42 protein-coding genes (1 of these 42 running past the window's edge) are annotated in these 57,671 nt (G+C 44.8%); 22 read left to right on the top strand and 20 right to left on the bottom strand.

All coding sequences use genetic code 11. The annotated features are described in order from the left end of the window. From tmpT to MHN09_RS09030, 6 genes are all read right to left on the bottom strand, one after another. A protein-coding gene (gene tmpT / locus MHN09_RS09055) for a thiopurine S-methyltransferase (protein ID WP_239240296.1) crosses the window boundary here: on the bottom strand, positions 1-599 show its 5' portion. It extends 55 nt beyond the left edge of the window; only the first 599 of its 654 coding nucleotides appear in the window; its start codon is at positions 597-599; its stop codon lies beyond the left edge, outside the window. Positions 600-704: 105 nt separating this feature from the next. Further along, on the bottom strand, positions 705-1,061 hold the full coding sequence (gene bamE, locus MHN09_RS09050) for an outer membrane protein assembly factor BamE (protein WP_012517879.1): 357 nt from the start codon (positions 1,059-1,061) through the stop codon (positions 705-707). 124 nt (positions 1,062-1,185) lie between these two features. Next, positions 1,186-2,871: a DNA repair protein RecN gene (gene recN / locus MHN09_RS09045; RefSeq protein ID WP_239240293.1), complete on the bottom strand. Its 1,686-nt coding sequence runs from the start codon at positions 2,869-2,871 to the stop codon at positions 1,186-1,188. Positions 2,872-3,273: 402 nt separating this feature from the next. Continuing rightward, entirely contained in the window at positions 3,274-3,783 is a 510-nt protein-coding gene (gene dps, locus MHN09_RS09040; protein ID WP_239240290.1) for a DNA starvation/stationary phase protection protein Dps, read from the bottom strand. A 259-nt stretch (positions 3,784-4,042) separates the two neighbouring features. Then, complete coding sequence (gene nadK / locus MHN09_RS09035; RefSeq protein ID WP_014948959.1) at positions 4,043-4,918, bottom strand: NAD(+) kinase; 876 nt, start codon at positions 4,916-4,918, stop codon at positions 4,043-4,045. A 90-nt stretch (positions 4,919-5,008) separates the two neighbouring features. After that, the gene (locus MHN09_RS09030) at positions 5,009-7,351 is read right to left on the bottom strand and encodes a fatty acid cis/trans isomerase (RefSeq protein ID WP_239240315.1); all 2,343 of its coding nucleotides are present in this window, start codon (positions 7,349-7,351) and stop codon (positions 5,009-5,011) included. Positions 7,352-7,588: 237 nt separating this feature from the next. Here MHN09_RS09030 and MHN09_RS09025 point away from each other — a divergent pair, with 237 nt between their 5' ends. Next, on the top strand, positions 7,589-8,749 hold the full coding sequence (locus MHN09_RS09025) for an iron-containing alcohol dehydrogenase (protein ID WP_239240287.1): 1,161 nt from the start codon (positions 7,589-7,591) through the stop codon (positions 8,747-8,749). Positions 8,750-8,852: 103 nt separating this feature from the next. Here MHN09_RS09025 and MHN09_RS09020 read toward each other — a convergent pair whose 3' ends face one another. The 4 genes from MHN09_RS09020 to MHN09_RS09005 form a co-directional block, all read right to left on the bottom strand. Beyond that, a complete protein-coding gene (locus MHN09_RS09020) occupies positions 8,853-9,620 on the bottom strand; it encodes a 3-hydroxybutyrate dehydrogenase (RefSeq protein ID WP_039225604.1) in 768 nt (255 codons plus the stop codon). Further along, positions 9,613-10,683, bottom strand: a complete 1,071-nt coding sequence (locus tag MHN09_RS09015) for a PHB depolymerase family esterase (RefSeq protein ID WP_239240284.1) — start codon at positions 10,681-10,683, stop codon at positions 9,613-9,615. Before MHN09_RS09015 ends, MHN09_RS09020 begins: the two co-directional genes overlap by 8 nt. Further along, entirely contained in the window at positions 10,680-12,101 is a 1,422-nt protein-coding gene (locus MHN09_RS09010) for a homoserine O-acetyltransferase (RefSeq protein ID WP_239240281.1), read from the bottom strand. Before MHN09_RS09010 ends, MHN09_RS09015 begins: the two co-directional genes overlap by 4 nt. A 104-nt stretch (positions 12,102-12,205) precedes the next feature. Then, positions 12,206-13,501, bottom strand: coding sequence for an SLC13 family permease (locus MHN09_RS09005; protein ID WP_239240278.1), 1,296 nt, complete (start codon positions 13,499-13,501; stop codon positions 12,206-12,208). Between the two features lie 263 nt (positions 13,502-13,764). Here MHN09_RS09005 and MHN09_RS09000 point away from each other — a divergent pair, with 263 nt between their 5' ends. Both MHN09_RS09000 and MHN09_RS08995 read left to right on the top strand, forming a co-directional pair. Then, positions 13,765-16,143, top strand: coding sequence for a TonB-dependent receptor (locus MHN09_RS09000; RefSeq protein ID WP_014948966.1), 2,379 nt, complete (start codon positions 13,765-13,767; stop codon positions 16,141-16,143). A 229-nt stretch (positions 16,144-16,372) separates the two neighbouring features. After that, positions 16,373-17,041: a response regulator transcription factor gene (locus MHN09_RS08995; RefSeq protein WP_014948967.1), complete on the top strand. Its 669-nt coding sequence runs from the start codon at positions 16,373-16,375 to the stop codon at positions 17,039-17,041. 249 nt (positions 17,042-17,290) lie between these two features. Here MHN09_RS08995 and MHN09_RS08990 read toward each other — a convergent pair whose 3' ends face one another. After that, positions 17,291-20,806 (bottom strand): PAS-domain containing protein, encoded by a 3,516-nt coding sequence (locus tag MHN09_RS08990; RefSeq protein ID WP_239240275.1) that lies wholly within the window; start codon positions 20,804-20,806, stop codon positions 17,291-17,293. 401 nt (positions 20,807-21,207) lie between these two features. Between MHN09_RS08990 and grpE the strand changes: the two genes are divergently transcribed. From grpE to MHN09_RS08960, 6 genes are all read left to right on the top strand, one after another. Then, the gene (gene grpE / locus MHN09_RS08985; RefSeq protein ID WP_061485368.1) at positions 21,208-21,831 is read left to right on the top strand and encodes a nucleotide exchange factor GrpE; all 624 of its coding nucleotides are present in this window, start codon (positions 21,208-21,210) and stop codon (positions 21,829-21,831) included. A 118-nt stretch (positions 21,832-21,949) separates the two neighbouring features. Continuing rightward, a complete protein-coding gene (dnaK, locus tag MHN09_RS08980) occupies positions 21,950-23,878 on the top strand; it encodes a molecular chaperone DnaK (RefSeq protein ID WP_061094681.1) in 1,929 nt (642 codons plus the stop codon). 200 nt (positions 23,879-24,078) lie between these two features. Continuing rightward, a complete protein-coding gene (gene dnaJ / locus MHN09_RS08975; RefSeq protein ID WP_239240272.1) occupies positions 24,079-25,209 on the top strand; it encodes a molecular chaperone DnaJ in 1,131 nt (376 codons plus the stop codon). Positions 25,210-25,520: 311 nt separating this feature from the next. Then, positions 25,521-26,006 (top strand): cytochrome c, encoded by a 486-nt coding sequence (locus MHN09_RS08970; RefSeq protein WP_014948974.1) that lies wholly within the window; start codon positions 25,521-25,523, stop codon positions 26,004-26,006. Between the two features lie 730 nt (positions 26,007-26,736). Continuing rightward, on the top strand, positions 26,737-29,325 hold the full coding sequence (locus MHN09_RS08965) for a bifunctional diguanylate cyclase/phosphodiesterase (RefSeq protein WP_239240269.1): 2,589 nt from the start codon (positions 26,737-26,739) through the stop codon (positions 29,323-29,325). Between the two features lie 189 nt (positions 29,326-29,514). Then, positions 29,515-31,419: a propionyl-CoA synthetase gene (locus MHN09_RS08960; protein WP_239240266.1), complete on the top strand. Its 1,905-nt coding sequence runs from the start codon at positions 29,515-29,517 to the stop codon at positions 31,417-31,419. Here the strand turns inward: MHN09_RS08960 and MHN09_RS08955 are convergent, their stop codons facing one another. Continuing rightward, a complete protein-coding gene (locus MHN09_RS08955) occupies positions 31,420-32,103 on the bottom strand; it encodes a cytochrome b/b6 domain-containing protein (protein WP_044583832.1) in 684 nt (227 codons plus the stop codon). It lies immediately after the preceding gene. 403 nt (positions 32,104-32,506) lie between these two features. Between MHN09_RS08955 and dapB the strand changes: the two genes are divergently transcribed. The 8 genes from dapB to MHN09_RS08915 all read left to right on the top strand — a co-directional run bounded on the left by dapB (position 32,507) and on the right by MHN09_RS08915 (position 42,910). After that, positions 32,507-33,310 (top strand): 4-hydroxy-tetrahydrodipicolinate reductase, encoded by an 804-nt coding sequence (dapB, locus tag MHN09_RS08950; protein ID WP_014976121.1) that lies wholly within the window; start codon positions 32,507-32,509, stop codon positions 33,308-33,310. A 371-nt stretch (positions 33,311-33,681) separates the two neighbouring features. Further along, on the top strand, positions 33,682-34,812 hold the full coding sequence (carA, locus tag MHN09_RS08945; RefSeq protein ID WP_014948979.1) for a glutamine-hydrolyzing carbamoyl-phosphate synthase small subunit: 1,131 nt from the start codon (positions 33,682-33,684) through the stop codon (positions 34,810-34,812). A gap of 13 nt (positions 34,813-34,825) precedes the next feature. Beyond that, positions 34,826-38,047, top strand: coding sequence for a carbamoyl-phosphate synthase large subunit (carB, locus tag MHN09_RS08940; protein ID WP_239240263.1), 3,222 nt, complete (start codon positions 34,826-34,828; stop codon positions 38,045-38,047). Between the two features lie 117 nt (positions 38,048-38,164). Beyond that, positions 38,165-38,641 (top strand): transcription elongation factor GreA, encoded by a 477-nt coding sequence (gene greA, locus MHN09_RS08935; protein ID WP_014948981.1) that lies wholly within the window; start codon positions 38,165-38,167, stop codon positions 38,639-38,641. Between the two features lie 488 nt (positions 38,642-39,129). After that, on the top strand, positions 39,130-39,900 hold the full coding sequence (locus MHN09_RS08930; RefSeq protein ID WP_239240261.1) for a methyl-accepting chemotaxis protein: 771 nt from the start codon (positions 39,130-39,132) through the stop codon (positions 39,898-39,900). 125 nt (positions 39,901-40,025) lie between these two features. Continuing rightward, positions 40,026-41,876: a hypothetical protein gene (locus tag MHN09_RS08925; protein ID WP_239240258.1), complete on the top strand. Its 1,851-nt coding sequence runs from the start codon at positions 40,026-40,028 to the stop codon at positions 41,874-41,876. Between the two features lie 10 nt (positions 41,877-41,886). Beyond that, positions 41,887-42,426, top strand: a complete 540-nt coding sequence (locus MHN09_RS08920) for an NUDIX hydrolase (protein WP_239240255.1) — start codon at positions 41,887-41,889, stop codon at positions 42,424-42,426. Between the two features lie 91 nt (positions 42,427-42,517). Further along, positions 42,518-42,910, top strand: coding sequence for a DUF3224 domain-containing protein (locus MHN09_RS08915; protein ID WP_014948986.1), 393 nt, complete (start codon positions 42,518-42,520; stop codon positions 42,908-42,910). Between the two features lie 100 nt (positions 42,911-43,010). Here MHN09_RS08915 and MHN09_RS08910 read toward each other — a convergent pair whose 3' ends face one another. Beyond that, positions 43,011-43,460, bottom strand: a complete 450-nt coding sequence (locus MHN09_RS08910; RefSeq protein ID WP_014976128.1) for an Hsp20 family protein — start codon at positions 43,458-43,460, stop codon at positions 43,011-43,013. Between the two features lie 389 nt (positions 43,461-43,849). On the opposite strand from MHN09_RS08910, the gene MHN09_RS08905 reads away from it, so the two are divergent. Together MHN09_RS08905 and pta are read left to right on the top strand one after the other, a co-directional pair. Then, positions 43,850-45,031 (top strand): acetate kinase, encoded by a 1,182-nt coding sequence (locus MHN09_RS08905; RefSeq protein WP_239240252.1) that lies wholly within the window; start codon positions 43,850-43,852, stop codon positions 45,029-45,031. Positions 45,032-45,075: 44 nt separating this feature from the next. Next, positions 45,076-47,217 carry a phosphate acetyltransferase gene (gene pta / locus MHN09_RS08900; RefSeq protein ID WP_239240249.1) on the top strand — a complete coding sequence of 714 codons (2,142 nt, stop codon included), beginning with the start codon at positions 45,076-45,078 and terminating at the stop codon, positions 47,215-47,217. A gap of 216 nt (positions 47,218-47,433) precedes the next feature. Here the strand turns inward: pta and MHN09_RS08895 are convergent, their stop codons facing one another. The 6 genes from MHN09_RS08895 to miaB form a co-directional block, all read right to left on the bottom strand. After that, entirely contained in the window at positions 47,434-48,732 is a 1,299-nt protein-coding gene (locus MHN09_RS08895) for an amidohydrolase family protein (RefSeq protein ID WP_039230292.1), read from the bottom strand. A gap of 117 nt (positions 48,733-48,849) precedes the next feature. After that, on the bottom strand, positions 48,850-50,355 hold the full coding sequence (lnt, locus tag MHN09_RS08890) for an apolipoprotein N-acyltransferase (protein ID WP_239240246.1): 1,506 nt from the start codon (positions 50,353-50,355) through the stop codon (positions 48,850-48,852). A 106-nt stretch (positions 50,356-50,461) separates the two neighbouring features. Beyond that, positions 50,462-51,319, bottom strand: coding sequence for a CNNM family magnesium/cobalt transport protein CorC (gene corC / locus MHN09_RS08885; protein ID WP_239240243.1), 858 nt, complete (start codon positions 51,317-51,319; stop codon positions 50,462-50,464). A gap of 116 nt (positions 51,320-51,435) precedes the next feature. Next, positions 51,436-51,912 carry an rRNA maturation RNase YbeY gene (gene ybeY, locus MHN09_RS08880; protein ID WP_039225624.1) on the bottom strand — a complete coding sequence of 159 codons (477 nt, stop codon included), beginning with the start codon at positions 51,910-51,912 and terminating at the stop codon, positions 51,436-51,438. Next, positions 51,909-52,991 (bottom strand): PhoH family protein, encoded by a 1,083-nt coding sequence (locus MHN09_RS08875; RefSeq protein WP_039216249.1) that lies wholly within the window; start codon positions 52,989-52,991, stop codon positions 51,909-51,911. Before MHN09_RS08875 ends, ybeY begins: the two co-directional genes overlap by 4 nt. A 29-nt stretch (positions 52,992-53,020) precedes the next feature. After that, the gene (miaB, locus tag MHN09_RS08870; protein ID WP_049586779.1) at positions 53,021-54,454 is read right to left on the bottom strand and encodes a tRNA (N6-isopentenyl adenosine(37)-C2)-methylthiotransferase MiaB; all 1,434 of its coding nucleotides are present in this window, start codon (positions 54,452-54,454) and stop codon (positions 53,021-53,023) included. 305 nt (positions 54,455-54,759) lie between these two features. On the opposite strand from miaB, the gene MHN09_RS08865 reads away from it, so the two are divergent. From MHN09_RS08865 to MHN09_RS08855, 3 genes are all read left to right on the top strand, one after another. Then, on the top strand, positions 54,760-55,959 hold the full coding sequence (locus MHN09_RS08865; protein ID WP_049586778.1) for an FAD-dependent monooxygenase: 1,200 nt from the start codon (positions 54,760-54,762) through the stop codon (positions 55,957-55,959). Next, positions 55,959-56,135, top strand: a complete 177-nt coding sequence (locus tag MHN09_RS08860) for a hypothetical protein (protein WP_014948996.1) — start codon at positions 55,959-55,961, stop codon at positions 56,133-56,135. The genes MHN09_RS08865 and MHN09_RS08860 overlap by 1 nt, the downstream gene beginning before the upstream one ends. Positions 56,136-56,216: 81 nt before the next feature. Then, positions 56,217-56,699 carry a hypothetical protein gene (locus MHN09_RS08855; RefSeq protein ID WP_239240240.1) on the top strand — a complete coding sequence of 161 codons (483 nt, stop codon included), beginning with the start codon at positions 56,217-56,219 and terminating at the stop codon, positions 56,697-56,699. A 77-nt stretch (positions 56,700-56,776) separates the two neighbouring features. Here the strand turns inward: MHN09_RS08855 and MHN09_RS08850 are convergent, their stop codons facing one another. Then, complete coding sequence (locus MHN09_RS08850) at positions 56,777-57,367, bottom strand: TetR/AcrR family transcriptional regulator (protein ID WP_014976138.1); 591 nt, start codon at positions 57,365-57,367, stop codon at positions 56,777-56,779. Between the last annotated feature and the right edge of the window lie 304 nt (positions 57,368-57,671).

Below are 57,671 nucleotides of genomic sequence, written 5' to 3'. Positions count from 1 at the left end.
CCGCCTTCAAGCACCGAGCGCTCTAACCTTTGAATGTTGTAGTCCGCTGAATAAAGAGCGTCGACGTTTTTTTCGTTTACGCTAAAGGGAGGGCCGGCCATTTCATTCTGGTCATACTCGAAAGAAATGATTAGCTGGGGGGCGCATTGAGTAATGGCCATTAAATGCGCAGCATATTGCTCGCGAAGCGGGCTAGGCAGCGCGACTAAAGCGGCTCTATCATAAATGCCCGTAACGTCACCTAAGTCGCTTGATGTAAGTTTAAAGATATCACCTACGTAAATGGTTAAACCGTCTTTAGCGTAAATTTTACCATTGGAAGTAGTGGTAACAGTAGGCTCTACACCTAGCTCTTCAAACAGCTGTATAATAGCCACTTCGCTTAGCTCAGCACCAACCACTTCACAACCCTTGGAGAGTAACCAACCAATATCTCGGGTCTTTCCACATAGTGGTACAAAAATGCGCTTTAAAGATGTGCTAGGACTATCGTCGCCAAACAGAAAAGACGCATACTTTACCAGAAGTGCATTCCCTTCAGGTTCGTGAAATCCAATCTCGTTCTTTTGCCATTTACTGTGCCAAAAACTATGTTCCATATAAACCTCAAGTAAGTAAGCGATATATCTCTAAAAAAACAGACGTTTTTATGAAGGGTATTAGAAACAAAAAAGGTAGCGAGAAACGCTACCTTTTAAACAAAATTAGTTATCAAGCGGTGTATTGAAGTCTTCAGATAACTCGAAGTCACCTTCAACCGTTGTCACTTTGTTGTCTACAAAGTTAATCACCATTTGCTTTTGAAAATCTTCACCACGCTTTTTCATACCGCGCTTCATATCGTAAACGTAGTACCAAGTGTCATCGTCGAATGAGTCTTGAACAACAGGGTTACCTAGTACATAAATAACTTGTTCTTTTGTCATTCCAACGCGCAGCTTTTCCACATCTCTTTGATCAAGGAAGTTTCCTTGAGGAACGTCGATTCGATAAATCCAGTTCGAGCAAGCGGTTGATGTTAGTGTGATACCAAGAATTACTAATAGGTGTTGCAACTTCATGCGTTAATTTGTCCAGTATTGCCTTTGTTAGTGTCAATGAACTTCGCTAAAGCGAATTTCGAGACTGTTTTATTGCAAGCGCGAAGGCATGCTACATTGACAACTATGACCAATCAACTGCATTTTAGTTCGATGCTGCGCTTTTAAGCAGTTCTTTTGCATTCGCTAGCGCCGATTTGGTTACTTTATCACCGGCTAATAGTCTTGCAAGCTCATCGATCCTGTCTTGCTTCGTCAACGCCAACATCTGGGTTTCAGTACTTTCCCCGTCGGTAAGCTTGGTAACAAACAATTGGTTATGTGCCTGTGCCGCTACTTGAGGTAGATGGGTAACACACATTACTTGCGATTGTTTACCTAATTTACGTAAAAGCCCGCCAACGATTGATGCTGTTGGGCCGCTAATGCCCGTATCGACTTCATCGAAAATCATAGTAGGGGCAGCGTGATGGCCGCTCGCGATAACCTGAATAGCCAGTCCTATACGAGAAAGTTCACCACCTGATACGACTTTTTCTAATTTGTCTGCATCTTGACCAGGGTTGGTAGACACTTTAAATTCTACGGTATCTAGACCTGTGCTCACCGGCTTCTTAAGTTCGTCGTATTGAATCTGAATATCCACTTTTGCGTGGGGCATATTCATTTGGCGAATTTGCACTTCAATATCTTCGCTTAGCTTACCAGCAGCACGTTGCCTGCTCTCAGAAAGCGCTTTGGTCGCGGTTAAATACGTTGCTCGTGCTTCTTCTACTTCGCCTTCAAGCGTACCTAACAGTGTTTCCTGTTCCGATAAAGCATTGAATTCGGCGGCTAGCTCTTGGTGATGCTGATAAAGTCCCTCTGGCATCACAGTATGTTTACGGGCAAGTTCCATCGCCTTCGCATAGCGCGCCTCAACTTGCTGTAAGCGAAGTGGGTCGATCTCTAAGTGATCGCAGTAGCTACGTAGCTCTCCTGCCGCTTCTTCTACTTGAATTGCTGCATCATTAAGCATTGCAATGATTGGCGTTAAACTAGCGTCGTGCGCCTCTAATTCGCCTAAACGTTCAATACTGCTTTGTATAACTGACAGTGCGTTGCCTTCATCGCTTTCATATAAATTGTATACGCTAGTCTGTGCTTGCTCTAAAAGGCTTTGCCCGTTACTCAGGCGTTTGTGCTCTATTTCTAACTCTTCAAATTCACCCTCTTCAATGGCGAATTCATCAAGTTCTTGAACCTGATAAGTTAACAGCTGAATTCTGTCTTCGCGCTGCTGGGCTTGTTCTTGAAGCGCCTTTAACGTGCGCTGCTTATCACGCCAAAGAGAGTAGGTTTCTCTAACCTGCACTAATATGTCGTTGTGCTTAGCGTAACCATCGACTAATTCCCTCTGATGGTCTTCTTTCAGCAACTGTAGGTGAGTATTTTGACCGTGAATGGCCAACAAAAACTGGCCTAAGCCTTTTAACTGCTGAAGTGAGGCGGGAATACCGTTGATAAAAGCTTTTGAACGGCCTTCCTTTGAAATAACTCTGCGAATAAAGCAGCTATTCTCATCTTCATCTGAGGTGAGCTCATGTTCATCGAGGAAGGCTTTAGCTAATACATTGCCGTTTAGAGAAAAGTGAGCAATGATCTCCGCTTTTGCGCTGCCTTTTCGCACCGCATTTGCGTCGGCGCGCTCGCCTAAGCACAAACTTAAAGCATCAATGGCGATGGATTTACCAGCACCGGTTTCGCCGGTTATAGCAGTCAACCCGTTTTCCAGTTGAACCGATAATTGTTTTACAACAGCAAAATTTGAAATAGAAAGATGCGCTAACATAACCACACTCGAAAAAAGTTGAACATGATGATACATACAGTAACTGATAATATATACAGTATTTTTTCTGTGTAAAGTTAAGTCGTAAATATTTTACTTAAAAATTAAAGTGGATTGTGAAAAGTTTAAAGAAATCAATATTGTATAGAGCGTTTAAAAAGGAGTGGTTATGAGTAACCCATTAATAATAGGCTGCGCTAGATGCGTTCGTTACAGTGGTTATACAGTAGTAAATTAGCTCAATGCTAAGTAGCTGAATAACTCAAAAGCAAGCGGTAAACAATTCCACAACGCAGTAGAGAACCTGATAGCAAAAAGGAGAGCGTAAGCTCTCCTTAAAATTCAATTTCAATTAAATAGCAGGTAGTCCGAATGACTATGTGGTTTACCAGCAATTATACATTATTGCTGTAGCTCACCGCTGCCAGACTCAATGTGCGCGCGCACAAACCACTGGAACTGTTCTAAATCTGCAAGTTGGCCGGTAATCATATCTTCCGATACTGGGTCAATTTCACCTAAAAGCTCTAACGCTTTTCTATGGTCACCATTTACACCGTCATATACGGCATCCAGCGCCTTAAGGTGGTCAAGTACTAAACCTTTACCCAATTCATAATCGCTCCAGCTGCGACCTTCAACAATGGCTTTTGGTGTACCTTTCGGTACGCCACCTAACGTGGCAATTCGCTCTGCAATTGTGTCGGTCATTTCGCGTACCGCATCTACCTGCGGGTCCAACATTTCATGCACACCGATAAAATTTGGTCCTACTACATTCCAATGAATGTGCTTCAACGTTAACTGTAAATCTAATAGTGCAACCAATCGCTGATCCAATACCTTGATTGTTTTGGCAGCTTCATCGTTATCCATTCCAGGGGCTGTAAATTTGATATTGGTGTTACTCATGATATCTCCTATTGAATGCAAATAAGTCAGCGGGATGCGAAACATCATTTAGGCCAAATAACAAAGACCTTGTGCTGACGACTTGTTGTAATAGGTGCAACAGGTATGCCGAAAACTTATATTTCTATAAGTCTTGGTTTTCGTTAAGGAAATTAGAGAAGATTAAAAAATCTTTATTTTTCAAGCCTGTAGCAATCAAGAAAATGCTACAGGCTTATGTAATAAATGCACATGGAATCAACTAAATGGAGCAGGGAGGTTAGTAAAGCTTACTACCCCAACCTAACTTTTTACGAAGTACATTGAAGTAGCTGTAGCCCTTAGGGTGAACAAGATGGAGTTTGTCTACGCTTTTGTTTATTCGAATTTCATCGCCAGGTAGCACCGGCAGAACAATATGGCTATCGCAACTCACTTGTAGCGAGTCACTATTAACCTTTGATACTTTCATCGATACCTGACTGTCAGCATCAACAACAATTGGACGGCTGCTCAGTGTGTGAGGAAACATGGGTACCAACGTAAGTGCATCTAGCTTGGGCATAATAATAGGGCCGCCCGCTGATAAAGAGTAAGCCGTTGAACCTGTAGGTGTGGCTACTATTAATCCGTCGCTGCGCTGACTGAATACAAATTGCTCATCGATGTAAATTTCAAATTCCATCATATGGGCAACTTTTCCGTGGTGAAGCACCACTTCGTTTACAGCAGAGTTGTTACTTTTAAGCTTTTCGTGTCGATAAACTTCTACTTCTAGTAAGAAGCGCTCTTCTACTACGCATTCACCGTTAAAGATAAGGTCAAGTTGTTGAACAATATCATCGGGGTGGATATCAGTTAAAAAGCCGAGATTTCCGCGGTTCACACCGACAACGTGAATGTCAAAGCGAGCGAGCACACGTGCTGCACCAAGCATGCTGCCGTCACCGCCTACCACAACGGCAAGGTCAGCCTCTTTGCCAATAGTGACAAGGTTACAGCTTTTGAAGTTTTCGGTTTCAAGTTCTTCAGCAATACTTTCCTCAACCAATAATTTACAGCCTTTTGCCAATAAATATTCGGCAAGAATGTTCAGGCTGTCATGGGTTGCAGCGTGCTGAGGTTTTCCAATTAAAGCAACGGTTTGATAGGGCATGGAATGCTAATGTCCTTTCATTTCCAATGGTTGGACATTAGCACAGGTTTTTTGCAAAAGAAAAGCGTTAAACGGCACACAGCGCAAGGTTTAGCGATCTTCTAACCGATTATAGTCGAGAAGACCGCCTTCAATAGGATAGCGCTCGCTAGACCATTGCATTAATTTATCACTAAACGCCCAAAAGTTAGGGTTGGTTCGGCGCATGCCAACATCGTCGAGCAAGGCTTTGTAATCGGCTTCGCTTTTAATGGATTTAAGCTTCTCAATCGAAGACGTTATTTCTGAGGCATTAATATACCAGAATGCGTCAGGGTAACTGCCCAACAAACCATGAACTAGCGTGATTGAATCTTTAGAAGGCTCCCGGTTTTCCTCTTCTTCAAATAGGCTATTTACATTGTAATGCGCGCTATTTCTAAGGGCAGTGAATACATCAATGTTGTCTGGATTCTTGTCGTCTTGAATCACAATCATGGTAGTTTCAGGCATCAACGTCGCTTGTTGAGCAGGAATCGAATCTAAGCGCTTTAATGCTTCGAACTGTTCAGCTGATAGCAAACGTTTATTGTAGGTCGAGGCATTAGGTTGAACTTTAGCCAAGTATTGCGATAACAATTGATAAAGTTCTTGTTGAGGATTATCTGTTTCGAACGCTATGCCAGAAGGCTGTTCGAAACTGTTGATATCACCTTCCAAATAATCGGTAAGTTCAGGGCTTGCGTTTTGATACCAATCGTCAAGAAGGTCATGGCGGGTAGTTGGAGGAAGTAGATTAAGGAAGTTCGATTCACCTTCCATGCGCAAGAAATCCATATACAATCGGGTCAATAACTGATGGCCATAATTGCCGTAAACATCAAAGCCAGCCACAAGTAAATAGTGAATGCGCTCTAACAAGGCATAGTCAATCACCCATGCTGTTTTAGTGGGCTGGCCAACCATCCCTTTAACAACTGTGGCATTATCGAAATGACGAAATACGGTTAAGCTGGCATTGGTATTATCGCCGTCGCCATCCCATATACTCGACACACTCAAATGCTCTTCATTTTTGAATTCATTGTTCAAAAAGGCTGTTCTTGCACGCATATATTCGCCTTGGCGCTTTGCGTATTTAACCCAGTTTACCGCAAGGGCTGAGCTATCTTTTTCAGCGGGAAGGTGAAGGTTTTCTTTTTGAGAAGCGTAAAAAGCATTCACTTTTTCAGAGGCTGCAATGTCTGGGGCGACAAAGAACACCCAGAATCGATCGTTAATGACGTTAAGCGCGACTTGTCCTCTGCACACGGGACCTTTGATATAACCCATAATGGTGTTTTGCGCGCGCTCAAGCATAAATCGATAACGACTTTCTACTGGCAATAAGGTAAAGGCCGTTAATGGATTGGCCGCCACTTGGGGTTTGTATGATGGCAATGTTTCTACAGAAAAATCTGCGTCGACAAACCACGATTGCCATTTGTCCATCAGTGTTTTATTAATGGCGTAAGCTTGATGTGTTTTACTCACAATAGTTGAATGCACTGGCTGTAGACGATAGTAAACGCGCTCGACCTCCGGGTCGTCGAAGGGTCTGCGAGTAGCAATAATATCTAACGCTTGTCCGGGTGGTGTACGCGAGCGCACTAGATTAAAAAACTGAGGCGTTTTACCTTTTTCTGAAATATCTTCGAAATAGAGGTGAGACGTAAACAAGTGTTCGTAAATATAGCGTGCGGAAAGCTGCATCTTGTTGCTATCCCCATTAAGCCATACTTCCAAATCAGTTATGTTCTCATTCAGTTCTTGTGAGAGCGCTTTGGGTAAAGGTAACGGCGCACCATGGTTTAACCACTGAATGAGTGTATTGTGCTCTGCATCCGACAGGGCTGGCAGTGCGTAGGGCATGCCTCCCAGGGTCTGGTCAGCTATATATTCGCCCACTTCATCTATCGTAGGGCATTGGTTTTGTCGATTTAAGCTTATATCGAAATTGTCACCTAAATGAGCGGTGTTGGGCAAAGGGTGCTGTTTTTTTAACAAAAGCATTTGCGCTAGCACCGAAGATTGGGTCGGCGAAGCGTTAGGTTTTTCCTTCGATTCGAGCACGTCGAAAAAGCCACGCTCTCGCCATGCGTCTACGTTGTGGGCGTCGAGAAACATTCTATTGGGTTGGGCAGCGGTGAGTCGTGTCCCTTCATAGACTTTTTCTTTGTTGGCACCTCTGGCTATACCCTCTGGAGATGACATCTTTAGTTGGCATGGCGCATCGTAACAGGCGTGGCAGACAACACAGCGCTGCGTTAGTACTGGGTTTACTTGTGTGTCAAAGAAATTGTCGGGCAAATTCTCCATGGCGGGCATGACGTTGTTTGATGAAAGTAAAGGAGCGTCAGGTTTCGGCCATTGCCATATCGCTATAGCGATAATTGCTATAAGCAACGAAATCATACCGAGTTTCTTCATAATCGTAGTCCACAGAAAAGTTCTAATCAGTTTATCACTCATTTCACGTACGGTGATGTTAATAATTAACCATTAACTCTTGGCAATGGAAACAACCACGCATTTGTATGTATTTGGAGGAAAGCTGGAGAGGTAGTGGGGCGGTAACATTATTTTTACATTGTCATTGCTTTGGGCGTTGTACTAGGTATGCTGATGAAAAGAATTCGCAGCGAGGGAAACATGTCTCATCAAATTATTCTGCCAAGAGTGATGCACATAGGGAAAGGGGCGAGTCAGCGGGTTGCTGAAACGCTAAAAGGACTCAACTGCCATAAACCTTTACTGGTTACCGATAAGGTAATGGTTGAGTTGGGATATAGTGCTGCCATAGTACAGGTGCTGGAAGAGGCAGGAATAAGCGCCGATGTATTTTCAGATACGGTGCCAGAGCCCACGGTGAGGTCTATTTATCGCGGTGTGGATGCGTTCAAAACCCACGCTTATGACAGCATCATTGCTTTAGGTGGTGGAAGCCCCATCGATAGCGCAAAAGCCATCGCTATTTTGGGTAAGTACGGCGGCGAAATGCGAGACTACAAATTCCCGCGGGTTGTAGATGAAGCGGGACTGCCGATCATTGCTATTCCCACAACAGCGGGAACGGGCTCAGAAGCAACGCGATTTACCATTATCACCGACGAAGATACCACAGAAAAAATGCTGTGTGTTGGTTTAGGGTTTATGCCAACGGCAGCCTTGGTCGATTATTCATTAACGCAAAGTTTGCCTGCCCGCGTAACAGCCGATACAGGCATTGATGCGCTTACTCACGCTATTGAAGCGTTTGTTAGCCGCAAAGCCAATCTTTACAGTGATGCACAGGCGTTATCAGCCATGGCGTTAATTGCGCCTAATCTACGCACTGTATTTGCAGACCCAACAAATGAAACGGCGAGAGAATCAATGATGCTGGGCTCAACCCTCGCAGGTATTGCCTTTTCAAACGCCTCAGTGGCCCTTGTTCACGGAATGAGCCGGCCTATCGGTGCAGCGTTCCATGTGCCTCACGGATTGTCGAATGCCATGTTGTTGCCCGCGGTTACCGCCTTTTCTATTCCTAGTGCATCAGTGCGTTATGCACAATGTGCTCGCGCCATGGGTGTTGCTACGCAAAGTGACTCAGATGAGGTGGCGAATCAAAAGCTTATCAACGAACTAAAAGCGCTCAATGCAGATTTGCAGGTGCCTACGCCTGCCGATTTCGGTATTGATAAAGAGGCATTTTTTGCAGCGACTTCAACAATGGCAGAACAAGCTTTGGCATCAGGCTCACCCGGTAATAATCCACGCATCCCTACCATTGAAGAAATGGTTGCCATCTACGTATCTCTTTGGGAATAACGCTTTTGCGAAAACATTAAACGAAAAAAAGACTGCTCATTGCAGTCTTTTTTATGTGAAAAGAAATATTCTTTAAAAAACTAAGCGTTAAATCGCTTGCGGGTTATCGAGCCGTCCAGCCCCCATCAAGCACCATAGTTTGCCCTGTTATATTGCGAGCACTGGGCGACATCAAGAAGCTTGCGGTATCTGCAAGTTCTTCAACGCTAACAAATTGCTTTTTAGGCATGGGCTCTAACATTATTTTTGTTATTACCTCTTCCTCGGTAAGGTTATTTTCTTTTGCCTGTGCTGCAATTTGTTTCTCCACCAATGGTGTTTTCACATAGGCGGGGCAAAGGGTATTGATAGTTACATCGCAATCTCCTGTTTCAAGCGCGATAGTTTTTGCGAACCCTAACAGCCCATGCTTCGCCGCTACATAAGCAGACTTATAGGGCGAGGCTACCAACGAGTGAATAGATCCTACATTGATAATGCGCCCGTAATTTTGCTTACGCATGGCAGGTAAAAACGCTTGGGTTAAAAGAGCAGGGCCAACAAGCATAATATTTATAAGCTGCTGCCACTTATCTGCAGGGAAGTCCTCGATGCGCGAAACGTGCTGAATACCGGCATTGTTTATAAGCACATCAACGGTATGTTTCCCTAGTACCTCAGGTAGCGCTGCGACTTGTTCTGCATTGCATACGTCTACCGCTACTGCGCTGGCCGAACCGTCTAAATGCGCAAGTCGAGTCACAGCCTCTTTTGCTGCCTGTTCGTTTATGTCGGCGATGATCACATGGTGCCCTTGTTTCATCATTGACTCAGCAATGCCAAAGCCAATGCCGCTTGCTCCACCCGTGATAAATATTGTGCGCTTAGTCATTGTTACTTCCGTTGGATTCATTTAGTGAAGGTGCACTATTTAATGAAAACAGCAGCTGTTTTACTGCGTTTATTTGTGCGCCGTTTCTGTTGGCGTAATTGCCAGAGGCATAGCCCCACCAATCCCAACAGCCTTGTGGATTTAACGGCATGAATAACGACTTCTTAGTTTGCGGATAAAGCACAACAATATGGTTGTCATCAGCCCATTCATTCAGCCCTGTTTGGGTAGTGTAGGTATCGCCTACGGCATCGGCATACTGGTTACAGCCGTGGAAACTAATATGGGCTCTGCATGGCTCGCCTTGTGCACAGCTTTCAGGCACATACACAAAGCCTTCACTTGCTAATGTTTTGGCATCGTCACCCGCTATTTTTTGCTGATCAATTGAATGAATTTGCCCTGACAGTGACTCGTCGGGTGTCGAAACATCTTCAACAAGATGAGAGAGCATGGCACCTGCTGCATCGTAATCGCAGTTTCCAATGAAGGGGCTCTCTGATTTCATGCAGTTAACCCCATTGTTTTTGGTGGGAAAAAGGTGAGCCATCGGTTTGTCATTGATATAGGCAATATTTTGTGTGTCTGTCCACAGTTTGTATTGCTCAAATAATAAATCGCTCACTGGTGCAATCACTCTGGTGTCTTGCGTACCGTGAAAGAGCCAGACTTTTGCGTCTTTCATATTGGAAAGCGACGCAATTTTTCCTTCAGTTTCATACTGTTTGGCTTTTTCATTCAGCGCTTCAAGGTTAATTTCTCCCTCTACCTTGTTCACGCACTGTGCCAGGGCAGTGGTTATATCACCTTGTGCACAGAAATACGGGCCACCAGCAATAACGCCAACGCCTTTTACCCAGTCGCTGTGTGCTAATTGAAATTGTGTTGCCATGTAACCGCCTGACGATAAGCCAGATACGGTAACGTTCTTTAAATCAATGGTGAGTGAAGGGAGCGCGTCTTGCGCCGATGACTCGTTACCGAATACCGGTACACTAACGGCAAGTGCGCTTAATACAGACAGACAAAGCGCGTGGCGTAAAAAGGGGGTAGATTTCATCATTGCATTGCTGCCTTATCATTTTCTAAAAATTGGCGAATAGCCTGAGCCTGAGCGGATACATTCGTCACGCCTTCCAAATGACCTAATTTGCCATTTAGCGTAACCAATGTGCTGTCGTTATTCATTGAAGTTAAACCTTGGTGTGCACTTTGCGATAAGTAGGGCATAAGAAGCAAATCAGTTTGGGCTGGAATAAACAGCGTTTTCGCCTTTATCGACGCCAGCCCTTGCTCAAGATTACCTTGATGCCCAGTAACGAAGAGCTGGCAAGCTCGAACCAAGTATAAAAGGTGGTTTGCGTCCATGGATTTTGCCCGGGTCTTTGCTCGCTCACGCAGCCAGTTCACAATACTGTGTGATTGACGTATGTCATTAAGCGGCGCCGACTCAACATTTTTATATCCTAACGTGTTGCCGGTTTGGTTAAAAAAGGAAGGGGTAAGGGCATTTTGCGTAATTAACATGAGCGAGGCAGCTAAGCCATTAAGGGGCGCTTGCTCTTTGGAATAAGCGCCGTTGTTCCAGTTTTTATCTAAAGTGATTGGCGTTGCCCAGTGTTCCAATGCCGCGGTAGTCCATGCATCGCTTTGACCTGCGCCGATAACTGAAATCATACGTTCAACCCAGTCTGGGTAAGCGCTCGCCCAATCGATGGCCTGCATAGAGCCCATAGAAGGCCCAATAACCGCATACAGTTTGCTAATACCTAAACTTTCGAGAAGTGCTTTTTGAACATTGACAAAGTCACGTATTGTCACGACGGGAAAGTCTAAGCCATAGGGTTTGCCTGTATCTGGATTTATTGACGTAGGACCGGTTGTAATAACGTGCGGGTCGTAAGCATTTAGATTGGCCAGCGTATCAACGCTTATTACATAAAAGCGGTCTGTATCAATCGCCTTGCCGGGGCCGATAATACTATCCCAGTAGCCTGGCGCTGGATCGTTTTCATCGTACTTTCCAGCGGCATGAGAAGATCCAGAAAAATAGTGGGTAATCAGTATAACGTTACTCTTAGCATCATTTAGTGTTCCGTACGCCTCCCAGCCAACTTTTACGTTTTTAATTTGTTTACCACCAAAGGTTGTGAAATGAGGCATTTCAAAAACGCGTTTTTCTACCATCAGCGAAGCGCTTGGCAAGTAAGAAACGGGCTCAGAAGTAGGTGCTTTTGAAGAACTGAGCAATGGCGATGTATCGTCGGATTCGCCAGCAATGCCCTGGCAATGTAAAGTCAACATTAGTGTGGCAAATAATCCCACCAAGGAGCGCTGCTTTTTAACTAAATACACCTCAACCAAATTTGCTAATGCTAACTGTTCCTGCACTCGTTGTGAGCTGAGCTGTTTCAATAGCTTATTGATGCCTTTGCTCTGACTCCACACTAACGTGGAAGCAAGCGTCTTTTTCCAATTCATACTTTCTTATCCCTTTCTCTGGCCGCATTTTTAGATGGCAATGTTTTGCTAGAGTGACTTATATATCGTGCGGCCTTAGGCCATATCGTTGGCTTTGACTAATGCTACATAATGCTAAACAGGCCAATGGCCATGGCAAGGCCAATAACTGGCACCACAACAGTTAGCGCACCAACCGCCCAGTAGGCAGCCTGATGGGTTTCGTTACAAATGGCGCGTATGGTAGTAACCACATAGCCATTGTGAGGTAACGAATCTAGTGCGCCTGATGATATAGACACAATTCTATGTAGCTGTTCTGGCTCTACGCCTTGGTCAAGGTAATGCGGAGCCACCAAGGGTAAGGCAATGGCTTGTCCGCCAGATGCACTTCCTGTTAACCCTGCAATCACGCTTACGGCAATGGCGGCACCAATAAGCTCGTTACCAGGAATTTGGGTCATAAGCGCTACTGTTGTTTGAAACGCTTCGGTGTTTTTTGCTATAGAGCCAAAACCTACAACAGCTGCGGTGTTACCTATGGCGATCAATGCGCCGGTGGTACCCGCATTTATGGCAACCGGTAAACTGTGAAAATGTTTGTAGTTAATAGCCAGCAAACACAGTACGCCGCCGCCTAACGCCAGAATAAGCGCAAGCTGAGCGAGTTCTTCATGGAATAGAAACGAAATGACTAACACCACGACTAACGGCACAATTCCGGTAAGCGGGTGGGGTAGCGCTCTGTCTCGCACTTCAGGGTCGCTTGCTCTGGCTTCAAACACCTCGCCGTTATTAACGGCTTTTCTGATCATCTTAGCAAGCCACCAGTACCCGAAGCATGCCATGAATATGGCGACGACAAGGCTAACTTCCCACGCAGCAAAAGGGGAGGTGCCTAAATACTTTATAGGGATCCAGTTTTGGATTTCTGGCGAGCCCGCGGAGGTCATAGTAAATGTTACCGACCCAAATGCCATGGATGCTGGTATGAAGCGACGGGGTAGGTTGGCATCTTTAAACAAACTCACCGCCATAGGGTAAACAGAAAACGCTACCACAAACACGCTTACACCACCGTAGGTCAAAATAGCGCAAGCTAGCACAACAGCTAATACGGCACGCTTGTAACCAATTTTGGTGATAATCCAGCGAGAAACAGCATCTGCTGCTCCTGTGTCTTCCATGAATTTACCGAATAACGCACCAAGTAAAAACATGAAAAACCAAGAGGCGATAAAGCCAGAGAAACCACTCATATAGGTTTGGACGAAGTTTACGTCGCCGGTGAAGACGCCGATATTATTGGTAATGGCAACTACAAGCGCACACAAAGGTGCAGCAATAAAGAGGTTCATTCCGCGTATTGTCAAAACAATAAGCAACAACAGACCGCCTACTAAGCCAATCATACTTAACATAGTTATTATTCCTTAAAAAATCTGTGACCGCAGATGATCCGAAACAGTTAAGTCGATTTAAGATTTGCTTACACTCAAAACCACAAAGTGTATACAAATCAGATAAAAAGCGTTCATAACAGACATAAAGTTTGACGTTACTTTTATCAAAATCCCATAGTACGATGGTACTACATACTATTAACAATTAATTAACTAAAGTGATTTTGACCGTAGGCAATACATCCGGCAGTGACCAGAACTTAGAACAACAAGGACTCACTATGTCTCAATCAATACACACAAATGGCTTGGTTTTACCCTACCAATCACATTCAGCCTCTGTTAGCACAGTAGAACGCAAAAGCGATTCAGTTAAGCTCCCCATTCGCAGCCTTTGTGCCCTAGCGGTGGCTAGCGTTTTAAGCACAGCGCCAGTATTTGCTCAGGATAGTCAAGCTGATGCCGATGCCGAAGCGCAAAAAGGAAAATTAGAACGCATTGAGGTGACAGCGCGAAAAACTGTAGAGTCATTACAGGAAACGCCGGTAGCTATCACGTCTATTGGTGCGGTTGAACTTGGCGAAAAAGGGATTAGCGTGCTGACTGAAGTGCAGCAGTTTTCGCCCAACACTACGCTACAAACCAGTCGCGGTACCAACTCCACCTTGACGGCATTTATTCGCGGATTGGGTCAGCAAGACCCGCTTTGGGGCTATGAACCAGGCGTGGGTATTTATGTAGATGATGTTTATATTGCTCGCCCACAAGGAGCCGTACTTGATTTGTTAGACGTACAGCGTATTGAGGTGTTACGTGGCCCGCAGGGGACGCTTTACGGAAAGAATACGATTGGTGGCGCGGTTAAATACGTTACGAAAGAAATGACCGGCGATACACAGATGAACGTTGAAGCTACGGTAGGTAGTTACAGTCAGCGTGATATCAAAGTGACAGGTCAAATACCATTGATTGAAGACACGGTGTATCTAGGCGTTGGTTATGCCAACTTAAACCGCGACGGCTTCGGCGAATATCTGGTAAGCGCGTTGCCCAATCAAGATAAAGAGAATTATAACAAAGATCTCTGGGCAGCCCGTGTAACGCTAGAAGTTCACCCGAGTGAAGATTTGTTTTTCCGTATTGGATGGGATAAGACCGAAGACACATCAAATGCGAAAGGCGGCTACCGTTTAATCCCAAGTATATTAACTGATGCGCCCGTGCCTGATTCGGTTTTCGATTCGTACACCAGCTTACCTACATGGAATAAAGTCGAGTTAGAAGGCTATAACTGGCTGGCACGATACAGAGTGAATGATGATTTAGAGCTTAAATATATTGGTTCGCATAGAGAGAGCTATTCACCTACCAACATTGATTTTGACAATACGCCCCTGCCTATCTTTGATGTACCGGCAGAGTATGACGACAGTAATGATACTCACGAGATTCAAGCGAATTATACCGGGAACGCGTTTAGCTTAGTGTCAGGGCTCTATTTTTACGATGGTGAGAGTTGCGGTAATTTTGATGCCATTTTAGGTGTGTTAGGTCAATCGCTTGGTGCCTCAGGGTTGACGCGGGAAGTGACGGGTTGTAATAACTCAGAAAGCTGGGCTGCCTATGCGCAGATGAACTATGACGTAACCGATAAGCTATCGCTTTCGCTTGGTGCCCGATACACCGATGAAGAAAAGACCGCGTTTGTAAATAACGGTCTGGTATTCGCCAATGTTTATCCTTATACCGACTGGATTGATGGGTACGTGCGTCCCGACGGACAATTAGTGCCTCAAGTACTTGGGACAGACACCGATGGCGATGAAGTGTTAGACGCGCCAGCGGTAGAGAGTTGGTCGCGCTTTACCCCGCGAGTGGGCGTGGAGTATCAAATGGACCGCGATACCATGTTCTTCGCGAGCTATTCACAAGGCTTCAAATCGGGCACGTTTAACCCTCGTGCTCAGACTAACGAGCCTGGTGTTGAACCAGAAGTCGTTGACAGCTTCGAAGTGGGTGTGAAGAGTGACTTAACCGACGCACTTCGTATGAATATCACATTGTTCTCTTACGACCACAAAGATCGTCAGTATATTGGTGTAGAAGGAGATTTGTCTGATCCAACAGCCCTCGACCAGCGACTGCGCAATGCTGCAGAAACGGCCGCGAAAGGCGCCGAGTTGGAGATGACGTGGGTAGCCACGGATAACCTTCAGTTTGACGTTGCTTACGGTTATATTGACTTTGAGATTAAGAAAAACAATGCAATCCCTCCGTTGATTGGTCTAGCAAGTACGCCAGAGAATACCTTTAATCTTAATGCCAACTACCTACTAGAAACGAGTTTTGGGGATATTACTTTCAACGCCAACTACTACTATCGCGATGATTATCTTATCTTTGAAACCAGCGATCTTATTCAGCAAGATGCCTATGGTATGGTGAACTTAAGCGCGCGCTGGGAAAGCGTTGAAGGCGACTGGTATGCTGGACTACACGTCAAAAACCTGACCGATGAAGAGTATCTGGTTGGTGGTTATGACTTTGTCACGCAAGACGATGAAGGTAACTTCGGTCCGGGCCTTGGTGGCGATACGACACTTATCGGTTATTACGGTGACCCACGTACAGTTCACCTTACGGTAGGTTATCGATTCTAAACGGTATGTTCTGAAGAAGACCAGCAACACGTTTCACGCCTAGGCCATTGCGCTTAGGCGTGCTCACGTTTGCTCGACCTCTTTCGATTGTGTTGGCCGGCGGATATGTCGAGCAGTGAAGGGCGTGGTGCGGAGCCTTACTCAATAACAGATACGCCAATAAGATTAACCTTTTTTTACCGGCGTGGTAGTATGTTGATTAACAAGGTAGTTACAAGTTGATAGCATTATGTCTGTGAAAATCTTGATTGCTGACGATCATCCTCTGTTCAGGGCTGCAATGTGCCATGCGTTAGCTAGTGTGGAGCATATCGAACTTGTAGAAACTTCCACGTTCCCCGATACGCTCACTAGTCTTGAAGAAAATGACGACATCGATCTGCTTTTCTTAGATCTCACTATGCCAGGCAATGAAGGGTTAAATGGCCTTGCTGAGGTACATGCGCTCTATCCTGATGTACTTGTTGTTGTTATTACCGCACAAGAAGAGCCTGATGTTATGGCAAAATCGTTTGCGTTAGGCGCAAGCGGTTTTATACCCAAATCAGCTTCGGTCGATTGCATTATTGACGCGGTAAATACGGTGTTAGACGGTGAAACTTGGATCCCGCCTTCAGTTCACAATGCATCAGCTACGATGCCAAATGCCACTGCATCGAATGCGAATGGCCACTCTGGCCAAGATGATTTCACAAACCGATTAAAGCAACTTACCCCTCACCAACTTAAAGTGTTGCGAATGGTATCAGACGGCTTGCTTAACAAGCAGATTGCTTACGAACTGGCCATTTCTGAGTCCACCGTTAAACAGCATGTATCTGCAGTATTGAGAAAGCTTGGTGTTATTAACAGAACCAAGGCCGGTATCGCGTTCAAAAATGCAATGCATTTAAGTTGAGCACAGTACAAAACAAGAAGTAAGCCGAGACAGCTCATATTTTTTTGAGAAGGAGTGCGCGGTTAGTCACCCGTACTTGCCTTGTTTCCTTTTTGAAAAGGCATTTTTACAATGCAGCTCGTCGTGTTCAATCGATCTCCTTACATTCCTGTGATAGCGCAAAAGTAAAAAGTATTTTGATGCAAACCCACTACCAAAAGAAGATGAAATATTTATTGCCGTACTACAAATGCGATCACGAGTTCTCTATTAAACAAGCGATTGCTTTAGCAGTCGCTTAAGTGCCGCAGGTTTTAAGGGTTTTGGCAGGTAGCTAAATTGTTGCTCCGCCGCTTCCTCTCTTATGTCGTTACTTCTGTTGGCAGTGACTAAAATCTTTAAGGCAAAACTCACGTTATTTTCAGAAAGAATCGCTGCAACGTCAAAACCGGTTTCGCCATAATTTAGGTGATAATCGGCGACGAGCACATCAAAGTGTTCTTGTGAAATGCTCGACACTTCTGCTCCGCCCGCTATCAATGTTGTACTCCCTCCCCAATCTCTCAGTAAGGTACACATTGCATTTGCCACTTGCTCGTCATTTTCTACAAGTAGAAAACGGGTGTCTTTTAAAAATGCATTGTTGTTTTTATTCGCTGAGTCTAAAGAGGGCATTTGATGGGAGTGCGAGGAGACAGGGCGAAAACGGCTGTCTAATGCGCTTTTTTGAACGCTTACTGAATTATTTGGCGCACTTGCTGAGTTCTTCGTTAATACCGATTTATTGAAAGGGGAGTCAACATGATTAGTGTTACTTACGTGCGCGGAGGGTATCGAGGCTTCGTTTTGAAATGCTCTAGATACAGCCACACTGAAGCAGCTTCCTTTATTTGGCGATGAAGTCAGCCCGACTTCATGACCGAGTAGCCGACATATCTTATCTACAATAGTCAGGCCTAATCCAATTCCTTCGCCTTTGTTGTTGCTCTCTAGCTGGTGGAACTCACTAAATATTTCATGCTGTTGGTGGTCGGCGATACCTAGCCCAGTATCGTAAACACAAAGCTTTATAACCTGCTCGGTATTTGTGATTCTTGTGCGTCTCACGCCCACCAAAATACGACCTTTTGCGGTATAGCGGACTGCGTTGGACAGCAAGTTTTGAAGCACCCGTCGCAGTAGCACTTTGTCCGAGTACACCATAACTTTGGTCGGTACATACCTGAGCTCAATACCTTTTTCCTTTGCAATGACACTAAATTCCTGCACCAATGAAGACAACATATCACTGACTGGAAATTCAGTCTTTTGAGGGGTAAGCACGCCAGCGTCTAATTTCGTCATATCAAGTAGCATTGAAAGTAAGCTCTGAGCATTGTCCAAAGAATTCACCACGCCTTCAGATAGTGTGGCCAGTTCACTGCCTTGCGTCTTTTTGCTGAGCATGCTGGCAAATAATGTTGCGGCGTTGAAAGGTTGCATGAGGTCGTGCCCAGCTGCGGCCAGAAATTTCGTTTTGCTCTCGTTAGCTTTGTCAGCGTGTTGTTTGGCTTCTTCTAATTCTGCTGTACGCTGCGCAACCCTTGCCTCCAAGTCTTCTTTTGCACTTTCTAATTCTTTTTGAATTGCTATGTATTCAGTGATATCGCTATAGGTAGTCACGTAGCCGCCACCAGGTAGCGGCGCGCCGTTAAGTTCAATCACTTTTCCGTCAGGCTGTTTGCGAATATGTTTATGACGGGTGCCTTCCAGCATGTAGCTAACGCGCTTTTCGATAGATGAGGGGCTAAACAACCCTCGGTTTGCGTTGTAGCTAAGTATATCGGTAATGGGCATGCCCGCTTTTAGAAATCCTTTAGGGTAGGCAAATAATTCCACGTAACGTTCGTTCCACGCCAGTAGCTGCAGTTTGTCATCAAGCACACTTATGCCTTGCTCAATGTTTTGCACTGACGATTGAAGTACTTCGTGGTTAAACTGAAATGACTGAGAAGCTTCTTCTACCCAGTCAACCAGTTCTGGAAAGCTATCGCTGCCTGTATCTGCTATGGCACCCAGTAATATACGAGCACTAGGTGCTCCTACTTGTGCAGCAAGCAACTTATTTACCCTGTCGATAAGCGCCTGACTGGCATAACCACTGCTAGCGGCGCGATTGACGTCAACTGATAGCTGCTTAACCAGTTGAGAGTGCGTGGCACTTTCGAGCACACGTTCGGTGAGTGCAATTAAGTCCCTCACTTTTACCAGTAAACGAGGTGTGTCGTGATTTGTGAGGAGCGTATCATTTGGCTTCATGCCACGTCTTGATGTAATCAATGCAACCGTAATGAATGTTAGGCAATTAGCCAATAAGGAAAAGGCAAAGCCCAAACCAAGCGCTTGGTCAGTGGGTGCTGGGTTGAAATAATAACTCGACAGTAAGCTTGGGTAGAGGAGGAATGCTGCCCAACATGTGAACCCTACCAATAAGGCGCAAATAGCGGCAGCTTTGTTGCTTTTCGGCCAGTAAAGACCAAACATAAGTGCAGGCATGCACTGTGCTAATAATGCAATAGCAATCACCCCGCTTTTAACCAGAGGTGCAGCCTGACTTATATTCAAGTGATACCAGAGCGCAATGCTAAGTACGACCACAACGGTAATACGACGTATAGACAGTATTTTGTTTGGCTGCATTGAACGGTTGGGCGAAGTCTTTAGTCGCGCTTTTAGCCAAAGTGGCGTGACAACATTGTTCGAGATCATTATTCCCAGCGCCAAGGTTGCAACAATCACCATGCTGGTGGTTGCAGAAAGACCTCCTATGAAAGCAAATGACGACAGCGCGATATTTTCAGCATATAAAGGTAGGGCAAGCACATACGCATCAGAGCTCGTATCCGCTGGCAGCAGCATTTTTCCTGCAAGTGCAATAGGAATAATAAAAAGGGTCATGCCAAATAAATAGAGGGGAAATAGCCACCTTGCTGTTCTAAGCTCCCCCTCACCGTTCTGCTCAACGAAGTTCATATGAAACTGTCGTGGCAAAACGAACATAGAGCAAACGCCCAAAACAACATGTGATACATAAACCCAGGGTGCGCTATCAGCATAAATGACTTCTCGAGCACTGGCATTTGAGGCGGCGTTAGACACCAAATCCAACACACCATCAAACAGATAGAAGCAAACGAAAACACCTATAGCGCACAGGGCAACAAGCTTTATAACCGATTCAAACGCTATAGTAAGTAGCAGACCGGGGTGTTTGTCGGTCAAGTTGAGTGTACGGGTACCGAAGATAATGGCAAATAATGCGAGCAAGATAGCTACGTAGATACTTAACCATGGCGTGCTTGTATGCGCGTCGTCAGTCAACAAATTTATTGATTTCGTAATGGCGTCTAACTGCAGGGCGATGTAGGGCACTACACCGAAAAAACACAGTAAAGTGATAAGCGCGGCAATCAAGTGGGAGTGCTGGTATTTAAGTGAGATGAGGTCTGCTAAAGAGCTGATGTTGTGTTGTTGACACAGTCTGCTTATATGAAGCACCACAGGAAACGCAAATGCCATAGTCAGCATAATCCCTAAATAAGTAGGGATAACTGCCCAGCCATATTGTGCTGCTTGAGAGGTAGTGGCGAAAAATGCCCAAGATGTACAATGCACGCCCAATCCAAGGCTGTACAATATTGGGTGTTGCCGGTTGTCACGTAAACGCTTATCGCCCCAAAATGCTAAAGCGAAAAGCGCGAGGAGATAACAACCAACAATAGTGCCAACCGTCCAGATACTTAGCATAGATATTCCGTCTCGTAGCGCTCGATGAGTTGAAATGGTAGTAGTGCGCTTTTCTCTGGAAATTACATTAACACGGTTTTTACACTCGTCACAGGTTCACGGAACAGGGCAGTAGATATTGGAGCTCTCCGGGCAAACAATAGGTTTAATGGCGGGGGGATATGCACCGCATTTGAGCCGAAGTGAATATACCTAGGTTGAGCTTGGCGTTAGCGAATTGACATGAGTACGTTAGTCTCATTTCCCTACTTATAAATTTTTTAGCATTACATCCACAAAAATATTGTGGATACCCTTGAACACCTTAAATCTAGCCCCATAACTAAGCGCAACAGACTTATTCCCAATAATTTTAACGTTATTGGGCAATGCCTAATTAAGAAAAACGTTTGGAGGTAGGCATGAGCGATAATCGCGACGTGCAGGCAGAACAAGAAAATACAGTTGATCAAACTGTACAAAATGCTGAAGAAGCGCAAGTAGAAGCGTCACAAGCAGAAGGCGTAGAGCTTGATGAAAATGCACAACGCATTTACGAGCTAGAAACGGCACTTTCTGAGGCGCAAGCCACAATCAAAGAGCAGCAAGATGGCGTGCTTCGCGCGCGCGCAGACGCTGACAATGCACGTCGTCGTGCAGAAGGTGAAGTAGAAAAGGCGCGTAAATTTGCTCTTGAACGCTTTGCTGGCGAATTGCTTCCGGTTATCGATAACCTAGAACGTGCGATCGAAATGACCGATGGCGACAATGAAGCAGTTAAGCCGCTTTTAGAAGGTGTGGAAATGACCCACAAAACTTTCTTAAGCACTATTGAGAAATTTGGATTAAGCCTTATTGATCCGCAGGGTGAAGCCTTTAACCCTGATTTGCATCAGGCAATGTCGATGCAAGAAAGTGCAGACCACGAGCCAAATACAGTGATGGCTGTGATGCAGAAAGGTTATCAGATTAATGGTCGTTTGCTACGCCCTGCCATGGTTATGGTATCGCGTGCACCAAGCGGCGGTGTGGATACGCAAGCGTAAGTTACGCTTTTTGCGACAAACACACAAAAATGTCAGTTTTTTTACTGGCATCTATTGAAAAGACGGGGAATAACCCCACTAAAAGTACAGTATTAAGAAAATCATTCGGAGACACAAAATGGGTAGAATCATTGGTATCGATTTAGGTACAACGAATTCATGTGTCGCAGTTCTAGACGGCGACAAACCTCGCGTAATTGAAAACGCGGAAGGCGATCGTACAACCCCTTCAATCATCGCTTACACAAACGATGGTGAAACATTAGTTGGTCAGTCTGCAAAGCGTCAGGCGGTAACTAACCCGACTAACACATTATTCGCAATTAAGCGTCTAATTGGTCGTCGCTTCCAAGATAAAGAAGTACAGCGCGACATCGACATCATGCCTTTCAAAATAGTAGGTGCTGATAACGGTGATGCGTGGGTAGAAGCAAAAGGCGAAAAAATGGCGCCTCCTCAGGTTTCTGCTGAAGTACTTAAGAAAATGAAGAAGACCGCTGAAGACTATCTTGGCGAAGAAGTAACTGGCGCAGTTATCACTGTTCCTGCTTACTTCAACGATTCTCAGCGTCAAGCAACTAAAGACGCGGGTCGCATCGCTGGTCTTGAAGTTAAGCGTATTATCAACGAGCCAACTGCTGCTGCTCTTGCCTACGGCATGGACAAAAAGCAAGGCGACAACGTTGTTGCAGTATACGACTTAGGTGGTGGTACGTTCGATATCTCTATCATCGAAATCGATGAAGTAGACGGCGAACACACGTTTGAAGTACTAGCAACTAATGGTGATACTCACCTTGGTGGTGAAGACTTTGATAACCGTGTTATCAACTACCTAGTTGAAGAGTTTAAGAAAGACCAAGGCATCGACCTTCGTAAAGATCCGCTTGCTATGCAGCGTCTTAAAGAAGCGGGTGAAAAAGCGAAGATTGAGCTTTCTTCTTCTCAACAGACCGAAGTTAACCTGCCATACATCACTGCAGATGCAACAGGTCCTAAGCACTTAGCTATTAAGCTTACTCGTGCAAAACTTGAGTCTTTGGTTGAAGACCTAGTTAAGAATTCACTTGAGCCGCTTAAGAAGGCACTAGCTGATTCAGATCTTTCTGTAGGCGACATCAACGACATCATCCTAGTTGGTGGTCAAACTCGTATGCCGCTAGTACAGAAGTACGTGACTGAATTCTTTGGCAAAGAGCCACGTAAAGACGTAAACCCTGACGAAGCAGTTGCAGTAGGCGCAGCAATTCAAGGTGGCGTACTGTCAGGTGACGTTAAAGACGTACTACTTCTAGACGTTACACCTCTGTCTCTAGGTATCGAGACTATGGGTGGCGTGATGACTGTGCTTATCGAGAAGAACACGACAATTCCAACGAAGAAGTCGCAAACGTTCTCAACTGCTGAAGACAACCAGTCTGCGGTAACAGTACACGTACTACAGGGTGAGCGTAAGCAATCAAGTGGCAACAAGTCTCTTGGTCAGTTCAACCTAGAAGGTATTCGTCCAGCAGCACGCGGTGTACCGCAAATCGAAGTAACATTCGATCTTGATGCTGACGGTATCCTACACGTGTCTGCGAAAGACAAAGACACAGGTAAAGAGCAGAAGATCACTATCAAAGCCTCTTCAGGCCTAAGCGATGAAGAAGTAGAAAAAATGGTAGCTGACGCGGAAGCGAATAAAGAGTCTGATAAGAAGTTTGAAGAGCTGATTCAAGCGCGTAACCAAGCTGACGGTATGGTTCACGCCACACGTAAACAGCTTGAAGAAGTTGGCGATGCACTAAGTGCAGAAGACAAAGCGCCAATCGAAGAAGCACTTTCAGCACTTGAAACTGCAGTTAAAGGCGAAGACAAAGCGGACATCGAAGCGAAAACGCAAGAGCTTATCCAAGCATCTAGCAAGCTGATGGAAGCGGCGCAAGCTCAGCAAGCTGCAGCCGGTGGCGCAGAAGGTGCAGAGCAGCAAGCATCTTCTGGTAAAGCAGACGATGACGTTGTTGACGCTGAATTCGAAGAAGTGAAAGACGACGACAAGAAGTAAACTGTTGTGTCAGGCCCGTTACTTAGCATGTTAGCGGGCCGTGTAAGCAGTTCAGGCGCAGCAGGAATTTCTTGTTGCGCCTTTGTTGTGTAAATGACTTGGCTTTATTGAATGTGTGTTCAGGTTATTTTCACAACAGTCAGATGTAGATTCGATGAGCATAAAATGCTTATCGACAAAAAGTAGGATATGTAAACGATATGTCGAAACGAGACTACTACGAAGTACTCGGGGTAGATAAAAGCGCAGGCGAACGCGAAATTAAAAAGGCGTATAAGAAGCTGGCGATGAAATATCACCCTGACCGTACGCAAGGCGATAAAGGCCTGGAAGATAAATTTAAAGAAATCCAGGAAGCCTACGAAATTCTGTCAGATTCGCAGAAACGTGCAGCATACGACCAATATGGCCACGCGGGAGTAGATCCTAACCGTGGTGGCGGTGGCTTCGGTGGTGGTGCCGATTTCGGCGATATTTTTGGTGATGTATTTGGTGATATCTTCGGCGGTGGCCGAGGAGGTCGTCAATTTCGCGCACGTCAAGGTTCAGACCTTCGCTACAACTTAGAGCTAACGCTTGAAGAAGCGGTTCGTGGCAAGAGCGTAGATATTCGCGTACCAACTTTGGTCGAGTGTGAAGTCTGCGATGGTTCTGGTGCGAAGAAAGGCTCTTCACCTAAGACCTGTCCAACCTGTCACGGCAATGGCCAAGTTCAAATGCGCCAAGGTTTCTTTGCTGTTCAGCAGACTTGCCCCACGTGTTCGGGCAAAGGCAAGATCATTGAAGATCCTTGTAACAGCTGTCATGGCCACGGTCGTAAAGAAAAGACCAAGACCCTTAACGTTAAAATTCCAGCTGGCGTAGATACTGGTGATCGTATTCGTCTATCAGGCGAAGGTGAAGCTGGGGAGAACGGTGCACCTCCAGGTGATTTATACGTTCAGGTCCACGTACGTGAGCACGATATCTTTAAGCGCGATGGCAACAATTTGTACTGTGAAGTACCGTTAAGCTTCACTACGGCAGCCCTTGGCGGCGAGCTAGAAGTGCCAACGCTAGATGGGAAAGTAAAACTGAAAATCAGCCCTGAAACGCAGACTGGCCGAATGTTCCGTCTACGTGGTAAAGGTGTTAAATCAGTGCGAAGTGGTGCCATGGGCGACTTAATGTGTAAGGTTGTGGTCGAAACACCAGTAAACTTATCATCTCGCCAAAAAGAACTACTTCAAGAGCTTGAAGAGTCGATGGGTAAAGCGTCAAGTAAGCATAGCCCGAAAGCGCAAGGCTTCTTTGACGGCGTTAAAAAGTTCTTTGACGATTTAACGAACTAATTGCTTAGTAGTACATACTTTATTTGAAAGCCCTCAGTTGAGGGCTTTTTTATTTTTGAAAGGCATTTAAACGCGCTCTTATGAGGGGCCAATTATCTATGCAGATTGGTATTTGTAATAGAAAGTGCTCACTTTAAGAAGGAAAGGGGGAGTTAGTCTTTTCTTTACTTACTTTTACCGCTAAAAATCTTGCGCATCATCCGACTATTCGTCACGATAACCCAAGTATCGGGACTTTTAGCTTGTTGATTACAAGGCTTAAAAGCCCGTTTGAGACCAATGAATAATATTTACCTAACAAGGGAACAGGCATGAAATTTTCAAGTAAATTGCTACTGAGCGCTGCCACGGCAGGCGCAATCTTATCAGGCTCGGTATTAGCTGCTGACGTGACAGAAGCAACGTCAGAAAAACACGCGGGAGCTGCAACACAATATCGCCAGGCCGTTTTTCAGTTAGTACGCAGTAACATGGGACCGTTAGGTGGCATGGCAAAAGGTGCTCTACCATTTGACGAAAGCGTTATGGAAACAAATGCCGTACGTCTAGAACAACTTGCTGACATGATGGGCGATTATTTATCAGTTGATACCCGTAAGTTTGACGTTGAAACTGGCGCAAAAGATGAAATTTGGGAAAATTTCTCAGATGTAGAAAAGAAAGTGATGGCACTTAAAACGGCAGCGCAAGGGCTTCAAGCAGCTGTTAAAGCGGGTGATGAAAGCGCGTACAGAGGTGCAATCGGTAAAATTGGTGCAAGCTGTAAATCATGCCATGACGACTATAAGAAGGACTAGCCCAAGCTTGTTTTTCAACACGTGAAAGCGCTCTAATATCGGGTCAGTAAGAATGTGCCTATTGCATTTTACTGACCCAAAACCTCGATTAATACTTCGATGTGTTAATTAGTATTTTATAATTAAATCATATAGATAAATTGAGAATGGCGCTGAAGCGCAGACTCGCAACCTTCCTCAAACAGCAGTGTACTTTTTCGTCCAGGGCTTTGTAGGTAATAAGCATCAGGCATCGCCACACACTACGTTTCAATACCCGGATTGCGTGTACCGCAAAATATATCAATGAATAGCGGGCCAAAATGGCGGAATTAGTATCTCCGTTTAGCGATGTCGGCAAACTGTTTCTAGCGCGCTAAGCTCAGTAGTGTTAGATCCTGTTCAGATAAAAGAGCTCGCAAGTACTATCCCGGATTTCAAATAGTTAATTCGTAATAATAAGAACTTTCCGCGGGTTCGAAACGTTTCAATGGGTTTTTTCTGGAAATTTGTACAATTCTTGGCTATGTTAAACACTCAGGCTTGGCGATAATTTTCTTCGACTGAAGGTACGCGTTTAGGTCCCCAATCTTCGCAGGTCCTGCTTTTAAAAAATATAAAACAGCTCGTAGACAACTGAAACAGCAAAACTTGTAACGCGCTTAAAACCACGACACAACTTTTCATCCTTTTATTGTCGTGCTGCTATCGTTTGTGCTGAATTCGAAGAGATATCAAAAGGTTTGCTTAGATGGATTTACGCAGTGAACGCATGTTGTCAACCATGCGCACAACACAGCAAAACATTTCTGTGTTGCTCAATGAAAGTCGAACGAAAACAGAGGCTCTGTGTATATTACTTGCCTCGGTAAACCCTAGCAATGGAAGAGCAACGGTATTATCTTGCGACGTAAACCACCTATCATTAGAAGCCGAGAGTGTTGTTTTTCCTTCACATGTATTGCTCATGCTCCCGCTTACACCTTTGAGCGCTCCAATACCTTGCAAAGATTTTATCTTTCCCCCTTCACTCGAACATTATGCTGATAGCTATGTAGTAGTTGCTACCGTGCGAGATATGCAAAATGAAGTATTGGGTGTTGTTCTCACTTTTGTACGCCACAGTGTATTGAGCCCTCTACAACATACATTGATAGATATTACGCGCCAAAAAGTAGAGCTTAGTTACCAATATGAGCTGGCGCGTCATCCCTATTCAGACAAGTTATCCGAACAGCTTGCCTTGTTAGAAGAGGTGAGTTCAATTTCTAAAGTGGGCGCGTGGGAGATTGACAGATTCACAGGCGTACTTTCTCTGACTGAGGTGATGAAAGCCTTATTAGGCTTACCTCGTGTAAAAAGCGTCGGCATTAATGAAGTGCTCGATATGCTTACCTCGAGTGATAGAAGAGACTTAAAGCAGCGCGTTTTTAAAGCGCTTAAAGAAGATAGAGAGTTCGTGAAGCACTTTGAATTTCACGACAAGCAAGGTCGCAGAAAAAGTATAAAACTAACCGTGTTCTTACAGGTTCAGCGAGGAAATGCTAGCGGAATTAAATTAACCCGGCTTTATGGCGCAGTGCAGGATGAAACGGAAATACAGCGTCTATCGGATTCACAACATAACTACACAGATTATCTGACCAGTTTATTGAATAATGTGGATAGCGTGGTGTTAAGCATAGATGAACATGGCACTATTCTAACTGCAAATGAACGCGTTTATTCTGTATTAGGCTTTGAGCCCGAAGAGCTGATTGGCCAAGATATAAAATTAATATCAACCAAGGTGCAAAATACCGATGCGCCTTCTTGTTTCATAAACATACCAGCGGGTTTAGCATGGTGTAGCGAAAATGGCTCGGTAAACGAATGTCTTCGCCATAAAAATGGTAAACGTATTGCCTGTGAAGTTAATTTGTCGAAATGCTCTGTACATAATCAACAATTAATTATCGCCTCAGTGCGCGATATCACTAATCAAAACCACGAAATTGAGCATTACAAACAACTCGCTTTAATCGATACGGTGACAGGTCTTCCGAACTTACACCAATTTGAGCGATACCTTGGCGATAAAGCTCATGACGACAAGTCATCTAAACCATTTGCCATGTTTATGCGCGTTGCTATCTGTAACATAAAAGAATACGAAAATGCGTTTGGGGAGCCAACGATAGATTATATTCTGAGAATTTTGGCCAGTCGCTTCATTCGCATATTCGAAATTAACAAGCGCAATTCAGCCAGTATATTCAAATGTGAGAGAGGTGCTTTTTATATTCATCTTCATCAATATTTTAGTGAAGAAGCACAGTCTCTAAATGCTGCACACGATTGCGCTATTCTTATCCACGATCACGTGCTAGCGCCAATAACCCTGCACAACAGCCTCTTAAATATTGAAACGCAAACCATAAGTTGCACGGTTCCAACAAAGCATTTTTCGTTTAAAAAGATAAAAGAACTATTGTCGAGAAAACCTTTAAGAGAGGTAAAAAATACTTCTACTTTTAAGTCGGAGCACGAGTATTTTCATGTTAATGCAATTGATATCGAGCGGTACAATTACATTAAACACTCTCTGAGCAGGGCTATTTCTAACAACGAGTTATATATTGAGCTTCAACCTCAATACGATGCAACGCAGAGCGTTATAAGCTCAGAGGTGTTGTTAAGGTGGAAGCATCCTCATATGGGTACAGTAAGCCCTTCTGAATTCATTCCTATTGCCGAAGAGAATGATTTTATTGCTGAACTCGGGCTTTGGGTGTGTAACGAAGCCTGCGGGTTACTTAGTGAATGCCAGTCAAAGAAAATTAACACTAAGTTGTCTGTTAATATCAGTGCAAAGCACTTAGCGCGAGCTGATTTTGTGAGTAAGTTTGTCGCAATAGTAAATAAGTGGCGAGTGTCACACAAAAATTTAACTCTAGAGCTCACTGAAGGTGCATTGATAAGAGGGGTGAGCGTTATTCAACGTCGCGTTAGAGAATTAGCGGAACAAGGGTTTAGTTTGTCTATCGACGATTTTGGTCTTGGTGACTCAAATTTAAATTATCTTCAAGATTTGCCAATTACCGAACTGAAAGTAGACAGGGTATTTGTCGAAGCGATGGAAGGCTCGCAGCAAAAAACATTATTGGTTACAAGTATTTGCAACATGGCCAAAGCGTTACACATAAATACCGTAGCTGAGGGAATAGAGACAACGGGTCAATTAGATCAAGCTAAGGCATGTGGTTGCGGAGCATTTCAGGGATATTACTTAGATAAACCCATGAGTGTAGATGATTGGAAAAGTAAAATTAGTGAGAAGCAATATAAAGAAGGTAGTTAACCTTACGCAGTCGAGGGCTTATTCAAGTATGCGTTGAAACAACCTCTTCGACACCTCTTGTTATCAAATGGATAGATAAAGTTTAAATTTATGTAAATCAATTTGTTAGTCGATCTACGCCTGAAGTCTTATTAGTAGATGTCATGTAACTATCGTAGGGTGAAGATAAACCCTACTCAGGACATGGTTATGACTTATAAAGATGAATATATTGCCTCGACCCAGCACCCCGATGAGTTTTGGTTAGAACAAGCACAAAAGCTAGCGTGGTTTCAACCTCCTCAAAAAGGATGCCAACCTACAGATAATGATTACTTCGACTGGTTTAGGGGAGGGCAGCTTAACACCAGCTATTTAGCACTTGATCATCACGTAAAAAATGGTCGTGGCGATAAAACCGCGCTTATTTATGACTCACCTGTTACACAAACCACTCAGCACTTTACTTACAAAGAGCTATTAAACCGTGTTGCCGAGTTCGCAGGCGGCTTATCTCGCTTGGGTGTGACGAAAGGCGACCGCGTGATTATCTACATGCCCATGATCCCGCAAGCAGTGATCGCGATGCTTGCTTGCGCCCGTTTGGGAGCTGTGCACTCTGTGGTGTTTGGTGGCTTTGCCGCAAATGAGCTTGCAGTACGAATAGATGACGCAAAACCGGTAGTTATTGTTACTGCGTCATGTGGCATTGAAGGCAATAAAGTTCTACCGTACAAACCTCTTGTTGATGAAGCAATATCATTAGCAGAGCACAAACCACAGGCATGCGTGTTGTATCAACGCGCTCAGTTAATTGCTGAGTTAAATGAAGCAACTGACCACGATTGGCTCTCTCTGGTTGAAGCTAGCGTGCCAGCTTCTCCTGTTGCCGTCGATGCAACTGACCCGCTTTATGTTCTTTATACTTCAGGTACAACCGGTAAACCCAAGGGGGTCGTTCGAGATAATGGCGGGCACGCGGTTGCTCTTCATTATTCAATGGGCGCGATTTACGGTATTAGTGAGAACGATATTTTTTGGGCTGCATCGGATGTTGGTTGGGTGGTCGGTCATTCATATATTGTCTATGGCCCGCTCATAAAAGGCGCAACGACGGTACTGTACGAAGGAAAGCCCATTGGCACTCCTGATGCCGGTGCATTTTGGCGTATGATAGAGTCTCACAAAGTGAATGTGCTTTTTGCAGCTCCAACAGCATTTAGAGCGATACGAAAAGCGGACCCTGATGCTGAGTTTTTATCTAAATACAATACGTCGAGCTTGCGTACCTTATTTATGGCGGGTGAACGTCTAGATCCACCAACATATTTCTGGGCGAGCGAGAAAGTAGGTGTTCCTGTTATCGACCATTGGTGGCAAACCGAAACTGGCTGGCCAATTTGTTCAAACCCGATGGGGCTTGAGCCAATGGCTACGAAACCCGGTTCATCAAGCGTGCCTACACCTGGGTTTAACGTAAAGGTATTGCAAGGAGCTGATGAACAGCAAATAACCGGTGAAAAAGGCGCTATTGCTATCAAGTTACCGCTTCCCCCAGGTTGTTTGACAACGATTTGGCAAGACCATCAACGGTTTGTTGATGGCTATTTACGAGAATTTGAAGGGTATTACAGTACCGGAGATAACGGGTACGTAGATGAAGATGGCTACGTATTTATAATGGGTCGCACCGACGATGTCATAAACGTTGCCGGGCACCGGTTATCTACCGGTGAAATGGAAGAAGTGCTTGCAGGACATCCTGCCATTGCTGAATGTAGTGTAATAGGCATCCATGATGCACTGAAAGGGCAATTGCCAGTTGGCTTGGTACTGCTAAAAGACGGCGTTACCGTTGATGAACAGGCACTTGAGCAAGATTTGGTTCAACGGGTTCGAGATAAAATCGGGCCAGTGGCGTGCTTTAAGCGAGCCATCGTCGTCAATCGTTTACCCAAAACCCGTTCAGGTAAAATACTCCGCAAACTGCTGCGTCAAATTGCAGCCAATGAATCTGTTGCCGTACCCTCAACCATCGATGATCCGTCAAGCGTAAGTGAGATTGAGACGCTCATGCGAGAGAAGGGCTTGGTCAACAAGCCCACGGCTGTTTAGCTAGTAGTAATATTCATCTGCCTGTGGAGCTGGCGGGTATACTTCAATAGCCACATATACAGCTGCTGCGGCGATGAGCGCCACAACAAAAGCACGAAGAATTCGCGAGTCAGTAATACCTGCTGTTGCTGACTCCTTATTGCCATGCACCATGGCAGGAACCAATTTTTGCTTCTTATACACGCTGTAAAATATTACCGCGCCTATATGAAGTGCGATAACGTAAAGTAACACATCAAAGGCAAGGTGATGCAGAGTGTTCATTAGCGCTAGTGTTTCTTCTCCGGCTAACTGGCGATAGGGACCGTCTAAGAAAATATCATCGGTCATGAACAATCCCGATACCGCTTGTATGGTAAGCAACACTAGCATAACGACGACAAACCATCCGCCTAAAGGGTTGTGGCCAATAGCGGGTTCGGACTGCCTATTAAATAAGGTTTTTATATAATTGAAAACCTTTCTGGGACCAGTAATAAAGCTACTGAACTTCGCGTGTTGCGTACCAACAAATCCCCAGATTATGCGGAAAACGATAAGGAATAAGGTGAAGTACCCAATGTAAAAGTGCCATTGCACTTTGTTTTCAAGCCATTCAACTGTTGCATATTGCGCTAAAAGGCTCGCTACAATAAGCCAGTGAAAAAGCCGGGTGGGAATATCCCATATAAGAGTTTTTTGCATAGTAAATTTAGTTGGGTTGTATTCTGACTTATCCACACTTGCCGTTCAGCGGTGACGAATAAGTACTCGGTCATCTGTTAATTGCCATAGCGTCGCTTAACTTACTCTATAAAACAAGTAGGCCCAACGGCAGAAAACCTCTGTTTGTCTTAGTGTTGCAATTAGGACATGTTGATCTTTGCATCAAAAATGCGCAGTAAAGCTCAACATGTCCTAAGCATCGTGTACTGAATTTTTTTACATCCGAGCTTGAAGTTTTGGCAAAGAACTATGCAGATTGGTAGTAGTTAAATCTTACCGATTCCTTGTTATGCCTATTTAATATGAATCTCACATTGCAATAGTGACGGCATTTGGCAAAATGCCTCACAGTTGAAGGTTTATAAAAGTGTAAAACGAAAAAATGAAAGTAGGATTATTTGGCGCCAACGGGCGTATGGGACGGGTTTTAGTTGAAGCGCTAGATTTAAGTGACGATGCACAACTTAGCGTGGCAACGGTACGCGATGATTCACCTTGGGTTGGACTAAATGTGGGCGAACTTGCGGGCATTGGCAAAAAAGACGTTGATTGTACTGCGCTATCAGATTTAAGTGGTAATGATGCAGATGTAATGATCGATTTCACCCTGCCTTCGGTTATTGAAAGTAATCTTACGTGGTGCGTTAAAAATAAAATGCCTGTTGTTATTGGAACTACTGGATTAAACGATTCACAGTTAGCGGCACTCGACGAAGCAGCAAAGCATATACCTATCGTATTTGCGGCTAATTACAGTGTGGGCGTAAATTTAATGCTTTCCCTAGTTCGACAAGCTGCAAGTGTGCTGGGTGAAACGGCTGACATCGAAATAACAGAAGCACATCACAGATTTAAACAAGACGCGCCTTCTGGTACAGCCATGGCCATTGGTGAAGCCATTGCCGACGAATTGGGCCGTGATTTAAAAACCTGCGCTGTATACGGCAGAGAAGGAAAAGAGCCTGAACGCGACCAAGGTACTATTGGCTTCGCAACAATTCGAGCCGGAGACATTGTCGGTGAACACACAGCCTTATTTGCAGATATTGGTGAGCGCCTGGAGATTACGCACAAGGCATCAAGTCGACTTACTTTTGCGAAAGGTGCAGTGCATGCAGCAAAGTGGTTGTATGGAAAAGAACCTGGTCTATACTCCATGGTTGATGTACTGGATTTAAAGCTATAGGCGTTTTTATGCCAGTATGCTGTAGCTAAATTAGCAGGCGAGCTTGAGGGCGTTATCAAAGTGTTAAACTAAAGTTGCACTTTAAATGAGCAATAAGCCGTACTTTCGGTGGTTCTGCGCAAAAATGGTGGTATAAGCGGTATTTTAGTAAATTATTACAAATAAATTTGCCATTTTCGGTCAGTGATGTATACTCGCCGGAATTTGCCAGAATTTCGTATTCTGAGGCCGCCAAAATGGCTGAAGAGTGCGGTTTTATTAGCTGCAAAGATCGTAAAACGGGATGTATTGTTATCAATAACTCCCGTTTTTTGTGGGGTTTGTGCAGAAAACTGCACAAACACATAGTTATCCTTAATCTGGAGGTTGACTTGGCTAATTCTGCCCTTTTGGTGTTAGAGGATGGTTCTGTTTTTAAAGGTACGGCGATAGGCGCTACAGGCTCCGCCGTTGGGGAAGTCGTTTTTAATACTTCCATGACCGGCTATCAAGAAATTCTCACCGACCCATCCTACGCTGAACAACTCATCACCCTTACTTATCCACACATTGGCAACACCGGCACTAACGAAGAAGACGTCGAAGCAGATAAAATCTGGTCGAAAGGTCTAATCATCCGTGACCTACCTCTTGTTGCTAGTAACTTTCGTCAACAGCAAACTTTGTCTGAATACCTTAAAGCGAAAGGCGTTGTGGGTATTGCCGACATTGATACACGTCGCTTAACGCGTATCTTGCGAGACAAAGGTGCACAAAACGGCTGCATTATTTGCTCTGATGAATTAGACGAGTCTAGCGCACTAGCGCAAGCAAAAGCTTTCCCTGGCCTTAAAGGCATGGATTTGGCAAAGGTAGTAAGTATTACTGAGCCAAAAACATGGACAGAAGGCAGTTGGGAACTTGGTAAAGGTTATGTAACACCAAGCGAGTTCAAATATCACGTTGTTGCTTTTGACTACGGTGTAAAAAATAATATTCTTCGCATGCTAGCTGACCGCGGTTGTAAAGTTACGTTAGTACCAGCGCAAACGCCTGCTGAAGACGTACTAGCCATGAATCCTGATGGTGTATTTTTGTCAAATGGCCCAGGCGACCCAGAGCCATGTGACTACGCAGTAACCGCAATCAAAACTATCGTCGAAACCGGTACGCCTGTATTTGGTATTTGTCTTGGTCACCAGCTACTTGCTATCGCAAGTGGTGCGAAGACAGTGAAGATGAAGTTTGGTCACCACGGTGCAAACCACCCGGTTAAAGACCTTAAGCGCAATGTAGTTATGATCACTAGCCAAAACCACGGTTTTGCAGTTGATGAGTCTAGCTTGCCAGATAACCTAGAAGTAACTCACATTTCGTTGTTCGACAAGTCGCTGCAGGGTATTCACCGCACCGACAAGCCTGCGTTCAGCTTCCAGGGTCACCCTGAAGCCAGCCCAGGTCCTCATGAAGCGGCACCGTTATTCGACCACTTCATCGAACTTATTGAACAACACAAGCAGTAGGAATTAGCCCGCTATGCCAAAACGTACCGACATACAAAGTATTCTTATCATTGGTGCTGGCCCTATTGTTATCGGCCAGGCTTGTGAATTCGATTATTCAGGCGCGCAAGCGTGTAAAGCCCTTCGAGAAGAAGGCTACCGTGTTATTTTGGTTAACTCTAACCCAGCAACCATTATGACCGACCCAGAAATGGCAGATGCGACTTATATCGAGCCTATTCACTGGGAAGTAGTTCGCAAGATCATTGAAAAAGAACGTCCAGATGCCATCTTACCTACAATGGGTGGACAAACTGCGCTTAACTGTGCGCTAGAGCTAGACAAGCACGGCGTACTTGAAGAGTTCGGTTGTGAGCTCATAGGTGCAACGGCAGATGCAATCGATAAAGCAGAAAACCGCGAGCGCTTTGACAAAGCAATGAAAAACATCGGCCTTGAATGTCCACGTGCGGAAATCGCGCACAGCATGGATGAAGCGCACGATGTACTAAGCCGCATCGGTTTCCCTTGTATCATTCGTCCGTCTTTCACCATGGGTGGAACCGGCGGCGGTATCGCGTACAACATTGATGAATTTAATGAAATTTGTCACCGTGGCTTAGACCTTTCTCCTACCAACGAGCTGCTTATTGATGAATCGTTGCTAGGTTGGAAAGAGTACGAAATGGAAGTAGTGCGCGATAAAGCAGACAACTGCATTATTGTATGTACTATCGAAAACTTCGACCCTATGGGCGTGCATACCGGCGACTCAATCACAGTTGCTCCAGCACAAACCCTGACTGACAAAGAATTCCAGCTAATGCGTAATGCAGCGATGGCTGTACTGCGCGAGATTGGTGTTGAAACCGGTGGTTCAAACGTACAGTTCGGTGTAGATCCGAAAACTGGTCGTGTAGTAATCATCGAAATGAATCCTCGCGTATCGCGTTCATCAGCGCTTGCTTCGAAAGCAACAGGTTTCCCAATTGCGAAAGTAGCAGCGAAACTTGCGGTAGGTTATACGCTAGATGAATTAGCAAACGACATTACAGGTGGCCTAACGCCAGCATCTTTCGAGCCGTCTATCGACTACGTAGTGACTAAGATCCCACGCTTTAACTTTGAGAAGTTTGCCGGTGCTAACGACCGACTGACTACTCAAATGAAGTCGGTAGGTGAAGTGATGGCCATTGGCCGTAACCAGCAAGAATCACTGCAAAAAGCCCTTCGCGGTCTTGAAGTAGGTGCGACAGGCCTTAACCCAATGGTTGACCTTGAAGACCCTGAATCACGCAATAAAGTGGTTTATGAACTTCGTCAGCCTGGTGCAGAGCGCATTTGGTACATCGGTGATGCATTCCGTATGGGCATGACGGTTGAAGAGGTATTTAACCTTACCAATATCGACCGCTGGTACCTTGTACAGCTTGAAGATCTTATTCTTCTTGAAGCTAAAGTAGCAGAGCTTGGTTTACCAGGTATTGATGCTGACTTTATGCGCGCACTTAAGCGTAAAGGCTTCTCTGATGCGCGTCTTGCTGAGCTAACCAAAGTGGCAGAAAGCGATATTCGTGAAACCCGTCGTGACTTTGGTATTTCTCCTGTCTACAAGCGTGTAGATACTTGTGCAGCAGAATTCTCTACCAGTACAGCTTACATGTACTCAACGTATGACGAAGAGTGTGAAGCAGCGCCAACTGACAAAGACAAGATCATGGTTTTGGGCGGCGGTCCAAACCGAATTGGTCAAGGTATTGAGTTCGACTACTGCTGTGTTCACGCGGCGCTTTCAATGCGTGAAGACGGTTACGAGACCATTATGGTTAACTGTAACCCTGAGACAGTATCTACCGATTACGACACATCAGACCGTCTGTACTTCGAGCCAGTAACGTTGGAAGATGTACTTGAAATCGTTGCTAAAGAGCAGCCTAAAGGCGTTATCGTGCAGTATGGTGGCCAAACGCCACTTAAACTTGCCCGTGCACTAGAGGCGGCGGGTGTACCGGTTATCGGTACCTCACCAGAAGCGATTGACCGTGCCGAAGACCGTGAGCGCTTCCAGCAAATGGTGAACAAGCTTAACCTCAAGCAGCCGGCGAATGCCACGGTAACTAACGTTGAGCAAGCGCTAACTATGGCTAAAGAGATTGGCTTCCCGCTAGTGGTTCGTCCAAGCTACGTGCTAGGTGGTCGTGCGATGGAAATCGTGTATGACCTCAAAGATCTTAAGCGTTACCTTAATGAAGCGGTTAAAGTGTCCAACGACGCGCCAGTATTGCTAGACCGTTTCTTGGATGATGCTATTGAAGTTGATATCGACGCTATTTGCGACGGTAAAGACGTAGTGATTGGCGGCATCATGGAACACATTGAACAAGCGGGTGTTCACTCTGGTGACTCTGCGTGTTCATTACCTCCACACTCGCTTTCAAAAGAGATTCAAGATGTCATGCGCGAACAAGTTAAAGCCATGGCGCTTGAACTTGGCGTAGTCGGTCTGATGAACACACAGTTTGCGATTAAAGATGGTGAAGTATACCTAATCGAGGTTAACCCTCGTGCAGCACGTACCGTTCCATTCGTTTCTAAGGCAACGGGTGTACCTCTTGCTAAAGTTGCAGCACGTGTAATGGCTGGCGTGAGCCTAGCCGAGCAGGGCGTAACAGAAGAAGTGATTCCACCTTTCTACTCTGTGAAAGAAGTGGTGCTTCCATTTGCTAAGTTCCAAGGTGTTGATCCACTGCTAGGCCCAGAGATGCGCTCAACGGGTGAAGTAATGGGCGTTGGCGATACCTTCGAAGAAGCCTATGCTAAAGCTAACTTAGGTGCGGGTGCGCCACTACCTAAGCAAGGTAAAGCGCTTATTTCAGTACGTGATACCGACAAGCCTCGTATGATTGCTCTGGCAAAAGCGTTGGTTGAAGCGGGCTTCAGCATTGAAGCTACCCGCGGTACAGCTACCGAGCTTTATGATGCAGGCATCATGAGTACTGTGGTTAATAAGATGTCTGAAGGCCGCCCTAATATTGTTGATGCAATCAAAAATGGCGAATACGCGTATTTGATTAATACAACAGAAGGTCGTCAAGCCATCACCGACTCAGTGTACATTCGTCGTGAAGCCTTGCTAAACAAGGTAACCTACACCACGACAATGAACGCAGCGTTCGCAACTATCCGTGCTAAGTCTGCTGATGACCGCAATAAAGTGGCGTCAGTTCAAGAACTACACGCTAGACTCAAACACTAATGACATACGCTAGGATACGAGGTATCCTAGCAATATTACATTTGTGTGATCGAATAAAAAGTGCGCCTTCGCGGCGCACTTTTCTGTTTAAATTACTAGCTAAGTGAGACGGTATTCATGAGTCAGTATCCAATGACAGCGCGCGGCGCTCAAATGCTGCGTGACGAATTAAATGAGCTAAAAACCAAAACACGCCCACGTATTATCGAGTCTATTGCCGAAGCACGTGAACATGGTGACTTAAAAGAAAATGCTGAGTATCACGCGGCCCGTGAGCAGCAAAGCTTCTGTGAAGGCCGCATTCAAGATATTGAAGGCAAGCTATCAAATGCACAGATTATCGACGTTACCAAAATGGAAAATACGGGTAAGGTTATTTTCGGTACTACCGTAACCATTCTAAACGTCGATACCGATGAAGAAACCACCTACCGTATTGTTGGTGATGACGAAGCTGATATTAAGAACAACTTGATTTCGGTTAATTCACCTATCGCTCGTGGCCTAATAGGTAAAGAGCTTGATGACATGGTAACGATTCAAACGCCAGCCGGCGCAGTTGAAGTTGAAATCATCGAAGTAGAATATATCTAACTACGCAAGCCAGCAGAGTCCTTCTGCTGGCTATATTTTCCGTCACAAAACTTCTGAATCCGATCATGGATTTGTAATCTGTTAAGCCAAAGCGTTTTTTAATTTTCTTGCCTGTGTATTGTTGTTTATTAAGCATTGATTGAACTCAACGGTTAGCCCTGTTCCTGCTGCGCTCGTACTTTAAGAATAAAATTAAGTGATGACGCTGTCCCGTTAGCTCACTTTTGCGTTTTCCTATCCCAAAATACATGCGATTTTTAGTATAAAAATCCACCGCTTTTACAAAGAGGCCTATACTTAGCTCTGGAACCAGTTGTAGATGTATCGGTTTTATCACCTTTTCATTAATCCGTTGCTTCGAAAGAAGTGATGCATCTCGTACTGTTAACACAACCATCTTAGCTTTACGTGACCTTATTCGGGGGTTAGGCCAGTCGATAAGCACAAGCTCTCGATTATCAAACAATTTAGAAACGGCGTGCGCTGAAATGCTAAGTGACGCTGGGAGTACTCAGCAACTCACCACTAATATTGCATCGGCGGTTGAAGAGGTGGCGGTAACAAGCCGTGAGATTGCCAGTTCTTCGTTGGCAACGCTTAATGCGAGTCAAAGCCTAGATCGTTTAGCTGACCATTCGCTCTTAGCCAACGACAATATACGAAAGAGCATGGTAGTGCTTTCAGATGATATTCGAAATGTTCAATCTAATGCCGCTCAAATGGAAATGAAAGTCAGCGAAATAGGAAATATACTGGAAACTATCAATACCCTTTCCGACCAAACTAATCTTCTCGCACTTAATGCAGCAATTGAAGCTGCTAGAGCAGGGGAGCATGGCCGAGGCTTTGCCGTCGTTGCTGACGAAGTAAGAAAGCTTGCACAAAGTAGCAAGGAATCGTCAGATAAAATATCTACGCTGTTAGTGAGCCTAAAGGACGCCAGCGTAATTGTTGTCGATGATATCAATAAGGGTGTTATATCTATAGAAGCGTCAATGAATACAACTATTGAAGGTCGGCAAACTGCGGAAAAGGTGAAAGAAGCAGCGTGCGAGCTCGAGCTTATGGCGAATAATACGTCGTCTGCGGCCGAGCAACAGTCAGTGACCACGGAAGTGGTAGCTAAAGATGTAGTAGCGGTTGAGGAAGCGGCGCGGCACGAACTTCACATTGCACAACAATTGTCTGAGCTGTCTTATGAAATGCAGCGCAACAACCAGTTACTGCAACGCACTATTGCGGGGTTTAACGTAGATTAAGAACGGTTAATAGCCCGAGCTTAAAAAATTGTAGTCTCTGACTGGCGGGGCGCTCTACTTAAAATCATTGCTCAATCTACTTACACTAAGTATGATTTTTCCTTTTGTTTTCGAAAGGATGCATCATGGCTTATGATTTTGGTTCTCAGACGCTAGGGATAAAGAACCCATTTAAGACAGAAGGAGCGCTTAGAACACTGGGTGGTGTCTTAACGCTATTGTTAGCGGTTTACGTTGTTTTCACAGTGCCGGCAATATTTGACGCCAACAAGGTGAAAGGCTATACCTTGCTAGCGGTTGGTTTTGTTTTAGTGGTATCGGGAATACGCCATACGGCGGTTGGTATCCTTCAACTTATGCGCTTTTTTGTAGGTAGAACAGTTCCCACTTCACTGGCCTACAACTTCTCAAAATCTGAACAAGATGCTGCTCAGGCAGAGCAAAAATCCCTGCTTTACTCAAAAGAGTCACTGCACTCTATGCTTATGGGAAGACGAAATACTACCTTTGAGGAGCCAAAAGGCTGGCTCGCTCGGCTAGTTCACAGCGTTTTTCCTAAGCTTGTTTTCTTACCTTACCCGCTACGCCATCTTGCCCAAGAAATTTTAGCCATGGGGGCGACACTTATCGTGGGCTTAGTTACCTACGCCATCGTCTATTTTTTAGTAAGTAATGGCTTTGCAGGTGAAGTCGCAAAAATTGTCGTTATGCCTGTTCTTTCTTTGGTATTGCTTATCTATTTTGTTGCCAACTGGACCTCTACGGCAAAGGGCATCCATAACGAAGGAAACTCGCAACTTGCTAAAGCGGGAGGGTTGTCAATTGGTGTAATCATTGGATTAGCACTAGTCGTTCCTCTTGTTGCGGGTGTGTTTCTCGATGGTGTGGTGGGAAGTAATATCAATGAACTTAAAACCTGGTCTGAAGAACACGCTTTTTTTAGCGCTTGGCTGAACTTTGTATACCTTTTCATCAGTATCGGCGTGGTGATAGGTCTTGTATTTCCATTACTTAAAAAGCGCATGGATTTAGTGACACCACAAACTGACGTCAGCGAATTTCGAGCAAACATGCAAGAGTCTGTTCATCCCAATGAGATTTTTATCAATATAGAAAACATCGTGCTTGCCAACCGTCGTTACAAGGAAGTCCCAAACAGAATATACGCCGATTTTGTTCCTAAGCTTAAAGAGCAGGCTGAAGGGAAGGGTAGTTTTGAAGGGGAATTACTGATAGAAACTCAGCCAACCCTCAGTGAGGGGGTAGCATTACCCAAAGGGGCTAAAGTAGCGCTGAGCGCCATTGCGCAAGTTGCCGTCGTTGTTGCCGCGGTATTGTTTTACTCATCTGGCGTACAGCTCGCTGAGCTACTACATCTGGTTATCAATATCGGTGTAGATAACAGCGCACTGTTGAACAATGCTTTTTCTATGGTCAATAATTTGCTCATGCTGATATTCGCTTGGCTTACTTTCAGAGCGGCAGGAAGTATTTTAAATAACGCGTCTCACATGTTTTGGGGCGAGCTGAACTTTAACTCTTTGCTGATGTACATGAAAACCGAAGGCACGTATACCGAGTCTAGAGTTTCAACAGGTATGGCAATTCACGATTCTACACGGTCTGAAAATGTCGTAGTTAGAAGCAGTATCACACCGTGGATCATTACTAGCCGAATTAACACTTCTATATTCGCCACTAGCGGTATGAACAATCTGGAAGCCCCGCGCTTTGTAATGGGAATGAACAAAAACGACGGAGAATTGAAGGAAATCGTCGACGAAATTAAAGCATTCTTACGCGGTAGAGAGACCATCGCTTCAATCACTAATGAATCAGACTTAGCCAATGCAAGTACCATTCATCAAGTTAATCAACAAACCCGAGCGTTTAATAAAAACCCTGACGATCGCCTAACACTTAAAGAGACGGAAGAAAGTGCAGGTTTTCTTCGAAACGAAAAAGACAGTGAGTGAGGAGTGAGGCATGGCTGATATTAAAACACTAGATACAAAAGTTGTGTACGAAAACAAATGGCTTCGCGTAAGAGAAGACAAAATACAACGCAGCAGTGGAAACGAAGGCATTTACGGCGTGGTGGAAAAGCCTGACTTCGCTATTATTTTGCCGATAGAAGGCGATACGGTTTACATGGTTGAGCAATATCGCTATACCATAAAAGAGCGCCAGCTTGAGTTGCCTCAAGGTGCATGGGAAAGTAACCCTGATGTCGCCCCTGTTGAATTGGCGAAAGGTGAACTTAAAGAAGAGACTGGCTTAACTGCAGATTCAATGGAATATGTGGGTTTTCAATATTTAGCATACGGTTTTTGTAATCAGGGTTATCACATTTATATAGCTAAAGGCCTCACCCAAGGCGCACAAAAACTCGATGTTGAGGAAGAAGACTTGCGCGTTGTTTCACTCTCTTTAAATGAGTTAAAGGAGAAAATAAAACGTGGAGAAATCAAGGACGCAAGCACCTGTAACGCAGTGGGGTTAGCCATGCTTAAGGGGATTATCTAAACACCCTGTTACAATTTGCTGACTGTTTTTTTCTTTCTGAGAAGCTAGGGTTTACAGTTTATAACTAAAAACCATTTATAAAGAGATATTTATGGCGTTCAAAGGAAGTTTTTCCATTACTCAATGGGACGAAGACACACTTAGTGAAAGATCAGAGGGAATTAAGGTATCTCACGCTAGTATTAAGCAGGTGTATTCTGGTGAAATGAGTGGCGAATCTAATGTCGAGTTTTTGATGTCTTATCAATCTCAGATGTCTGCCAAATTTACCGGGTTTGAAACCTTCGTTGGCGTAGTAAACGGTATGCGCGGCACGGTTACTTTTCAGCATGCCGGTAAGTTTGAGAATGGAGTTGCAAGCAGCGAATTTATATCAATTGAAGGGTCTGCTACAGGTGAACTGACGGGAAAAAACCTTCGAGGTAACTTTAAGTCTGGTGAATCGGGTAAAGCTGATTACGCCATTGAAATCGACAACGCGTGAGTAACGGGTAAGCGGCAACGAAAAGCGATTTTTTTAAGCCCAAAAAAACGGCGCCGAAAGGCGCCGCTAAAAGTTGGGAAACAAACCAAGAAACTAACTATTAATTTTCAATTAAACGAGAACCAATCTCTATTTGACGAGGCTTCTTGGCTTCAGGAATGACTCGCTCCATATCGATGTGTAACAGACCGTTTTCCATATCTGCAGCTAGCACTTTTACATGGTCGCCAAGTTGGAATTTACGCTCAAAGTTACGCTCTGAAATGCCCTTGTGTAAGAACTTACGCTCTTTGCTTTCTTTATCGTCCGCTTCCGTTTTCTTCGTGCCCGTAATCGTCAACGTGTTTTCTTCAACCTGAATAGAAACGTCGTCTTTACTAAAGCCGGCAATAGCCATGGTTACACGATACTTGTCATCGCCAAGTAACTCTATGTTATACGGCGGGTAGGTACTTTGCTTCTCAGCACGAGATGCTGCATCAATTAATGACGCTAGGTGATCAGAACCAATGAATGAACGGTAAAGTGGAGATAGATCGATAGTACGCATAGTCATATCCTCAAAATTAAGCAATATGTTAAAAGTTTAAATGCCCCGACTCTGCGGCGGCGGTTTTGTCGACCTGACCTTTCAGCGTCGACAAAACATATATAGGAATGGCCCAAATACTTTTCAAGAAAGAAAATGCATATTTTTTCCAAAAAACTTGGATTTAATTTTAAGTGTATGTATTTATTGGTTTTATTTGTTTCTTTTTTTACGGCATGAAATGAATCGCGTGCTTTTCAATAAATATTGAGAAAAAACCTCACATACAATAAGTGTATGCGATGTTTTTTATAAAACATTTAGCAATTGTTTAACCAATCCGGTTGTTTATAAATGCTACAATTTGGTTAAGCAAAATGTCTTACCACTTTTATTTGTAAATTTAAAAAATGAAGAAAGAAGTTATAGTTTTAAATTGCGGCAGTTCGTCCGTAAAGTTCGCGATAATTGACGCTGACACTGGAGAGGCTGGACTGTCTGGTATTGCTGAAGCACTAGGTAATAGTGATGCTAGTTTGTCTTACAAGTTAAACGGCAAAAAAGAAAAACGCGCACTACCTGAAAAAGCTGGCCATACCGAAGCGTTAAGCGCAATTTCAGAAGTTATCGCTAGTACGGGCGTTAAGCCTATCGCAATAGGGCATCGTGTTGTTCATGGTGGTGAAAAGTTTAAGCAGGCTGCACTTGTCGATGATAGCGTACTAAAAGCAATTGAAGATTATGCAAGCATGGCTCCGCTTCATAATATGGCGAACCTAAAGGGGATCGTCACGGCGCAAGAGGCTTACCCTGACCTGCTTCACGTAGTCGTATTTGATACTTCTTTCTTTCAAACCTTACCCCAAAAAGCCTTTATTTATGCTTTACCCATGTCGCTTTATCGCGAGCACGGCATAAGACGCTACGGATTCCATGGAACCAGTCACAAGTTCATACTTGATAGCATGGCAAAAATTCTTGAGAAGCCGGTTTCAGATACCAGCATTATCAGTGCCCACCTAGGCAATGGCTGCAGTGTGTCGGCTATAGAAAAAGGTGTGGCGGTAGACACAAGCCTTGGCTTTATTCCTCTTGAAGGCTTAGTTATGGGCACTCGCTGTGGCGACTTAGATCCGAGTCTACCGGGAACGCTGCAGAAGAAGCTTGGCAAAACCGCAGATGAGATAAGTGATTTACTGAACAAACAGTCTGGATTACTTGGTATCTCAGAGCTGAGTAACGACTGTCGAACCCTTGAAGATGCGGCGCTTGAAGGTCACGAAGGTGCATTATTGGCCATTGAAATTTTTTGCTATCGCTTAGCTAAATACATCGCGGGTTATATGGTAGCCGTACCCACGTTAGACGCTATTGTATTTACAGGCGGAATAGGGGAGAACTCATCGCTTATTCGTGAGACAACTATGGGGTATTTCGCCCACTTTGGAATTAGCTTAGATGAGCAAAGAAATACCGACGCGCGATTTGGTCAAGGTGGAAAGATTACCGCTGATACCGCATCAACGGCAGTTTATGTTGTGCCTACAAATGAAGAATGGGTGATAGCCGCAGAAGCTGCAACCTTCGCGTAAATTATATAAGCAACGCCAACGCGTTAGCAAAAGCAGGAGTAACTATGTCTCGCAGAATTATGTTGATCCCCGTAGGCACAAGTGTTGGCCTAACTACGGTCAGCATGGGCCTTGTTCGTGCTATCGAGGAACAAGGCATAAAGCTCAATTTCTTTAAGCCCGTTGCACAGCCACGTAAAGGCGATAACGGCGAAGAGCGCTCTACAGCAATTATTGCGCACCATGCCAGTGTGTCGCCCATCACGCCTTTCGAGCTTGAATACGTAGAGCGAATGATCAGTAACGACAGCACCGATGAACTCTTAGAGGAGATCATCGAGCGGTTTGAAGAAAGCAGTGTTCAAGAGGCTGTTACTGTTATTGAAGGACTGGTGACAACTCGCCATCATCCTTATGCAGAGCGCCTGAATTTAGAGATTAGTCGGGCACTTGATGCCGACATCGTTTTCGTGGCTGTGCCGGGAAATGAGTCGACCACAGATATCAATCATCGCCTCGAAATCGTTGTAGACACCTATGGCGGTCACAAAGGTCAAAAAGTAGTGGGCTGTATCTTCAATAAGGTTAACGCGCCTTTTGATGAACATGGTCGCTTACGCGCTGATATTGGCGCAATAGAAGCCCCTGAGCACGACGAAGAGCGAACCCAAGCGTTACGTGATTTGCCTATTTTCAAAAAGGGCTTGAGTCTACTTGGCACAATTGACTGGAGTGCTGATTTAGTATCTCCTCGCGCCACCGACGTAGCGAAGCATCTTAACGCTAGCTTGTTAAACGAAGGCGAGCTGGCTGAGCGGCGTTTAAGTAGCGTCACGTTTTGCGCGCGAGAAATTCACAACATGACGCACACCTTAAAGCCGGGGGCGCTACTTGTAATGTCGGGTGATCGCGGCGATGTTTTTGTGTCGTGCTGTTTAGCTGCATTAAACGGCACAAAGCTAGGCGCGCTCTTGCTTACCGGCGGCTATCAGCCGGATGAAAACATTATGGCGTTGTGTAGCCAGGCCATGGAAACGGGTTTACCGGTTATGCTGGTAAATTCCAATACGTGGCAAACAGCACAAGCACTTCACGCTTTTAATCAGGAAGTACCTGTAGATGACAGTAAACGCATTGAAAAGGTGATGGTTCACACTGCGGAAAGTTTAGACGCAAGTTGGGTAAATTCACTTACCCAAAAAGTGTCGCGCCAGAAAAAACTCTCTCCATCAGCGTTTCGTTTTTACCTAACAAACCGTGCAAGGCAGGTAAATAAACGCATTGTGCTTCCTGAAGGAAACGAGCCAAGAACCGTGGTGGCGGCCTCTATTTGTGCCAAACGGGGTCTTGCTCGTCCTGTATTGCTAGGCGATGAAACTGAGATTAGACGGGTAGCAGAACAGCAAGGTGTTGTACTGAGCGAAGGCGTTGAGATTCTCTCGCCGTCGGCCATTAAAAAAGACTATGTTGATAGCTTAGTGGCGCTACGCGGCCATAAAGGTGTGACGGAAGTGGTTGCCCAAGAGTTGTTAGAAGATAACGTAACTCTGGGCACGATGATGCTTCAGCAAGATGACGTGGATGGATTAGTGTCAGGTGCAGTAAATACAACCGCGAACACTATTCGCCCAGCGCTCCAGTTAATAAAGACCGCTGAAAACGCGTCTTTGGTGTCGTCAGTATTTTTTATGCTGTTGCCTGACCAAGTTTTGGTTTACGGCGATTGTGCAATTAACCCAGATCCTAACGCTCAACAGCTCGCTGATATTGCTATTCAATCTGCGGAATCTGCACAAATGTTTGGCATTGAACCGCGGGTTGCGATGATTAGCTACAGCACTGGTTCGTCAGGTGCAGGAAGCGATGTAGAAAAGGTGAGAGAAGCGACCAAAATTGCGCAAAGCCTTCGCCCTGATTTACTTATTGATGGTCCACTTCAATACGATGCAGCGGCTATCGAAAGTGTGGGCAAGAGCAAGGCACCAAATAGCCCTGTTGCTGGTAAGGCAAACGTGTTTGTTTTTCCTGACCTCAATACCGGAAATACCACTTACAAAGCGGTACAGCGTAGCTTCGATCTAGTGTGTATTGGCCCAATGCTGCAAGGCATGCGAAAGCCCGTTAACGATTTAAGTCGCGGTGCATTGGTTGACGATATTGTATTTACCATAGCACTTACTGCTATTCAGGCGGCAGGTAACGTTTAACAGGGTAGACTACCTATCTGTTGTAAGGTAGTTGCTGCTAACAAAAACGGCGCTACTTCAAGTGAAGTTAGCGCCGTTTTTTATTTCTTAGTCTGATGCAGTGTGATGTATCGCTAAGCTATTAACCTTGCGTAGCGACTACCCTCTGCTATGCTCCGTGCAGCAAGCTGCAATCTATGAACTACAAGCTAAAGATTTTCCTTTAGCGGCCATTCATCACATCGCGTACTGCTTCACAATTTGTCCATCTTTCATAACAAAGCCCACTTTTTCCATAAGGCTCATATCATCTAGTGGGTTGCCGGGCACTGCGACGATATCTGCCAGCTTACCTTTTTCCAAACTTCCAAGGGTAGCTTCTTGTTTCAGTAAGCGGGCAGGGTTAATAGTAGCAGCTTGAATAGCCTGAATGGGGGTCATACCGAACTTCACCATCCGGGCAAACTGCTTAGGATTATCACCGTGAGGGTAAACCCCGGCATCGGAACCAAATACCATATTTACACCAGCTTTAACTGCCTTCTCAAAGTTTTCGCGCTGAGTTTTACCAACAATACGCTCTTTATTCAGGCTTTCTTCTAGAATACCGGCTTTCTCTCCTTCACCCAGAATATATTCAGTTACGTAAATATCCATAGAGAAGTAAGTACCGTTCTTTTTCGCTAAATCTATCGCTTCGTCATCAAGCAAACTTACGTGTTCTACTGAATCTACACCCGCTTTAATGGCTGCTTTAATGCCATTAGTGCCATGAGCATGAGTCGCTACTGTCAAACCACGCAAATGGGCCTCATCAATGAGGGCTTTCATTTCTTCGAATGTGTATTGCTGTGCACCTACTTTTGTGCCTTTAGACAAAACGCCACCTGTAGCGCAGAATTTGATCACGGTAGCGCCGTACTTAATATTTCGACGTACTTTTTTGCGTACTTCCCACGGGCCATCGGCAACACCTTCGCTATAATTGTCATACTCATAGGGCAAAAGATTGCTGTCACAATGGCCGCCAGTTACGCCTAGGCTTGGCCCAGCTACAAACATGCGCGGTCCCACTACGTCGCCCGCGTTGATGGCATCTCTTAACGCAACATCAGCAAAACCAGGTGCACCAACATTACGCACAGTGGTAAAACCTGCATCTAACGTTGCTTTAGCGTGTTTAACGCCAGTAATAGCCGCGCGGGGCAGTGATACTTCTAAACGCTTGTACCCGTGTCGAGTTGCATCACTGGTTAAGTGTACGTGCATATCCATTAACCCAGGCATTAGCGTGGCATTGCCTAAATCAATACGTGTTGCTTCGTTTGGAACTGTCAGGTCTTTAAGGCGACCAGATGCAGTAATTATATTGTCCGTTACAATAACAGCCGCCTGTTTGACGACTTTCCCGTTAGCAACGTCAATCATGCGATCTGCAGTAATTACCGTTGTCTCTGCGAAAACAGCAGTAGAGCAAACAATGGCAGTGATAGAAAAGGTGAGTAGTTTTTTTGAAAAAAGAGAAACCCAGTTCACAAGTATTTCCTTAATTAGCACACATTGAACTTTGCAAAAAACAAGTTCAACATGTCCTACATCGAGTTAGTATTATTATTGAATGACTATTGTGTCGGTACCTTTAACTTGTACAGATCAACTCTGTCTTCGTCTAAGAAGTAACGCACTAACAAATAGCAAAATAACTATAAACCAAACACCTAGCTCTTGAAGATGGTAATACGGTGTAAACCCTCTGGTTGCGACAACTGGCGCCGAAATATTACCTGCCATAAATTGAGGTAGCCGAGCAGTTATTTCGCCTCTGTGGTCTATAAAAGCCGTAATGCCATTATTTGTCGCTCTAACGACAGGGCGGCCTAACTCAAGGGCGCGCATTTGCGCTATCTGCAAATGCTGAGCAGGCCCATGTGAGTGACCAAACCATGCATCATTACTCACGGTTATGATCATGTCGGTATTTTCATATACATTTGCCATCACTTGATGAGGAAACGCAATTTCAAAACAGATAGCGGGGGCTAGGTGAATGCCGTTAGCTTCAAGGTTTGCCTGTTGATAGTCACCTCGAGAGAATGATGACATAGGTAAATCGAATAGGGGAGCGAGCGGGCGAAGCCAGTCTTCAAAAGGTACGAATTCGCCTACGGGCAATAGATGATGTTTCGAAAATCGGTTGTTGTGGAAATATTGATAGTCGGGATAAGCGGCATCTGGCGTACGTTTACCTAGCACAATTAGGTTGTTCCACGCTTCATCAGTTTCCCAGTTGTAATTAACAATACCCGTAATAAGTGCCGTGTTCTCTTGAAAGGCTCTTTCGTTAACTTTAGCAAGATAAGGTTGGGCTAATGGCTCAAGCTTGGGAACCGCGGCTTCAGGCCAAATGATGAGGTCGTTATCCCATAAGCTTTCAGTTAATTTCCAATAGGTGTCCATGGTTGGACCATCTTGCTCTGGCACCCATCGCAGACTTTGCGCGATGTTGCCTTGAGCCATGCCTACTGAGTAGGTTTTTTGGGGCGCAACCCAAGTATGTTGTTTAAGAAGGTAGCCACTGGTAAATAAGCACAGCGCCACTAGCATTGCGTTGGCGAAAGTTCGCTTATTGTGTATCAACGCAAATAGCGTAGCGCTGATAACGATAAGCGCGCTTATTCCCGTTTCTCCGATGATTGGCGCAAAGCCTGAAAGAGGGCTCTCTAGTTGACTATACCCTAAAGATAACCATGGAAAGCCGGTTAGCATCCAGCTTCGTAACCACTCAGCCGCAACCCAGAAAAGAGGTAACGCCATTGGCCACAAGTGAGGAGAGAAGAACTTGGCGGTTAGCTTGGTGGCAAGCGCAGGATAAAGCGATAAGTAGCCACATAGCAACGCCATAATGCCAATAGATGCCGCAATGGGAAGCCCGCCAAAGTCGGCAATACTCACATGAACCCAACTTATACCCGCTCCAAACCATCCCGCACCGAACAGCCATCCGGCTAAAAATGGGCGATGTTTGAGCTTTATCACCTGACGTATAGCAAGTGCAAGCGCAGGAATAGTTAAAAGCCACATGTTAAAGGGAGCAAAAGCAAGGGTTAAGCTTGCACCACTTAGTAAAAGAAGAAGGTGGGGAGTAAACCGTTTCAGCATAGGAGTCATCTGATCGTGGTTAATAGAGTTGTTATGTCAGCATAAGGTGAGCACGCATAAAATCATGCTGCCCTATGCTGAAACAGGCGTAGTTTGCGTTACTTCACTATTCGAGCGAAGGCACTGAAACCTTAAGTTGGATAAGTCGGCGCTTATCAGAGTTAGTCACTTTAAACTGAATGTCGCCAATGGTGATTTCGTCATTGGTTTCAGGCATATGACCAAACGCTTTCAGCACAATACCGCCAATAGTGTCGGCTTCTTCTTCGCTAAACTTGGTTTCAAAAAACTCGTTAAAATCGTCAACCGGCGTTAAGGCTTTAACAGAGTATGTTGATTTATTTAACGGGCGAATATCATCGGTACCATCTTCTTCCGTATCGTATTCGTCTTCAATTTCACCCACGATAATTTCAAGGATATCTTCAATCGTGACTAGACCAGACACACCGCCATATTCATCTACAACAATGGCCATGTGGTAGCGTTGCTGACGGAACTCTTTAAGCAGAACGTCCACGCGTTTGCTTTCTGGGACAATAACCGCAGGGCGCAGAATATCGCGAAGGTTGAATTCTTTTTCCGCGTCAAATGCAAAAGCTAAAAGATCTTTTGCTAACAGAATACCTTCGATGTGGTCTTTATCTTCGCTGATAACGGGAAAACGGGAGTGAGCAGATTCAAGCATTACAGGTAAAAACTCTTCTACCTTTTGCTCTACATCGATGGTGGTCATTTGAGCGCGAGGGATCATGATATCCCTTACTCGCATTTCATTTACCCCAATAACCCCTTCAATCATTTCGCGGGTTTGTGGGTCTATGATTTCGTTCTGTTCAGCATCAGTAATAACCGATACTAACTCTTCTTTACTTCTCGGCTCGCCAGAAATTGAATTTTTTAGTTTATCTAACCAACTCTTGCCTGATGAGCCGTTGGTAGAGTGAGGATTATCGTCGCTCATAATGTCCGTTTAATTGTTAGTTCAACGCCAACGTTAAAATGGTTCTCGCTGGTCGTCAATGTTTTATTGTTATTAAGTGTTAAAGTACTTAACTAACAATGATTTATATTGAATTGTTAATCAATAGATTCGTAAGGATTAGCAATGCCAAGGTGCGCAAGAATATCAATTTCCTTGCTTTCCATTTCCTCAGCTTCCGCATCATCAATATGGTCGTAACCCATTAAATGCAATAGCCCGTGAACAGTCATGTGCGCGTAGTGGTTGCTTACGTCTTTATGCTGTTCTTCGGCTTCTCGACTAATAACGGGGGCACAAATAACCAGGTCGCCTAAAAGGTTTATTTCTATACCTGGAGGCGCTTCAAACGGAAAAGATAAAACATTTGTGGGTTTATCTTTTCCTCGGTATTCATGGTTAAGGCTTTGACTTTCGGCTTCGTCAGTAAAGCGAATGGTCACTTCTTGCTCAGCTAACCCTTCGTAATTGAGCACGGCGTTAGCCCAAAGCTCTAGTTCCGAAGGTGAGGGAATGGCCGACAAAATGGCCTCGTCACCTTCAAACGCTTGCTGTACATCAATAATGGCACTCACGATGCGTTGTCGTCTTTCGTTTGCGTGGCATTATCGTCTTGAGAAGCCTGTTCACGTTGAAGTCGCAACGCTTCTTCTTTACGTGCTTTGCGAAGACGCTCTTGTTCAGCATCGTGCACTTCATAGGCTCTTACGATGCGTGCAACCACAGGGTGGCGGACCACGTCTTCAGCGTTAAAGAAGTTGAAAGAAATGTCATCCACTTCACTTAACACTTCAATAGCATGGCGAAGACCTGATTTTGCACCGCGAGGTAAGTCTACCTGCGTGATGTCTCCGGTGATCACCGCTTTTGAATTGAAGCCAATACGGGTTAAGAACATTTTCATTTGCTCTACCGTGGTGTTTTGACTTTCATCCAGGATAATAAAGGCATCGTTCAGCGTTCGACCGCGCATATAGGCCAGCGGTGCAACTTCAATGACGTTGCGTTCCATAAGCTTTTCTACTTTCTCGAAGCCCAACATTTCAAATAGGGCGTCGTAAAGCGGACGAAGGTACGGGTCAACTTTTTGTGAAAGGTCGCCGGGTAAGAAACCGAGCTTTTCACCCGCTTCTACCGCCGGGCGGGTAAGCAAGATACGGCGAATTTCTTGTCGCTCAAGCGCGTCCACAGCAGCAGCGACGGCTAGGTAGGTTTTACCCGTACCAGCAGGTCCAATACCAAAAGTAATATCGTGGTTTACAATGTTCGCCACATATTGCGCTTGGTTAGGGTTACGCGGCTTAATCACACCGCGCTTGGTCTTAATATTCACTTCTTTGCCGTAGCCGCCTGTTGCGTCTTTTTCAATAACGCGGGCTTCTTGAATGGCAAGATGAACTTGTTCCGCTTCTAGCTCGGGAATACGGCCCTTAATAGGCTGAGTTTCTATATAAAGAAGCTTAAGTAATTCGCTGGCACTTTTTATTTGCTGCGGTTCACCCAACACCTTGAATGCGTTATTTCGGTAGGTAATTTCTACCCCTAACCTGCGCTCAATTTGTTTAATGTTGTCATCAAAGGGGCCACATAAACTCGACAAACGTTTGCTATCTGCCGGTTCTAATTCAAATTCGTTACTAACCAATGTACTCAAGCTACTTTTTTCCTCGCTATAAAATGTATTTAGGCTGGGTTAAATTGACCCACGCCAAGCTCATCGGGCAAATCTACCTGATGCTTTGCCATGATAGATTGGGGCGAAACGGCAACACGCAAGCCCATTTCGCTCTCTCTGCGCACAACTTCACCACGTAATGAGTTAGTGAATACGTCAGTGATGTTTACATCAACGAATTCGCCAATCATGTCTGGTGTGCCTTCGAAGTTCACTACACGGTTATTTTCAGTACGTCCCGAAAGCTCCATTGGGTTTTTCTTTGACGGACCTTCAACCAATATTCGCTGCTCTGTACCAACCATGTGACGAGCAATACGAAGAGCCTGTTGCGTAATACGCTGCTGTAGTAGGTGAAGACGTTGCTTCTTAGTTTCTTCACTTACGTCATCTACTGCGTCGGCAGCAGGCGTACCCGGGCGAGCACTGTAAATAAAGCTGAAGCTAAGGTCGTAATCGACTGCCTGAATCAAATCCATGGTGGCTTCAAAGTCGGCATCTGTTTCACCTGGGAAACCAATAATGAAGTCACTCGACAAACTAATGTTCGGGCGAATTTTCTTCAGCTTACGCATTTTAGACTTGTATTCGATTGCTGTATGGCCACGCTTCATCAAGTTCAATATACGGTCAGAGCCGCTTTGAACAGGCAAGTGTAGGTGGTCTACTAACTCCGGAATAGACGCGTATGCTTCTATAATGTCATCAGTAAATTCAACCGGGTGTGAGGTGGTGTAACGAATTCTGTCGATACCGTCTATGGCCGCTACCAATTCAAGCAGCTCAGAGAAACGACAAATTGTACCGTCGTAATTTTCACCGCGATACGCGTTAACGTTTTGACCTAGAAGATTTACTTCACGCACGCCTTGACCTGCAAGCTGAGCGATTTCAAGCAACACGTCGTCAACAGGGCGGCTTACTTCTTCACCGCGGGTGTAAGGCACAACACAGAATGTGCAGTATTTTGAACAGCCTTCCATGATTGAAACGAACGCCGTTGGACCTTCAGCACGTGGTTCAGGTAAACGGTCAAATTTTTCAATTTCCGGGAAGCTAACGTCAATGACTGACTTTGCGCCGCCCTGAAGCTGATTGATCATTTCAGGCAAGCGGTGCAGTGTTTGTGGACCAAAAACTAAGTCTACGAACGGCGCGCGCTGACGAATAGTATCGCCTTCTTGAGAGGCTACACAGCCGCCCACACCGATAATAAGTTCAGGTTTATCTTGCTTAAGTGTTTTCCAACGGCCCAGCTGGTGGAACACCTTTTCTTGTGCTTTTTCACGAATTGAGCATGTGTTAAGCAAAATAACATCGGCTTCTTCAGCACTTTCTGCAGCACTGTAGCCATGCGTTGAGTCTAGTAAGTCTGCCATTTTCTCCGAGTCGTACTCGTTCATTTGGCAGCCCCAGGTTTTGATATACAGCTTTTTAGTCATAACAACTATTCGATAACCTGTTAGTGTTCCTGTGAGTGAGAGCAGTTTCACCGTTGTTTAGAAAAGGTGGCTGCCAGAATGTTATTTTACGTGAGGCGCTTAAATCACCACGTAAAAAACACTGATAATGTCAGTTACAGGAAGATGTTCAAAATAGCCGCATATTTTACCTGTTATGCAAGCATATTCCCAGTATCTTGAGACGATTCGTTAAGAATTGATCTAGGGCAAGCCAGTTCTACGTTTTACTTCACAGCGCTTTGTGTTTTAAGACATAATGCAAGTGCGTGTTTTAAGGAGAGTAAATGGTCGATTTTTGTATAAATGGCGGCGGTATGGTAGGTGCTGCACTTGCGTTGGGACTTGCTCAGCAGCAGTTTAAGGTAGCAGTGATAGAGCCGTATCTACCAGCACCTTTTAACGCTGAGACGGGGCCTGACTTAAGGGTTTCAGCCATCAGCGAAGCATCGGTAACGTTGTTAAAAGCCCTTGGCGCTTGGGAACACATAGCCGCCATGCGTGTTAAACCTTACACAGGCCTTAGCGTGTGGGACGACCCAGCCCATCGAACAGACTTTACCGCACAAAGTATCGACATGCCCCAGCTAGGCTTTTTTGTGGAAAACCGATTGTTGCAGCTGGGGTGCCACCACGCATTAAAGCAGTTTGACAATGTTGAGCTCATTACCGGACAAACGGTGCAAGATATTCAATTAACGAATACGGCTAAGGTCAGCCTTTCTAATGGCAGAACCATTGAAGCGAGCTGGCTTGTTGGCGCAGATGGTGCAAACTCTCAGGTAAGAAAGGCGGCGGGCATTGGCACCACAGGTTGGCAATATGCGCAGCAGGCGATGGGGATCACTATAAAGATGGAGAACGCCGTTGAATCTGTAACCTGGCAGCAGTTTACATCGAGTGGCCCTAAAGCCTTTTTACCTATGTTTGATAACTTCGCTTCGCTGGTTTGGTATGACTCGCCTGACGAACTCAAACGGATTAAAAGTTTAAAAGCGAGCCAACTTGAAAGTGAAATTCTTAAAACGTTTCCAGACGAATTAACCAGAAATGGCAATAGCTTTTCAGTTATTGATAAAGCGATTTTTCCGCTTACCCGTTCCCATGCTAATCAATACGTTAAAGGCAGATGTGTGTTAGTTGGTGATTCAGCACACACTATTAATCCGCTTGCCGGACAGGGTGTTAATTTAGGTTTTAAAGATGTAGAAACCTTTCTTTCTGTGTGTGCTGAATTCAAGCCATTCGGTAGCGACAACGCATTGTCGCTAACCGATAAAGTATTTTCTCAAAGGCTTATCAGCAATTATGAAAAGCCACGAAAGCGAGATAATTTGGTGATGATGACGGCAATGGATGGGTTTTATACCTTGTTTAGCAATGACGTTGCCCCCATAAAATGGATAAGGAACCAGCTTCTTTCTGTGGCGCAGCGCATAGAGCCTGCTAAACAAGAAGTGCTCAAATATGCGATAGGGTTACGATAATGGAAGTGTTAATTTTACTGGCGGTGTTATTTGGTGCGCTAGCGTTGATTATACCGCTAATAGAACGCTCTAAAATGCGAATCAGTAATGAGGATGCTGCGAAATGGGCTAAGTGGATTTGGCCCTTAATGGGGATTTTGCTTATCGCCCAGTTGTTGCGGTTACTGTTCTCTTAGCTGCTGCTTAGGTTTAAAAAGTCACAAAATCTAGCCACTTGCCGAACTCAAATCAATTCACTTTTTCAAAGGTTCAAAGGAATGACCGTACAATTTTCGCAAGGGTTCTCCAATCAATGTCCGTGGGTTAATCTAAAAGGCTATAGCCTTTATTATATTTGGCAAGGGCATCCAGCAGACGAAGGCGAAAAACACTTTTATCAGTTGAAGAGTAAACCTGACCCTGAAAAGGTTGGGGTGATGTCTGCCTGCTGGGATGGCTATGCAGGCAGTTATCAGTTAAGTGCTGAAGGAAGCCTTATTCTCACTCGGTTTCATTACTTCCTCCCCAACGGGTTGGGGGAGTCCGATACCTTACTTGAGGAGTTACACGGCGACTTTTACTTAGAATTTAGAACCTACTTTGAAGGCGAACAGCTATATGTACCGTTTGTTGATGGTAAAGTGACTGTTGACCAGGAACAGTGGGTTGAGGTTAAGCGAGCCTACATTAATATGAAAACGGACAAAAATGGTTTTTCCACTTGGTTTAATCGGTTCATTCCGAACCGCTTATTTAAGTAAACAAGGGCTCATCCAACTGGTTTCAAGGCAATTTTCATGAAATGCACTGCGTCAGTTTTTGTAAGCCTTCATCTACATTAATGTGTTTGTTGTGGCCATTGTCCTTTCAAATCGATAATGACTTTGTCTATCATCTTAATAGTTGTTTGATTATCGTCTTGCAGTAAGGCAAACGCTCGTAAGCCAACGAACTGATTTTGAAGCCACTCTGCGGCTGTTGACGTTGGCGTATGTTCAGGCAACTCACCTTTTTCGATACAGGCTTCAATAATATTTCTAAAACCAGCCTTAAGGGTTTGCATGCTCTCAAGTACAGCTTTTTTGGCAATATCACCAATGAGTTCTAATTCTGCAATAGACTTAACTAGCAAGCACTGGCGCATGTAGCGTTGCTCGTCGGGGCCAGTTAATGCTGTTTCAAAAAAGTGGTAAAGAGCATCTAAAGGTGATTGAGCTTCTGTGACTTGCTTTAAACGTTTTGCACTGTTGTCTGCATAATGCTCAACAACAAGTTTGAATAAACCTTCTTTGCTTTGAAAACGCGCATAAATACTACCCGGGCGCATATCCAATGCCTGCTGAATATCACGCATGCCAGCCGCCTGAAAGCCTCGTTGCCAAAAAAGCGTAGTGGCTTTTTCTATAATCTCATCGTGGTCATATTTCATCGCTGCATACCTTATACGTGAATATTTTGAACATATGTTCAATTATCGCTTGAACGATCGTTCAAGTAAACCTATTATTATTGGCATACGAGTAGTGAGTAGCGCAAAGCGTTGCTTGCAGTTTTTGATCACATCAATAGGAGAGTGACATGAGCGATTTTACTTTACACACGAAAGAGAGTGCGCCAGAAGCAGCGAAGCCTTTATACCAATTGCATTAATTAATTGACCAACTTTATCCACTCTCTCCAACAGAGATTTTTGACTCGTTCAACATCCGCAATGAATGTATTCCAAGCGCGAG

Origin of the sequence: Alteromonas sp. MmMcT2-5 (assembly GCF_022348315.1) — a bacterium.
GTDB lineage: Bacteria > Pseudomonadota > Gammaproteobacteria > Enterobacterales > Alteromonadaceae > Alteromonas > Alteromonas macleodii.
This window is presented reverse-complemented; position numbering and strand designations above follow the sequence as displayed.

Bases quoted from the DNA above. Each gene is read 5' to 3' on its own strand.
- MHN09_RS08850 (WP_014976138.1), bottom strand. From the start codon at position 57,367: ATGAAATATGACCACGATGAGATTATAGAAAAAGCCACTACGCTTTTT.
- miaB (WP_049586779.1), bottom strand. From the start codon at position 54,454: ATGACTAAAAAGCTGTATATCAAAACCTGGGGCTGCCAAATGAACGAG.
- MHN09_RS08920 (WP_239240255.1), top strand. From the start codon at position 41,887: ATGGCTGATATTAAAACACTAGATACAAAAGTTGTGTACGAAAACAAA.
- MHN09_RS08925 (WP_239240258.1), top strand. From the start codon at position 40,026: ATGGCTTATGATTTTGGTTCTCAGACGCTAGGGATAAAGAACCCATTT.
- dapB (WP_014976121.1), top strand. From the start codon at position 32,507: ATGAAAGTAGGATTATTTGGCGCCAACGGGCGTATGGGACGGGTTTTA.
- MHN09_RS08955 (WP_044583832.1), bottom strand. From the start codon at position 32,103: ATGCAAAAAACTCTTATATGGGATATTCCCACCCGGCTTTTTCACTGG.
- MHN09_RS08910 (WP_014976128.1), bottom strand. From the start codon at position 43,460: ATGCGTACTATCGATCTATCTCCACTTTACCGTTCATTCATTGGTTCT.
- corC (WP_239240243.1), bottom strand. From the start codon at position 51,319: ATGAGCGACGATAATCCTCACTCTACCAACGGCTCATCAGGCAAGAGT.
- nadK (WP_014948959.1), bottom strand. From the start codon at position 4,918: ATGCCCTATCAAACCGTTGCTTTAATTGGAAAACCTCAGCACGCTGCA.
- dnaJ (WP_239240272.1), top strand. From the start codon at position 24,079: ATGTCGAAACGAGACTACTACGAAGTACTCGGGGTAGATAAAAGCGCA.
- greA (WP_014948981.1), top strand. From the start codon at position 38,165: ATGAGTCAGTATCCAATGACAGCGCGCGGCGCTCAAATGCTGCGTGAC.
- lnt (WP_239240246.1), bottom strand. From the start codon at position 50,355: ATGCTGAAACGGTTTACTCCCCACCTTCTTCTTTTACTAAGTGGTGCA.
- dps (WP_239240290.1), bottom strand. From the start codon at position 3,783: ATGAGTAACACCAATATCAAATTTACAGCCCCTGGAATGGATAACGAT.
- MHN09_RS08970 (WP_014948974.1), top strand. From the start codon at position 25,521: ATGAAATTTTCAAGTAAATTGCTACTGAGCGCTGCCACGGCAGGCGCA.
- MHN09_RS08860 (WP_014948996.1), top strand. From the start codon at position 55,959: ATGGAAGTGTTAATTTTACTGGCGGTGTTATTTGGTGCGCTAGCGTTG.
- MHN09_RS09010 (WP_239240281.1), bottom strand. From the start codon at position 12,101: ATGAATTGGAAAAAGACGCTTGCTTCCACGTTAGTGTGGAGTCAGAGC.
- recN (WP_239240293.1), bottom strand. From the start codon at position 2,871: ATGTTAGCGCATCTTTCTATTTCAAATTTTGCTGTTGTAAAACAATTA.
- carB (WP_239240263.1), top strand. From the start codon at position 34,826: ATGCCAAAACGTACCGACATACAAAGTATTCTTATCATTGGTGCTGGC.
- MHN09_RS08905 (WP_239240252.1), top strand. From the start codon at position 43,850: ATGAAGAAAGAAGTTATAGTTTTAAATTGCGGCAGTTCGTCCGTAAAG.
- MHN09_RS09020 (WP_039225604.1), bottom strand. From the start codon at position 9,620: ATGACTAAGCGCACAATATTTATCACGGGTGGAGCAAGCGGCATTGGC.
- MHN09_RS08960 (WP_239240266.1), top strand. From the start codon at position 29,515: ATGACTTATAAAGATGAATATATTGCCTCGACCCAGCACCCCGATGAG.
- dnaK (WP_061094681.1), top strand. From the start codon at position 21,950: ATGGGTAGAATCATTGGTATCGATTTAGGTACAACGAATTCATGTGTC.
- MHN09_RS09030 (WP_239240315.1), bottom strand. From the start codon at position 7,351: ATGATTTCGTTGCTTATAGCAATTATCGCTATAGCGATATGGCAATGG.
- MHN09_RS08930 (WP_239240261.1), top strand. From the start codon at position 39,130: ATGCTAAGTGACGCTGGGAGTACTCAGCAACTCACCACTAATATTGCA.
- MHN09_RS09025 (WP_239240287.1), top strand. From the start codon at position 7,589: ATGTCTCATCAAATTATTCTGCCAAGAGTGATGCACATAGGGAAAGGG.
- MHN09_RS09005 (WP_239240278.1), bottom strand. From the start codon at position 13,501: ATGTTAAGTATGATTGGCTTAGTAGGCGGTCTGTTGTTGCTTATTGTT.
- MHN09_RS09015 (WP_239240284.1), bottom strand. From the start codon at position 10,683: ATGATGAAATCTACCCCCTTTTTACGCCACGCGCTTTGTCTGTCTGTA.
- MHN09_RS08865 (WP_049586778.1), top strand. From the start codon at position 54,760: ATGGTCGATTTTTGTATAAATGGCGGCGGTATGGTAGGTGCTGCACTT.
- MHN09_RS09000 (WP_014948966.1), top strand. From the start codon at position 13,765: ATGTCTCAATCAATACACACAAATGGCTTGGTTTTACCCTACCAATCA.
- MHN09_RS08855 (WP_239240240.1), top strand. From the start codon at position 56,217: ATGACCGTACAATTTTCGCAAGGGTTCTCCAATCAATGTCCGTGGGTT.
- bamE (WP_012517879.1), bottom strand. From the start codon at position 1,061: ATGAAGTTGCAACACCTATTAGTAATTCTTGGTATCACACTAACATCA.
- MHN09_RS08990 (WP_239240275.1), bottom strand. From the start codon at position 20,806: ATGCTAAGTATCTGGACGGTTGGCACTATTGTTGGTTGTTATCTCCTC.
- grpE (WP_061485368.1), top strand. From the start codon at position 21,208: ATGAGCGATAATCGCGACGTGCAGGCAGAACAAGAAAATACAGTTGAT.
- MHN09_RS08915 (WP_014948986.1), top strand. From the start codon at position 42,518: ATGGCGTTCAAAGGAAGTTTTTCCATTACTCAATGGGACGAAGACACA.
- MHN09_RS08995 (WP_014948967.1), top strand. From the start codon at position 16,373: ATGTCTGTGAAAATCTTGATTGCTGACGATCATCCTCTGTTCAGGGCT.
- pta (WP_239240249.1), top strand. From the start codon at position 45,076: ATGTCTCGCAGAATTATGTTGATCCCCGTAGGCACAAGTGTTGGCCTA.
- MHN09_RS08965 (WP_239240269.1), top strand. From the start codon at position 26,737: ATGGATTTACGCAGTGAACGCATGTTGTCAACCATGCGCACAACACAG.